Origin of the sequence: Streptomyces atratus, assembly GCF_040655115.1 — a bacterium.
Lineage (GTDB): Bacteria > Actinomycetota > Actinomycetes > Streptomycetales > Streptomycetaceae > Streptomyces > Streptomyces atratus_D.
The window spans coordinates 1-57,671 of the sequence record NZ_JBFAJH010000023.1 but is presented as its reverse complement, the minus strand read 5'-3'; the positions used below and the strand labels follow the sequence as shown (position 1 = coordinate 57,671).

Below are 57,671 nucleotides of genomic sequence, written 5' to 3'. Positions count from 1 at the left end.
TGACCGATGCCCACTCGTGCAGTGATTCAGCTCTCACCTGGGGCGCGGGGGAGCGGAGTGATCACGGGCGACCCATGGACAGCCCAAGAGAAGGTCAAGCAAAGGTCAAGTCGTCGGGTTCCGGTTCGGTACGCCGGTCGAGGGCGGCGGTCGGGCAACGGCGGTGGGGCGCACTGCGCCGGCCTCCGTGCCGGCGCGACCCGGGTCTGTTCGCCCCGGGCGGCGCGGAGAGCGATCGTCTTCGGCGAGGACGCCGAACTCTCGAATCCGCAGGCGCTTTGAGCTCCTCGGGTGCCTCTGTCCGACAACCCGCCGGTCCGGCCCTGCGCCGCGACAGGCGCCCGCGCGGTGCTTGAATGCGCACGTGAATGACTTCGACGTACCCGCGGGCATCGACGTACTGCGGGTGTTCTGCGGCCCCGACGGCCGGCACGGCAATGCCCTCGGGGTCGTACGCGACGGGAGTGTGTACCCCGACGAGGCGTCCCGGCAGGCGCTCGCCGGTCAACTCGGTTTCAGTGAGACCGTGTTCGTCGACGACCCGGAGCGGGGGCATGTCGACATCTACACGCCGGGGCTCCGGCTGCCCTTTGCCGGGCATCCGCTCGTCGGCGCCGCCTGGCTGCTCGATTTGGAGATTCTGGAACTGCCGGTCGGGGAGATCTTCGCCCGCCAGGACGGCGAGTTCACCTGGATCACCGCACGCCCCGAGTGGGCGCCGCCGCGGACGCTGGAGCGCTACGCATCCGTCACCGAGGTCGAGGCGCTCACCGGCCCGCCGCCCGGGGAGGGCTGGCTCTACGTCTGGGCGTGGGAGGACGAGGCGGCGGGACGGGTCAGGGCGCGGGCGTTCCCGCGGCGCATCGATGAGCGCGGCGTCAGCCGCTCCGGCGCGATCACGGAGGACGAGGCGACGGGCGCCGCGGCGCTGCTGCTCAGCGCGCAGCTGGGTCGCGCCCTCAATATCACCCAGGGGCGCGGCTCCCAGATCCTCACCGCGCCCGCACCGGACGGCACCGTGGAGATCGGGGGCCGCGTCCTGCTGTCCACCCGCGGCCAGGATCTCCGGGTCACCGCGCGCTGAGCGGGAACGCCTCTCCCAGCTCCCGGAACACCGCCGTGTTCAGAGAGAACGCCCGCTTGCACTCGTCGACGATCCGCTGCTTCTCCGGATCGTCGGCGTTCACCGCATCCAGCAGGTCGTGGTAACCCCGCTTGAACGAGGCGGGATCGGGGATCTCCTCGAAGACATAGAACCGCACCCCGTCACCCTTGCGTGCGAACCCCCAGGTCCTCTCCGCCCTGTCGCGGATGACCTGACCTCCGGAGAGGTCCCCGAGGTACCGGGTGTAGTGGTGCGCGATGTACCCGGCGGGCCAGGTGCGCGCGCACTCGGCGACCCGGTCGGCGTACACGGCCGTCGCGGGCAGCGGTTCCATGCCCTCGCGCCAGTCCGCTCCCCGCAGATGGGCCAGGTCGCGCTCCAGTTCGGCGGTGCGCATCAGCTCGGACTGTATGAACGGACCCGCGACCGGATCGGAGCGCAGTGCGTCCGCACCGCCCTCCAGTGCCCGGTAGACGAACCACAGCTGCTCGGTGTAACGCGCGTACGCGTCCACCCGGAGACGCCCGCCCAGCAGATCCCTCATGAAGGTCGAGGTCTCGGCCTCGGTGTGCTCCTCGTGCGACGCCGTGCGGATCATTGTCGAGAAGGGCGCGGCGGTGGCGGGTGCGTCCAAGGCGGCCTCCGGGGGCCGAGGGGACGGGAAGTCCGGAAAGAGACGAAATGTCGACAGCGGCCGCGCGCAGCAGTGACTGGCGACATCCCCGATCCTGCCGCTCGGGCTCACCCGAGACGGCGATTTCCCGACGGCTTGTCGGTAAAAACGATACGCCGGATTCCGCTCCTGTGCCCGGTGGGCAAGATCGCGTACGAGGGCTACGGAACGGTGAGGATCTCCGCGCCCGACTCCGTCACGACCAGCGTGTGCTCGAACTGGGCGGTGCGCTTGCGGTCCTTCGTCACCACGGTCCAGCCGTCGTCCCACATGTCGTAGTCATGCGTCCCGAGCGTCAGCATCGGCTCGATGGTGAACGTCATGCCGGGCTGCATCACGGTGGTCGCGTGCGGGCTGTCGTAGTGCGGAATGATCAGACCGGAGTGGAACGAGGAATTGATCCCGTGCCCGGTGAAGTCCCGGACCACGCCGTACCCGAAGCGCTTCGCGTACGACTCGATGACCCGCCCGATCACATTGACCTGACGGCCCGGGCGTACCGCCTTGATGGCCCGGTTCAGCGACTCCTCGGTGCGCTCCACGAGCAGCCGGGACTCCTCGTCCACGTCGCCGCAGAGATACGTGGCGTTGTTGTCGCCGTGCACGCCGTTGATGTAGGCGGTGACGTCGAGGTTCACGATGTCACCGTCGCGCAGCACCGTGGAGTCCGGGATGCCGTGGCAGATGACCTCGTTGAGCGAGGTGCAGAGCGACTTGGGGAAACCGCGGTAGCCGAGCGTCGACGGATAGGCGCCGTGATCACACAGGAACTCGTGGGCGACCCGGTCGAGTTCGTCCGTCGTCACACCCGGGGCGATGTGCTTCGCGGCCTCCGCCATCGCCTGCGCGGCGATCCGCCCCGCGATGCGCATGCGCTCGACGGTGTCGGCGTCCTGGATCTCCGGGCCGGTGTACGGCGTCGGAGCGGGCTTGCCCACATACTCGGGGCGCCGGATGTTTCCGGGGACGGAACGGATGGGAGTGATCTCCCCTGGTACGAGCAGCGACTGGCCAGACATGTCAGCGAGTCTAACCAGCGCGCCTGGGGCAGCATGGCCCCGAGGAAAGGAGCCGATGATGGCCCTGTTCAAGAAGCGCACGGCCGGCAAGCCGGGCGAGTGGTACTACTGCCTGGAGCACAAGAAGGTCGAGGAAGGCCCGGAGTGCCCGGCGAAGGACCGGTTCGGGCCGTACACCACTCCCGAGGAGGCTCGACACGCCATGGAGACGGCGCAGGAGCGGAACCTGGAGTGGGAGAACGACCCCAAATGGCACGACCGCTCCACGCCTCCGGAGGCCGACGCGTAGACCTGGCCCCGGGGCCCCGCCCCGGACGCCGTTTCTCAGACGCCGGAGGGGCTTGACTGTCCGGACGCCGGGAGGCCGGCTGTTCTCGCCTCCCGTCGGCGCACCGCGTCCTCGTCCGTCCCGGAGTCGTACGTGAGCAGCTTCGGGAGCGCCGCCGCCAGCAGCGCGACCGAGGCCACGCACGCCACTCCGCCCGACCAGATCGCCGAGCGGGTGCCCGTCCAGCCCGCCATCGCGCCCGCCCGCACCTGGCCCAGTTGCGGGCCGACGCTGTACGACAGCACCTCGATGCCCGCCAGCCTTCCGCGCAACTCCTCCGGGATGGTCTGGTTCCAGATCGTGGAGCGGCCGAGCCCGCTGAGCATGTCGCCCGCGCCCGCCACCGCCAGGCAGCCCAGCACCAGCCACACATGGCCCAACCATCCCGCTGCCGCGATCGCCAGTCCCCAGACGGCCGCACCGAGGACCACGAACAGCCCGTGCCGTCGCACCCGTGAGGTCCAGCCGCTCGTCAGCCCCAGCACCAGGGAGCCGACCGATCCCGCCGCGTACATCAGCCCCAGCGACCACTCGGCGTCCAGCTCGTCCGCGAGGAACGGGAAGATCGTGTTCGGGAAGGCGAAGAACATCGCCGCCAGATCGATCGCGTACGTCCCCAGCAGCACCGGCCGGCTCCACGCGTACCGCGCGCCCTCCGCGATGCCCCGCAGCGACGGCTTTTTTGCGTGCTCGGCGGGCGGTGCGGGTGCCAGCCGCAGACACAGCAGTACGGAGACGGTGAACGTGACCACCGTGACCGCGTACGCCGTGGCGTGCCCGGCATAGGCCACCACCAGACCGGCCACCGCCGGGCCCGTGATCGCGCCGAACTGCCAGCGCAGCGAGTTCAGCGCGGCGGCCGCGGTGAGCTGGTCGTGCGGCACGATCCTGGCCAGCAGCGAGTCCAGCGCGGGCCGCTGCAGCCCGGCGAGCGCGGAGACGCCGCCCGCGACGAGATAGAGCGGCCAGAGCACAGGGTCGGGCAGCGCGGCATTCACCAGCAGGACGACGGCGAGCAGCCCCAGCCCCGCCTCGGTGCCCAGGATCACCTTGCGGCGGTCCGCGGAGTCGGCGAGCGCCCCGCCGTACAGACCGAAGACGACCAGCGGCACCAGCTCGACCGCACCCATCGCGCCGACGGCGAGCGGCGAACCGGTGAGCTCCTTGATCTGGAGCGGCAGCGCGATCAGGGCCATGAAGCTGCCGAAGTAGGTGATCAGTCCCTGGACCCACAGCAGCCGGAAGTCGGCCGAGGACCGCCAGGGCGACAGGTCGGGCAGCAGCGCGGAGAGCCTGGCGGGCAGGGGGGAGGCAGAGGTCACGAGAGGTCATGGTCCGGTGCCGTAGGTGCCGCCTGCAACCGGTTTTGGCCGCGGTCCGCGGCCCTTCACCACCTCGGTGGCGGTGGCGCGGTCAGCTGGTCGGCGAGCCGGGACAGCCGGTCCCGGAAGCCGCGGCGACCGCGCGGCGCCGGGACACTGTTCTCGCCGGCCGCCGCGGTCACCAGGTGCTGCACGGTGTCCAGGTCCACATCGTCGGTGCCGGTCACCGCGAGCGTCTCATGGGCCAGCCCCTCCACCTCCGGGTCGCCGGCGTTCAGCGACAGCACCGTCGCCCCGGCCCGGCGCGCATCGTGCACCCGCTCCAGCAGCCCGTCCCCGGGCCGCTCCGGGGCCACCAGGAGCAGCGTCTCGCCCCGCCCGGCCGCCTCGATCCGGCCCAGACCGACGGCCAGATGCGCCGGATCGCCCGGTTGCACCCGGTGCCGTACGAGCGTGGGGGTCAGCTCCGGAAGCCCGGACCAGGTGGACTCGTCGACCAGATGGGCCGCCAGGTGCCACGGCTCGTACGCCGCCGTCCCCACCAGCAGCAGCCCGCCGCCGTGCGGAACGACGGACGAGCGCAGCGTCCCCGCGAAGCGCCGGGCCGTCGCGGGCCACTCGGTCCCGGCGAGCACTTCTCGGAGCAGGGCGACGCGTACGGCATCCATGGCCCGGCATCATGCCGCAGGGCTCGTCCGCCGCACCGGAGAACGGCACCGAACCAGCCGAACGGGGACCGCGGTGACGGATGTCGCAGGAGGCCGACCTGGCCTTCCCTTCCAGGGCGCGCAGTAATGTCGGCGCCATGACTACGAACGACAGTGGCAGCGCGCCCAAGCCCCCCGCCAAGGACCCCTGGGACCTTCCCGACGTATCCGGTCTGATCGTCGGCGTGCTCGGCGGCACCGGTCCGCAGGGACGCGGGCTCGCCTATCGGTTCGCCCGTGCCGGGCAGAAGGTGATCATCGGCTCGCGCGTCGCCGACCGCGCCCGGGCCGCCGCCGGCGAGCTGGGCCTCGGCGTCGAGGGCGCGGACAACGCCGACTGCGCCCGGCGCAGCGACGTCGTGATCGTCGCCGTGCCGTGGGACGGCCACGCCAAGACCCTGGAGTCGCTGCGCGAGGAGCTCGCCGGGAAGCTCGTCATCGACTGCGTCAACCCGCTCGGTTTCGACGACAAGGGTGCGTACGCCCTGAAGCCCGAGGAGGGCAGCGCCGCCGAGCAGGCCGCCGCCCTGCTGCCCGACTCCCGGGTCGCCGCCGCCTTCCACCACCTTTCGGCGGTGCTGCTTCAGAACGAGGCGATCGAGGAGATCGACACCGATGTGCTGGTGCTGGGCGAGGCCCGCGCCGACACCGACCTCGTCCAGGCGCTCGCCGGCCGGATCCCCGGCATGCGCGGCATCTTCGCGGGCCGGCTGCGAGGCGCCCACCAGGTCGAATCGCTCGTCGCCAACCTGATCTCGGTCAACCGCCGCTACAAGGCGCACGCGGGACTGCGTACCACCGACGTGTGAGCCGACGGGCGCCCGCGGCCGCACCCTGCGGAGAGCGGAACGGGGCATGAGGGACACTGGACGGGACCGCGCACCACCCCCGGACAGGAGCTGCCTCCCATGCCCCGCCTCGCTCTCTACGCCCTCGCCGTCTGCGTCCTCGCCGTCGGTGCGGCCGTGGCCTCCTTCGTCCAGGGCAGCTGGCTCGGGATCGTCTGGGTGCTGCTGGCCGGACTCTCCTCCAACATGGCGTGGTACTACCTGCACAAGCAGCGCGCCGGGACCACGGGCTGAGGGTTGTCCCGCCGGGGACGACGGGACAGCCGTCAGGAAGCCGTCCGGCCGGGGAGCCCGTCGGGCTACGGCCTGTCGACGGCGCAGGCCGGATTCGCCGTGCTCCAGAACTGGTAGGCGTCGCGGCCGCAGTAGGTCCTGAATTCACTCACGCCCAGTGACTGCAGCAGGCTGTGGATCGCGTCGAAGAACACGTGGTTGACCTCCGGGATCCACAGCATGCCGAAGACCGCGATCAGTCCGAACTGCGCGAACGGCTCCGCCTGGCGGCGGATCCGGTACGACAACCAGGGCTCGATCACCCCGTACCCGTCCAGGCCGGGGACCGGCAGGAAGTTCAGGATCGCCGCGGTGACCTGGAGCAGTGCCAGGAACGCCAGCGCGTACCGGAACTCCCTCGGGACCCCGTCCAGGGCGTGCAGCCAGAACGGCGCCGTGCAGACGAGCGCGAACAGCACGTTCGTCAGCGGGCCCGCCGCCGAAATCAGACTGTGCCTCCAGCGGCCGCTGATCCGGCCCCGCTCGATGAAGACCGCGCCACCGGGGAGACCGATCCCACCCATGATCACGAAGAGCACCGGCAGCACGATGCTCAGCAGTGCGTGCGTATAGGCGAGCGGGTTGAGCGTGAGATAGCCCTTCTCCCCGACCGAGATGTCCCCGCTGTGCAGCGCCGTGCGGGCGTGCGCGTACTCGTGCAGACAGAGCGAGACGACCCACGCCGCCGTGACGAAGAGGAAGGCCGCGAGCCCCGGGGGATACCCGAAGTCCGTCCACACCGCCCAGCCCGATACCGCCATGACGGCGACGATCCCGAGAAAGACGGGGCTGATCCGCCGGTCGCTCCGGGCTGCTGCAGTGGTCATCAACGGACTCCAGGTGGCTGGGTGCGGGGGAGTGCGTCGGAGCGGGGACGAGCCCCGACCGTACCGGCGCACGGAGGAAACGTCTCGCGGCGACGCGGTGGTTCCGGACAGGATGGGGACATGACGGGCAGCGGTGGGGAGCGGAAGAGACGGGTGCGGCCGGGCGGTTGTCCCTTTCCCGATCCCGGTCGCGGAGAATAGGCGGGTGCGCTACAGCATCCTCGGCACCACACAGGCACTCCATGACGACGGCACGGCCGTCGTCATCGGTGGGGCGCGGCTGCGCGCCCTGCTGACCGTTCTCGCGCTGCGCCCCGCCCGTACCGTCCCGGCCGCCGTGCTCGTCGACGAGGTGTGGGACGGCGATCCGCCCGCCGACGCGGTCGGCGCCCTGCAGGCGCTCGTCGGCCGGCTCCGACGGGTCCTCGGCCACGAGGCGATCACCTCGGCGGAGGGCGGCTACCGGCTCGCCGTCGACCCGGACGCGGTCGACCTGCACCGCTTCGGGCGACTCGCCGGGGACGGTGCGCGCGCACTGGAGGAGGGCGATCCGGCGAAGGCCGTGACGGTCCTCGACGACGCCCTCGCACTCTGGCGCGGACCGGTTCTCGCCGATCTGCCGGACCGGGGCGCCGAGGCCGCCCGCTGGACGGCCCGCCGCCTGGACGCCCGCCGCGCCAGGCTGGCCGCGGCGCTGGCGCTGGGCCGGGCCGACGAGGTCCTGCCCGAGCTGGTCGCGCTCTGCGCGGACCACCCGATGGACGAACCCCTTCAGGCGCTGCGGCTGCGGGCGCTGCGGGACGCCGGACGTACGGCGCAGGCGCTGGCGGCGTACGAGGAGGTGCGCACCGTGCTCGCCGACCGCCTCGGCGCCGACCCGGGTCCCGAACTGCGCGCACTGCACGCGGAGTTGCTCCATCAGGAGCCGGTGCGCAGACCGCCGAATCGGACGCCGGGAAAGGAGCCGGCCCACGCCACGGACCGGATGCCCGCCCCGGGCCGGGCGCCCGCACAGGCCCCCGTGGCGGAACCGGTCCGCACCCCCACCCCCCACGCCCAGGGCAACCTCCGCGCCAGGCTCACCAGCTTCGTCGGGCGCGAGGACGACATCGACGCCCTCCGGGACGACCTCGCACAGGCCCGGCTCGTCACCCTTCTGGGACCCGGCGGCGCGGGCAAGACCCGGCTCTCCCAGGAGGCCGCCGAATCCGTCGCGCCCGCCTGGCCGGACGGTGTCTGGCTGGCCGAGCTCGCCCCCGTCGACGACCCGGAAACCGTGCCCGAAGCCGTACTGACCGCGCTCGGTGCCCGCGAGACCGTGCTGCGCGGCGCCGGCGCCGAAGAGCTCCGGGCCGCCGAGCGCGGCGCGGGCGACCCGCTCGTCCGGCTCACCGAGCACTGCTCCCGGCGCCGCATGCTCCTCCTCCTCGACAACTGCGAGCACGTCATCGAGGCCGCCGCCGCGCTCGCCGACCATCTGCTCACCCGCTGCCCGGACCTCACCGTCCTGGCGACCAGCCGCGAACCCCTCGGCGTACCCGGCGAGTTCGTCCGCCCCGTCGACCCGCTGCCCGGCCCCATGGCGCTGCGTCTGCTCGCCGACCGCGGCGCCGCCGCGAAACCGGGGTTCCGGACCGACACGGACGAGGAGACCGCGTCGGCCGCCGCGGAGATCTGCCGCCGGCTCGACGGACTGCCGCTCGCCATCGAACTCGCCGCCGCCCGGCTGCGCATGCTCAGCCCGCGCCAGATCGCCGACCGGCTCGACGACCGGTTCCGCCTGCTGACCAGCGGGGCCCGTACCGTACTGCCGCGCCAGCAGACGCTGCGTGCCGTCGTCGACTGGTCCTGGGATCTTCTCGACCTGTCCGAACGCGCCGCCCTGCGCAGGCTGTCGGTCTTCGCCGGCGGCTGCACGCTCGCCGCGGCCGAGGCGGTCTGCGCGGACCGGCCGCAGGACGCGCGCGAAGTCGCCGGGCTGCTCGGCTCACTGGTCGACAAGTCCCTCGTCGTCGCCGCACCCGCCGACGACGGCGAAATGCGCTACCGCCTGCTGGAGACCGTCGGCGAGTACGCCGCCGAGCGGCTCGACGAGGCCGGGGAGCGGGCCGCCGTCGAGCGGCGCCACCTGGTGCACTTCCGGGAGCTGGTCCGTACCACCGATCCCGAACTCCGGGGCGCCGGACAGCGGGCCGCCATCGACCTCCTGCAGCGCGAGTACGAGAATCTGCGCACCGCGCTGCGCCACGCCGTCGCCGCCCGCGACGAGCACGAGGCGCTCTGCATGGTGCTCTCGCTCTCCTGGTACTGGCAGATGCGCGACCTGCGGGCGGACGCCCTGCAGTGGGCGGACGCCGCCGCCGCGCTGGGCCCCGACCCCTTCACCTCACCCGCCACTCCCGCACCGTCGATCCACGAACGCTGCACGGCCGCGCCGCCGCCCATGTCGCCGGACCTGCTCCAGGAGGCCAGGCGCGAGGTGGCGCTGGTCCAACTGGTCAGCATGGACCACGCCATGGACGAATGGACCAACGAGGCGAGCATGGCGCGGCTCCGTGTCATCGCCGACACGTATCACCCGGGCCAGCCGCAGACCTGCCGGGCTCCGGCATCACTCTGGTTCTTCGCGGTCCTGCTCACCGGGGACATGGGCGAGCTGCGCGAGCTGCTGGACGAGACGGTCCGTTCCTGCCGCGAGCTGGGCTACGACTGGGAACTGGCCGCCGCGCTCCTCCAGCGTGCCAATATGCTGGCCAACCGCCCCAGTTGGTCGGACGAGGCGCGCATCGATGCCGAGGAGAGCCTGGAGATCTTCAGTCGGCTCGGCGACGACTGGGGCGCCGCCGAATCACTCTCCTCGCGGGGCGAGGCGAACGAGCGGTGCGGCGAATACGCCCGCGCCGCCGAGGACTTCCTGGCCGCGATCGGCTACGCCGAGAAGCTCGGCGCGCAGTCCCAGGTGGCGGTGCTCCGTACCCGCTACGCCTCGGTGCTCACCGAGCTCGACCGCGGCGCGGAGGGCGAACGGATCCTGCGGGACGTGCTCTCCCAGGGACCACAGGCGGGCCACGAGACGATGCCCACAGCCCGGCTCTTTCTCGCGATGTGGCTGGGCCGCTCCGGCCGGACGGCCGAGGCCCGCGAGCATATGGTCACCCTGCTTGACCACTTCCGCTCGGAGACCATGGCCATCTTCGAAGGCTTCGTGCTGGGAGGCATGGCCTGGCTGGACAACCAGGAGGGGCTGTACGCCGACGCGCTGGCCCGCGGCAGGACGGCGCTGGCCCGGTCCGGTGACCCGCTCTCGCAGATGGTCGCGCCGCAGATGACCGTCATCCATCTCGTCACCGTGGCCAGGGCCCTGGCCGGACTCGGCGACGAACGGGCGGCCGGGCTCGCCGCACGGCTGCTGGGCGCGGGCTCGCGACTGCTGCCGGCCGGACATGTGCCGACGTCGATGGAGCGGGACAACCTGGCACGGGCAAAGGCCCTGACCTCGGCGGTCCTCGGCGAGGCCGCGTACGACTCCGCATACGCCGAGGGCGACGGCCTCGCACTGGAGGAGGCCGTCGCCCTGGTCGACGCGTACCGGGAGTGAACCGGAGGGGCGCGTCAGGTCCTCTTGCGGAACTTGGCGACCGCGAGCGGCGCCGTCACCAGGGTGATGGCCGCGGCCCAGCCGAGCGTCAGCCACACCGAGTGCGCCACCGGACCGCCGAGCATCAGGCCGCGCGCCGCGTCCGCGAGATTGGACAGCGGGTTGTAGTCGGTGAAGGCCTGGAGCCAGCCGGGCATCGTGGCCGGAGGGGCGAAGATCGATGAACCGAACTGCAGCGGCATCAGCACGAGGAACCCCATTGCCTGAACCGACTGGGACGTCTTGAGGGACAGCCCGAGCAGGATGAAGATCCACATGATGGAGGCGCCGAACACCGCCGACAGTGCGACCGCCTCCAGCAGGCCGACCACCGAGGTCTTGATCTCCATGCCGAGGGCGAAGCCCATGGCCAACAGGATCACCGTGGCGACCATCATCCGGCCGAGCTCGACCACGATCTTCGCGATGAGTACCGAGGAACGGGCGATCGGCATGGTCCGGAACCGGTCCATGACGCCCTTGCGGAAGTCGTCATTGACACCGGTGCCGACCGCCATGGCGATGTTCATGCCCATCATCGCCATCAGCCCGGGGATCACGTAGTTGATGTACGTCTGCCGGTCCCCGCCCAGGCTCGCGCCGACGGAGCCGCCGAAGACGTACACGAACAGCAGCGTGAAGACGACCGGCATCAGGAGCGCGTCGAACATCGACTCCGGGTCCTGCTTGATCTGGAGCAGATTGCGCCGCACCAGCGCCCCGATGTGCCGCAGATTGCTGCGCAGTCCGATCCGGCCCTCGTCGTGGAGGACCTTGGCCGGTGCGGAGCCGGTCGGGGCGTCGGGGGTCAGAGTCGCCGTGCTCATGCCGGGACCTCCTCGGGGATCGTGTCGGTCACGGACGGCGCGGTCTTCTCACCGGTGATGGCCAGGAATACCTCGTCCAGGCTGGGCAGCGCGGTGGCGATGTGTGCGATGGAGAGACCGCGATCGGCGAACAGGCCGATCACGGCGGTCAGTTGGTCGTCGCTGAGGATCGGCACGTACAACGTGCCCTCGTCCGGGACGGCCTGTGAACCAGCGATCCCGTCGAGACCGGCCTCCGCGAGCGCCCGCGCCATGGCGGGCAGTTGGCCCGGGTCCGTGGGCCGGATCTGCAGGGTGCGGCCGCCGACCTTGGCCTTGAGCTCGTCGACCCCGCCGTTGGCGATGATCCGGCCCTTGTCGATGACGGTGAGCTCGTCGGCGAGCTGCTCGGCCTCTTCCATGTACTGGGTGGTGAGCAGTACGGTCGCTCCCTCCGCGACCATGCGCCGCACCTCGTCCCAGACCTCGTTACGGGTCCGGGGGTCGAGCCCCGTCGTCGGCTCGTCCAGGTACAGCACGGCCGGGCTGCCGATCATCGAGGCGGCCAGGTCGAGTCGGCGCCGCATGCCGCCGGAGTAGTTCATCGCGGGCCGCTTGGCGGCTTCCGTGAGCGAGAACCGTTCCAGCAGCTCCTCGGCGCGGGCCCGCGCGGTCCTGCGGGGCAGGTCGAGGAGGCGCCCGATCATGTAGAGGTTCTCCCAGCCGGAGAGCTTCTCGTCGACCGAGGCGTACTGGCCCGTCAGGCCGATGACGCGGCGCAGCTGCCGGGGCTGCTTCACCACGTCGTAGCCCGCCACGGTGGCGTGTCCGGCATCGGGAACGATCAGCGTGGACAGGCAGCGTACGAGGGTGGTCTTGCCGGCGCCGTTGGGGCCGAGCACACCGAGGACGGTGCCCTCGCGCACATCGAGGTCCACGCCGTCCAGAGCCTTGGTCGAGCCGTAGTGCTTGACCAGCCCCCGCACCTCGACGGCGTTGCCGCCGCTCCTGGGGTTCTTGTCGATTCGCGTCATGTCCACCATGGGACCAGCCGCCACCGACAATCCGCCGACAACCTGCCGACAGGGCCGCCTGCAGAACGCCTGCAGCGGTCGGCACACGCCGACAGCCCGCCGATGGGGGAAGTCGGCGGGCTGTCGGCGTGCGGGCAGTGGCCAGTGATCCCCCGGAGGGGACCGGTCATGTCCTGGGGCCTCTCGTTCGGAAGGCCCTCACTCGATCAAGATCACCCAGCCGTGATCACTGTCACCAACCTCTGTGGACAGAACACCTAGTGGTTCGGAAGGCCCTAATGGAAGGTGTGCTCCGGCTGCGGGAACGTGCCGCCGACGACCTCGTCGGCGAACTCCTTCGCCGCGTCACCGAGCACCTTGCGCATGTTCGCGTACTGCTTGGTGAAGCGCGGCACCTTGCCACCGGTCAGCCCGACCATGTCGGTGTAGACCAGCACCTGGGCGTCGGTGTCCGGCCCGGCGCCGATGCCGACGGTCGGGATGTGCAGACTGCGGGTGATCTCGGCGGCGACCTCGGCCGGCACGAGCTCCAGGACGACGGCGAACGCCCCCGCGTCCTGCGCCGCCTTGGCGTCCCGGATCAGCCGGTGTGCGGCCTCGTCGCTGCGGCCCTGCACCCGGTAGCCCATGGTGTTCACGGACTGCGGGGTCAGACCGAGGTGCGACATGACCGGGATCCCGGCCGAGACCAGCAGCTCGGTCTGGGGGAGCGAACGCTCGCCGCCCTCGAGCTTGACCGCCCCGACGCCGGACTCCTTGACCAGCCGGGTGGCGTTGCGCAGGGCCTGGACGGGCCCTTCCTGGTACGCCCCGAAGGGCAGGTCGCCGACGATGAGGGCGCGCTTGGTGCCCCGTACGACGGCGGCGGAGAGGATGGCGATCTCGTCCATCGTGACGGGCACCGTGGTCTCGTAGCCGAGATGACAGTTGCCCATGGAGTCGCCGACGAGCATGACCGGGATTCCGGCCTCGTCGAAGACGGACGCGGTCATCGCGTCGTAGGCGGTGAGCATGGGCCACTTCTCGCCGCGCTCGGTGGCGGCGGCGATGTCATGGACGGTGATGCGGCGAGTGCTCTTGCCTCCGTACAGCGCCTTGCTGCTGTCGGTGGGGGCCCCCGCGGGGGTTGCGGGCTGGTTCTGCGCAGCCTGAAGCGACATGGCCAACGGCTCCTTCATCATCTCGAGGCGCCCTGACGGCGTCCCCGGATCCTGTCCATGGTGGCATCCCGGGGCCGTTCGCGGGAAGTGGGCACGACCGGGCAAAGGCTTTCCGATACGAGACGGTCCCGTGTCGAAAGGGGATACTCCGCCGCGATGTCCGGTTCGCCCGGCGGACTTCGGGCGGACCCGGACATGGAGCTGATGGACGACCTGTTCGTCGGCCCCATGCTCGAACGGACCATTCACCGGACCGACGCGCCGCTCCCGGATGATCTCGTCGACCGAATCATCCGGACGCCGGTCGAGGGCCCTGGTGCCGCGCAGGGCTCCCGACACCACCCCGGTCCCCGCCCGGGCAACCGCCCCCGCCACCCTTCCGTCCGGCAAAAGCGCAGGCCAGGCCTGACACGCCCGGCCCTGCCCGAGTGTGAGCGTTGCGTCACAACGCCCCACAAGATCCGTCCGGCCGGAACCCGCCGGACCGCGTCCTTCGTCCTCGTGGCAGTACGGCCGTCGTGGACGGCAGGAAAGGCGTTGCTCATCGCCTAGGGTCGGGGAGCGCGGCGATGGGTACGGCTAAGCAGTGAGGACAGCGCAATGGTGCAGGCGTACAGGGCGGACACCGGGAACGGCAGCGCGGGACCGCAGCGCACCGGGTCCCGCTTCCGAGACCTGCGCGACAGATGGACCAGTGGTAAGGGCATGTGGCGGCGCGGCATCGTCCTCGCCGCCTGCGCTGTACTCCTCACCCTCGTGATGGTGCTCCACGCCGAGATCCCGAACACCATCGGCAACCTCGGCAGCCTCAGCGAGACGTTCCTGCCATGGATCGGCGTGTTCGTCCCGCTGCTGCTGATCCTGGGCCTGGTGCGTCGCTCGGCGACCGCGCTGGTCGCCCTGCTGCTGCCGGTCGTGGTCTGGCTCAACCTTTTCGGCGGGCTGCTCACCGACAAGTCGGGCAGCGGCGGCGACCTCACCGTGGCCACCCACAACGTCAACGCCGGCAACCCCGACCCCACGGGCACCGCCCGGAAGGTCGCGGGATCCGGCGCCGACGTCATCGCCCTGGAGGAGCTGCCGAGCGGCCAGGTGCCGACGTACGAGGCGGCGCTCGCCGACCGCTTCCCGTACCACTCGGTGCAGGGGACCGTCGGCCTGTGGAGCAAGTACCCGATGAGCAACACCCGGCCGGTCGACATCAAGATGGGCTGGACCCGGGCGATGCGTTCCACGGTGACGACGCCCAACGGCGAGGTCGCCGTCTATGTGGCCCATATGCCGTCCGTACGGGTCAAGCTGCACGCCGGATTCACCGCCAACCAGCGCGACAACAGCGCGGACGCCCTGGGTGAGGCCATCGCCCACGAACGCCTCGGCAAGGTGATCCTGCTCGGTGACCTCAACGGCACGATGAACGACCGCTCGCTCAACGAGGTCACCTCGCAGATGAGGTCCACCCAGGGCGCGGCCGGCGACGGCTTCGGCTTCAGCTGGCCGGCGTCGTCCCCGATGGCGCGGATCGACCAGATCATGGTGAAGGGGGTCGAGCCGATGTCGTCGTGGACGCTCCCGGCGACGGACAGCGACCACCTCCCGATCGCCGCCCGCGTCGAACTCTGAGATCTGCCCCTTCGGGGGCTTGTGCAGGGGGTCGTGGAGATCGCGGATATTATTGCCCCCTGTGTCCATAAATACTGCACTCATCGAGTGGAGCTTCTCTGTCGTCGAACGGCGTGCGGATCAGCTGAGCAAGTACTTCTACGCTCACCTGTTTCACCACAACCCTGGCGTCCGCCACATGTTCCCGGAGCAGATGGACGAGCAGCAGGACCGGCTCTTCGCCGCCCTCACTGCGGCAGCCATGAAGACCGCCGACCCCGAAGCCCTCGTGGCGTACCTGCGCCCCCTCGGCTTCGACCACCGCAAGTTCGATACCCGTCCCGAGCACTACCCGGCCGTGGGCGCCAGCCTCATCGCGGCGCTGAAGGTGTTTGCCGGCGACGCCTGGACGCAGGAGATCGAGGAGTCGTGGGTCGCGGCCTACGGCCTCATCTCGCAAGTGATGATCGCTGCGGCCGAAGAGGTCCCCGCGTCGACGCCCCGCTGGTGGGACGCGGAGGTCGTCCACCACGAGCGGCGCACCGATGACATCGCGGTTCTCACGGTGCGCCCGCACCTTCCCTATCCCTTCGAGGCCGGTCAGCACGCCGCGCTGACCGTGCCCGAGGCGCCCCAGGTCTGGCGCCCGTACTCGATCGCCAACGCTCCGCGCGTCGACGGCACCCTGGAATTCCATGTGCGCCGCATCGAGCGCGGCCGACTGAGCACCGCACTGGTGGACCGGGTCCGCTCCGGAGGCAGCGTCCGTCTCGGCCCCGCGAACGGCAGCATGACCCTGCCGCCCGATTCCGGTCACGGTCTGCTGTGCGTGGCCGGGGGTACCGGCTGGGCGCCGGTGAAGGCGATCATCGAGGCGGCCGCGGCCCTGCCCCGGCCGGGCGAAGTGAGGCTCATCCTCGGCGCCCGCACCGAGTGCGAGGTCTACGACCTCGACGGCCTGGAGCGGCTGGTCAAGACGTACGACTGGCTGGACGTCACAGCGGCGCTGCCACCGGAGGGCGGGGAACCGGAGGACGCCGACGCCGAACTGCTGCAACAGGTCGCTGAGTACGCCCGTAACCGACCTGGCCGCCAGGTCTACGTCAGCGGACCCTCGGGCATGGTGCGCGCTGTCGAGAAGCAGCTCGGGGCGCTCGGCTTCGATCCTGACCACATACGCCGCGACGCCTGCATCCACCAGCACGGCACCGACGGGCCCACGTCCCCCACGTCCCCGGCGGAGTGGTTCCTGAGTAAACGCGACATCCCATGGATTCACTCCCGGTAGACACGCGAGGGATGTCGCCGCTCACCCCGACTCGCGCCACCGATTGGTGATCGGCAGCCGCCGGTCCTTGCCGAAGCCCTTCGGGGAGATCTTCGTGCCCGGCGGGTACTGCCGCCGCTTGTACTCCGCCGTGTCCACCATCCGCAGCGTCCTCGTCACCAGCGTCTCGTCGAACCCGGCTGCCACGATCGACTCCAGCCCCAGGTCCCGGTCGACGTACAGCTCCAGGATCCGGTCCAGCACGTCGTAGTCGGGCAGCGAGTCCGTGTCGACCTGGTCGGGCCGCAGCTCGGCGCTGGGCGGCTTGGTGATGGAGGCCTCCGGAATCGGCGGCGTCTGGCCGCGTTCCTCCGCGGCCCGGTTGCGCCACTTCGCCAGCCGGAAGACCGACGTCTTGTAGACGTCCTTGATCGGCCCGTACGCGCCGACGGAGTCCCCGTACAGCGTCGAGTACCCGACCGCCAGCTCCGACTTGTTGCCCGGTGCGAGGACGATCTGGCCCTCCTGGTTGGAGACGGCCATCAGCGTCGTGCCGCGCAGCCGCGACTGGAGGTTCTCCTCGGCGAGACCGGTGAGCCCCAGCGATTTCATGTACGCGTCGAACATCGGCTCGATCGGTACGGTGCGGAAGTTCAGCCCGGTACGCCGCGCCAGCTCCGCCGCGTCGCCCTTGGAGTGGTCCGAGGAGTACTTGGACGGCATCGAGATGCCGTACACGTTCTGCGCGCCCAGCGCATCGCACGCGATGGCCGCGACGAGCGCCGAGTCGATCCCGCCGGAGAGCCCGATCAGCACACTGCGGAAGCCGTTCTTCGCGGCGTACGCACGCAGACCCACGACCAGCGCCGAGTACAGCTCCTCGTCGTCGTCGAGCCGCTCGGCGTAGCCGCCGGTCAGCTCCGCCTCGTACACGGGGAGAGGCTTGTCGGAAAGGACCACATGGTCGATCCGCAGCCCGTCGTTCACCACCCCGGACGGCGCCTCGGGCGCCGCGGCGGGCAACTCCAGATCGAGGACGACGCAGCCCTCGGCGAACTGCGGGGCACGGGCGATCACGTCGCCGTCCTTGTCGACGACGATCGAGTCGCCGTCGAAGACCAGTTCGTCCTGGCCGCCGATCATCGCCAGATAGGCGGTGGTGCAGCCGGCCTCCTGGGCCCGCTTGCGGACCAGGTCCAGCCGGGTGTCGTCCTTGTCCCGCTCGTACGGCGAGGCATTGATCGACAGCAGCAGCCCGGCCCCGGCGGCCCGCGCGGCCGGCACCCGGCCGCCGTCCTGCCAGAGGTCCTCGCAGATCGCGAGCGCCACATCGACACCGTGGACCCGCACGACGGGCATCGAGTCGCCCGGCACGAAGTACCGGAACTCGTCGAAGACCCCGTAGTTGGGCAGGTGATGCTTGGCGAAGGACAACGCGACCTGCCCGTGGTGCAGCACCGCGGCGGCGTTCTGCGGAGAACCGGCAGGCTGGCCGTAGCGCGGCTGGACCTTCTCGGAACGGTCGAGATATCCGACGACGACCGGCAGCTCCCCGAAGCCCTCCGCGTCGAGGCGGGCGGCGAGCGCACGCAGCGCGTTCCGCGACGCCTCGACGAAGGACGACCGCAGGGCCAGGTCCTCGACGGGGTAACCGGTCAGCACCATCTCGGGGAACGCCACCAGGTGGGCGCCCTGTTCGGCGGAGTGCCGGGTCCAGTGGATGATCGCCTCGGCGTTGCCGGCGAGGTCACCGACGGTCGAGTCGATCTGATTCAGTGCGAGGCGTAGTTGAGGCACGCGCCTCAGTGTAATCGTCTTTCTGACGCGATGTCCTGGCGGGCCGCACTTCCGCCGCCGCGGCCGGCGCACCCCCTGCCGAGGCCCGCCAGGACCGGGTCAGCGGCGGTAGCCGAGGACCGTCATCATGTTCGCGTTCGAGTGGTAGACGTTGTGGCAGTGGAGCATCCACAGCCCCGGGTTGTCCGCGTCGAACTCCACGGCCACCGACCTGTTGGGCAGGACGATCGCGGTGTCCTTGCGCGCCCCGGGAGCCCTGCCCAGCACCGAACGCGGCCCCGCACGTCCGGCGAGGGCGAACGTGTGCCCGTGCAGATGGATCGGGTGCCACATCTCCGTGATGTTGTAGAACTCCAGCCGGACCCGCTCGCCCGCCTTGACCGGATGGCGCTGATCGGGGTCGTATTTCTTGTGGTCGAAGCCCCAGTCGAACGACCTCATGCTGCCGGTCAGCTTGATCCGGATCGTCCGGTCGGGCTCGCGGGCGGCCAGCGCCACGGACTGGTCGGCCTTCAGCTCGTCGGCCGACACCAGCCGGCCGTCCAGCTCCTGCGGCCGCACGGAGGCGGTCGGCGCCGCGCCACCGCCGGTACGGAGCAGGGCCAGCGCCGACGCCTTCTTGCCCTCGGCGACCGCCGTCAGCGGGAACACGCCGTCCCCGGCGGTGACCAGCACGTCGTACCGCTCACCCATGCCCAGCAGCAGTGCGTCCGTCGTGGTGTGCCGGACCGGGAAGCCGTCCGCGTGCGTGATGGTCATCCGGTGGCCGCCGAGCGCGACGCGGAAGGGGGTGTCGCCGCCCCCGTTGATGATGCGCACCCGGATCCGGTCGCCGGGCTTCGCGGTGAACGTGGTCGGGTCCTTCGCGACGCGGCCGTTGATCAGGTAGTACGGGTAGTCGACGTCACCCGCGTCACCGCCGAGCAGGTCGCTCGTGGCGCCCCTCAGCACCCGCGAGGGCCCGGACCCGGAACCGGGCTTGTCATCGGCCCCGGAGGACCCGTGATCCATGCCCTCCATGCCGCCCATGCCGTGGTTGAGCTCGACGAGCACCGCGTCCGGCGTGGAACCCTCCACCCCGTCGAGCCAGTCGTCGAGCACGACGACCCACTCCTTGTCGTACGACAGGGGCTCCTTCGGGTTCTCGATGATCAGTGGTGCGTACAGACCGCGGTCCTGCTGGACGCCCTGGTGCGGATGGAACCAGTACGTCCCCGGCTGCGGCGCCGAGAAGCGGTACGTGAACTCCGCGCCCGGCCTGATGGCCGGCTGGGTCAGGCCGGGAACACCGTCCATGTCGTTGCGTACATGGAGGCCGTGCCAGTGCACGGTGGTCGGCTCCGGCAGGTGGTTGGCGAGGCTGACTGCCAAGGTGTCGCCCGCGGTGATCCGGACTTCCCTGCCGGGCAGCCGGTCCCCGTAGGCCCAGGAACTGAAGGTGAGGCCGCCGCCCAGATCGAGGTGGGCCGCAGTGGCGGTGAGGTTGATCTTCCGTACGGGGCCGGAGCCCCGCTTCGCCTCGACCGCCGCGACCTCCGCGTCGCCGGGGGAAATGTACTCACCCCGGCTCCTCGACGCGGGCGCCGGGCTGTGATCCATGGCGCCGTGATGCGTGGGGCCAGGGTTCGCGGCGTGCCGTTCCGGGTCCGTACCGCTGGAGCAGGCGGCCAGAACTCCCGTGCCGACCGCGGCGATTCCGGCGCCGAGCACGGCGCGACGAGTGTGTTGAGTGGGCATGGCTGGGTGCACCTCTGCTGCTGTCGGTGTGGGCTGAAGGAGGGATGCGGAGCGACCCGCTCCTATATCCGAAGCACCGACAACCGGGCGAGAGCCGTCATCTCGGGCCGGGGGCCGGACCGCACCCCACGCGACAGCGGCGCTCCGGCGCCCACGCGGAGATGCTCCGTCGGCCGGAGCGCTGTCAGCCGGCCGGCGAGCAGAGCGAGAACCCAGGCGCCCAGCACGGCGAGACAGGTCGCCATCGGGTCCATGCCGTCGCCCATCGGCGTGGGCGGGACGGAGGTGTGTTCCACCGAGGGCTCCGTCATGGAGCTCGCCGGGTGTACCCCCTGGGCTCCCCGGTCCTGCGCGTGGTCCATCGTCACCACGGCCTCGTGGCCGCCGTGCTCCGCCGGATGCCCGACGGTGTGCAGGGTGACGATCCCGAAGAGCAGCGCGGCAAACAGCAGCAACTGTCCGTACATCGCACTCCATTTCGGGCCCATGTCAGGCACCCTAACCCCGCCGGGTACGCCGCGCACGCGGGCCCGGCACCCCCCGTTGTCATGGGTGCCGGGCCCGCTGTGGCCACTGCCGCTCGCCGGTCAGGTGCGGGCGTAGACCTTCTCCGCCCAGCCCGCGATCTGCTCCTCGGAGAGGTGCTGAGCGAGGTCGGCCTCGCTGATCATGCCGATCAGCACCTTGTTCTCGACCACCGGGAGCCGACGGATCCGGTGGCTCTGCATCTCCTCCAGAACCTCGTTCACCTCGGCGTTCGCGTCGATCCAGCGCGGCGTGCCCTGGGCGAGTTCACCCGCGGTCACCTTCGACGGATCGTGGCCCATCGCCACACAGCCGATCACGATGTCCCGGTCCGTGAGGATGCCGACCATCCGGTCCTTCTCGCCGTTGGCCGAGATCGGCAGTGCGCCGACGTTGTGTTCGCGCATCATCTGGGCGGCGCGGTCGAGCGTCTCGTGCGCGGGGATCCACTGGGCCCCGGTGTGCATGATGTCCTTGGCGGTGGTCATGAGGGATTCCTCCTGGTGCCGTTGGGCACTGCGATACGACCCCGAGCGAACCCATCGTCATGGGCCCGTTCGGGGTGCGCGACCGCTCTCACCCATTCGGGTACATCTTGTTCCGTTTCGGGAACCGGTGGAATGCCTCAGGGCCTGGGCTTCGCCCCGCGCGCGGCCAGCATCTGCGCCATCGCGTCCAGCTCGGACCGCTGAGCCTCGACCATGCCGCGAGCGAGCCGCTTCTCCGCCTTCACCGTGCAGAGTTCGGCGCAGCCGCGCGCCATGGCGACGCCGCCCTTGTGGTGGTCGGTCATCAGCTGCAGGAACAGGATCTCGGCCTCTTTGCCGCTCGCCTTCCTGAGCCGGTCGAGTTCGGTCCGGGTGGCCATGCCGGGCATCAGGGCCCCGTCATGTGCGGTGAAGGCGCGGGCCGACCCGCCCGCGTCCCCCATGCCGTCCATGCCGTCCATGCCCTGATCACCGTGCGTGCCGTGTCCGTCGTGTCCACCGCGGGTCGTCATCCACGCCATCGGCTCCTGCCCGGCGGCCACCTTCGGCAGTTCCCACAGGTCCAGCCAGCCGATCAGCATGCCCCGCTGATTGGCCTGGGTATTGGCGATGTCGTACGCGAAACGGCGCACCTCCTCGTCCTGCGTACGGTCACGCACGATGAAGGACATCTCCACGGCCTGCTGATGGTGGACCGCCATGTCGCGGGCGAATCCGGCGTCGGCCGATTCCGGGCCGGGCGCCCGGACGGCCGCGGGGGCCGCTCCGGGCTGTTTCCCGTCCGCCGTGTCGTCCCGCGCGGAGGCAACGGTCGCCACCCCCGCGAGGAGCAGCGCGAGGGCGACGGCGGAACCGGCCACCCACTGTTTCGTACCGGTCACTGGGACCCCAGCCCGCCCGTGCACGCCGCACCCGGCTCCGGGGTCTGTTCCCCCTGAACGAACTTGGCGAGGAACCGGCCGACCCGCGGGTCATCGGCGCTGTCCACGGTGACCTGCTTGCCCCAGGCGCTCAGCATGATCGTGCCTGCCTGATCCTCGTACGGGCTCATCAGCGAGTACGGCGTCTTCCCGACCAGGGCCGCGAGCTCGGCCACGTCGGCGTCCGACGCCTTGTCCGTGTACGTCACCCACACCGACCCGTGCTCCAGCGAGTGCACGGCGTTCATGTCGGGGATGGCCTTTTTGTATACCTCGCCGTCGCAATTCATCCAGACGGGGCTGTGGTCACCGCCGACCGGAGGCTTCATCGGGTATGTGACCGTCTTGGTGACGTGGTTGCGGGTCAGCTTCTTCGCGTCCCACGTCCTGAGCCCCTCGATCGGCTCGGCGGCCAGCGCCTTCTTCTCCGCCGCGGACGCCGTCGCGTCCTCGGCCGCGACGGCGTCCTTCTTGTCCGCGGCCTCGGACCTGTCCAGCAGTGCGTAGGAACCGAAAGCGACCAGACCGGCGACGACAAGGGCGCTCAGCCCTATGGCCAGGGCACGGTTGCGACGATCGTGTGCACGGTCTGCGTTACGCATCTGTTCTATGCGAGTCCTGCGGTCGAAGCTCATGTCGTCTGGTCCTTTGGTCCTTCTGCGAAGGGGTGGGGAGGGACAGGAACGGGTCGGACAACCGGCGGGCACGAGGCAGTCGCGACGCCGCTCCGCCCCTGGGGCCCCTCCTTCGGAGGCCCTGCACGCCATGGCCGCCGATCGTAGTGGGTGGCCGAGTGCTCCATGTCACGTCGAGTGCGTAATCTGGGTGAAATCCCGGGTCGTGATACTGGAGTTTCTCCCCTACCCCGGGCGGTGGTGCACAGACCGTCTGAACTGCAAGGATGTGGCTATGGACAAGCAGCAGGAATTCGTCCTCAGGACACTTGAGGAGCGCGACATCCGCTTCGTGCGCCTGTGGTTCACCGATGTGCTCGGGTATCTCAAGTCCGTTGCCGTGGCCCCTGCCGAGCTGGAACAGGCATTTGACGAGGGGATCGGCTTCGACGGCTCGGCCATCGAGGGCTTCGCCCGGGTGTACGAGTCCGACATGATCGCCAAGCCGGATCCGGGCACCTTCCAGATCCTGCCGTGGCGTGCGGAGGCCCCGGGCACCGCGCGGATGTTCTGCGACATCCTGATGCCCGACGGTTCGCCGTCCTTCGCCGACCCGCGCTATGTGCTCAAGCGCATCCTTGCCAAGACATCCGACCTGGGCTTCACCTTCTACACCCACCCCGAGATCGAGTTCTTCCTGCTGAAGAACAAGCCGGTCGACGGCAGCCGCCCGACCCCCGCCGACAGTTCCGGCTACTTCGACCACACCCCGCAGAACGTCGGCATGGACTTCCGCCGCCAGGCGATCACCATGCTCGAGTCCATGGGCATCTCCGTCGAGTTCAGCCACCACGAGGGCGCCCCCGGGCAGCAGGAGATCGACCTGCGGTACGCGGACGCGCTCTCGACCGCCGACAACATCATGACCTTCCGTCTCGTCATGAAGCAGGTGGCGCTGGAGCAGGGCGTGCAGGCGACGTTCATGCCGAAGCCGTTCTCGGAGCACCCCGGCTCCGGCATGCACACCCACCTCTCCCTCTTCGAGGGCGACCGCAACGCGTTCTACGAGTCGGGCGCCGAGTACCAGCTCTCCAAGGTCGGCCGCTCCTTCATCGCGGGTCTGCTGAAGCACGCCGCGGAGATCTCCGCCGTGACGAACCAGTGGGTCAACTCGTACAAGCGCATCTGGGGAGGCTCCTCGCGCGCCGCGGGCGCCGGCGGCGAAGCCCCCTCGTACATCTGCTGGGGCCACAACAACCGTTCCGCCCTGATCCGCGTCCCGATGTACAAGCCCGGCAAGACCGGTTCGGCCCGCGTCGAGGTCCGCTCCATCGACTCCGGCGCCAACCCCTATCTGACGTACGCGGTGCTGCTCGCCGCGGGCCTCAAGGGCATCGAGGAGGGGTACGAACTCCCGGCGGGCGCCGACGACGACGTGTGGGCGCTGTCCGACGCCGAGCGCCGCGCGATGGGTATCGAGCCGCTGCCGCAGAACCTGGGCGAGGCGATCTCGCTGATGGAGAAGAGCGAACTGGTCGCCGAGACGCTCGGCGAGCACGTCTTCGACTTCTTCCTGCGCAACAAGAAGCAGGAGTGGGAGGAGTACCGCTCCGAGGTCACGGCCTTCGAGCTGAAGGCACTGCTGCCGGTGCTGTAGTACGTACGGGAGAAGGGCCGGCGGTCGCCATGACCGACCGGCCCTTCTCGCTGTCGCGGCCCCGTTGATGTCCTGGTCTCCTCGACCGCCGCCGGGCGGCTCGCTCGGATGCGCTCCTCCTGCTGCGGAAGCGAGGGCAGAACCGGCCCGGGACTCTGGACGAGGTGTGCCCTGTGGGCGACACTGCGGACAGATGGCCGGATCGGACACGGGGGTCTCATGGCAGCCGTGTTCGTGCTGCTCGGTGGGCTGCTGACGGTGATCGTCGCGCTCGTCGTCAAACTGCAGTCGCGGCGCAGGACCGAGAACTTCGAGGGCCAGGAGATCGAGCGGCAGCATCGCGAAGCGATCCGGCACACCCGCGCCAACAACACCTCGGCGGCGGTCCACGGCCGGTTCCACGACAGCGGTGGCGGCCGCCGCCGCTCCTGACCGGCGTCCACGCGTATCGCCCGGCCCCGCCCGTGGCAGGCACCGGGACTCGATTCCGGTAGTGTTGCCGTCCCCGGCACGGGGACAGACCGAGGAGGTGAGACCCATTACCGCTGTATCAGGCTGGGTGCTCACCTCTCGCGATTGCGTGGTCGGACCGGTATAGGCGGACCGCGGAGCACCCATCGGCATTCCGAAAGGCTCCGCTCCATGTCGCTTTCCTCGACACCCCTCCCTCACTCCGCCATCGTCACCAGACTTCGCGCCGCCGGCTGTGTATTCGCCGAGGACGAGGCGGAGTTGATCCTCTCCACAGCCGCGGACCCGGCTGAACTCGCGGCCATGGTCGACCGGCGGGCAGCCGGACTGCCCCTCGAACACGTCCTCGGCTGGGCCGAGTTCCGTGGTCTGCGGATCAGCGTGGACCCCGGCGTCTTCGTCCCCCGGCGCCGTACCGAATTCCTCGTCGACCAGGCCGTCGGCCTCGTCCGTCCCGCGGACGGGCCCGCCGTCGTCGTCGATCTGTGCTGCGGCTCCGGTGCGCTGGGCGCCGCGCTCGCCGCCGCCCTGGACCGGGTCGAGCTGCACTCCAGCGATGTCGAACCCGCCGCGGTGCGGTGCGCGCGCCGCAATGTCGCCGGCGTGGGGGAGGTGTACGAGGGCGACCTCTTCGAACCGCTGCCCGCCTCGCTGCGCGGCCGCGTCGGGATTCTGCTGGCCAATGTGCCGTACGTACCCAGCGAGGACGTCGAACTCCTGCCCGCGGAGGCCCGGGTCCATGAACCGAGGGTGGCGCTCGACGGTGGGGGCGACGGGCTCGACGTGCTGCGCAGAGTGACCGCCGAAGCGCCTCGGTGGCTGGCGCCGGGCGGGCATCTGCTGGTCGAGACGAGCGAACGGCAGGCGGCGCGGGCCGAGGAGACCGTCGCCCGGAGCGGGCTGATGGCGCGGGTGGTCGCCTCCGACGAGCTGTACGCGACCGTCGTCATCGGCACGAAGCCCGTTGCCGGGAACGGCAGGTAGCCGGTCCCGGGGCGCCTGAGCGGTTCTCGCTCAGGCGCCGCGTGATCCGTCGGCGCGCTTCCCCGGGGACGGCGGTGGTATGGGACCGGCGTGGCCCCGCGTCCAGATCCACCGTTCCTGGGCAGTGAGCAGGAGTGAGTCCTGGCTCACCGGCACGCCCCGAACGGTCTTGGGCGCACTGGTCCTCCGCTTTCGCGTCCCGGTCGGCGACGCATATCCCGTATGCGGTCCGTTCCGGGCGGGCGGAATCCCTACGACCCGGCCATATGGGTGTGGCCGGAGGCGACGGGGAGGCCCCGAACCATCTCGCTGGTGATACGGGGCCCCGACTGCTGACGCCACACCCGGCGTCCCGGATCGCACCGAGAACGTTACGCACACCCCGCCGGGCATGCCCGCAGCTCGTCGCGCCGTTCACCCCATCGTGTCCATGCTCGCCACAACGATGTGTCTGCCCAGCAGTTGTGAACCGTCAGCGTTCAGCTCTCAGCGCTCAGCCGAAGAGCCAGCGCGTCTGGCTGTACGGCTCGCCCTTGCCGAAACCGAAAGCCTTGCGCGGGGTCACCCCGAAGACCTCGGCACGGCCGCCCGCGGCGTTCGCGAACGCGCCCGCGTGGACCTCGAAGTGCCAGTCCGCGCCGTACTTCTCCTCCCAGAGTTCCGCCAGCCGGGTCAGCCGGGACTCGTCCGTCACCGGGACCGCCCGGCCCTCGACCACCACGTCCAAGCCCCGGGACAGCGTGTTGGTGCCGGTCGTCAGCACGACCTCCGGGTTGTCCGCCAGGTTCCGGGCCTTGCGCTCCGTCGGGCCGGTGCAGAAGTGCAGCGCGCCGTCCGTCCAGAGCCCGATCAGCGGAGTGACATGCGGGCGGCCGTCCGGGCGGACCGTGGACAGCCAGAACACCCCTGCCCGCGTCAGCACACCCACGGCTTCCGACCACGGGCGGGCGGTGGCCCTCTTGTCGCTGTACTCGTGCTGCAGTTCGGCGACGGGTTCGGGTCCGGACATGGTCGCGCCCTCCTGATACAGGTCCTGCAAGCGATCGTGCCCGCGAAGTACGGACCGCGCACCCGCTACGCATTCATCGGCACAGGGCTAGGCTCGGAATGCTGGGACGGGAACGGGCGGCGAGCAGGAGAGCATGGAATGACGACGGTGCCGGGGCGCAGAAGCAGTACGTTCACCCGACTGCTGCGGCACGGTTTCACCGACCCCGCCGCCGCCGAGCGGCTGCTCGACCTGCCCGCCCTGGCGTCCGTACGCACCGATCCGGTGCTGCTCGACGCGCTCGGGGCGACCGCCGACCCCGATCTGGCGCTGCGCGGACTCGTCCGGCTGGTGGAGGCGGAGGACGCCGACGAGCGGCAGATGCTGCTGGACACGCTCGTCTCCGCCAAGCCGCTGCGGGACCGGCTCCTCGGGGTGCTCGGGGCGTCCGAGGCGCTCGGCGACCATCTGGCCCGGCACCCCCGACACTGGCAGGCGCTCGTCACGTACGAGGCGACGGACCTGCACCCCGGCGTGGCCGAATTCGAGCACGAGCTCGGGGGCGCCCACGACCCGGACACCCTGCGCATCGCCTACCGCCGATGCCTGCTGGCCATAGCGGCCCGGGACGTGTGCGGTACGACGGACGTCGCCGAGACCGCCGCCGAACTCGCCGACCTGGCGACCGCGACCCTGCGGGCCGCGCTCGCCATCGCCCGGACGGCCGCACCCGCCGACGCCGCCCTGTGCCGGCTGGCGGTGATCGCGATGGGCAAGTGCGGCGGACACGAACTCAACTACGTCTCCGACGTCGACGTCATCTTCGTGGCGGAACCCGTCGACAGCTCGGAGGAGAGCAAGGCCGTCCAGGCCGCCACCCGACTGGCCGCGCACATGATGCGGATCTGTTCCGAGACGACCGTCGAGGGCACCATCTGGCCGGTCGACGCCAACCTCCGGCCCGAGGGCCGCAACGGACCGCTGGTACGCACGCTCTCCTCGCATGTCGCGTACTACCAGCGCTGGGCCAAGACCTGGGAGTTCCAGGCACTGCTCAAGGCCCGGCCGGTGGCCGGAGACCCCGAACTGGGTGCGGAGTACGTCGAGGCCGTCTCGCCGATGGTCTGGCAGGCAGCCGACCGGGAGAACTTCGTCGGCGACGTACAGAAGATGCGCCGCCGCGTCGTCGACAACATCCCCGCGGACCGCGTCCACCGTGAGATCAAGCTCGGGCCAGGCGGGCTGCGGGACGTCGAGTTCGCCGTCCAGCTGCTGCAGCTCGTGCACGGCCGCAGCGACGCCTCCCTGCACAGCGGCTCGACCCTCGGCGCCCTGCGGGTGCTCGCCGAAGGCGGTTACGTCGGCCGGGTGGACGCCGCGCAGTTCGACGACGCGTACCGCTTCCTGCGCGCCATGGAGCACCGCATCCAGCTCTACCGGCTGCGCCGCACCCACCTCGTGCCCGTCGACGAATCGGACCTGCGGCGGCTCGGGCGCTCCCTCGGGATGCGTACGGACCCCATCGCCGAGATCAACCAGGCGTGGAAGCGCCACGCGTCCGTGGTGCGGCGGCTGCACGAGAAACTGTTCTACCGGCCGCTGCTGGACGCCGTCGCGCAGCTCGCACCCGGCGAGACCCGGCTCAGTGCGAAGGCCGCAGGGGTCCGGCTCGAAGCGCTCGGGTACGCCGATCCGGCCGCCGCGCTCCGGCACCTGGAGGCGCTGTCGTCCGGGGTGTCCCGCAAGGCCGCGATCCAGCGGACCCTGCTGCCGGTGCTGCTCGGCTGGTTCGCGGACTCCGCCGACCCGGACGCCGGGCTCCTCGGCTTCCGCAAGGTGTCCGACGCGCTCGGCAAGACCCCCTGGTATCTGCGGCTGCTGCGCGACGAGGGCGCGGCGGCGGAGAACCTCGCCCGCGTCCTGTCGGCCGGCCGGCTCGCCCCCGACCTGCTGCTGCGGGCGCCCGAGGCGGTGGCGATCCTCGGCGACCCGCAGGGGCTGAATCCGCGCAGCCGGAATCACCTGGAGCAGGAGGTGCTGGCCGCGGTGGGGCGGGCCGACGACGCCGAGTCCGCGGTCGCGGTGGTCCGCGGTGTGCGACGGCGCGAACTGTTCCGTACGACGGCGGCCGACCTCATCGGCTCGTACGGCACGGAGGAGAACCCGGCGGAACCCGACCACGGCGCACTCGTCGACCGGGTCGGCAACGCGGTCACGGACCTGAACGCGGTCACCATCGCGGGCGCTCTGCGCGCGGCGGTACGCGAACAGTGGGGCGACACCCTTCCCACCCGGTTCGCCGTCATCGGCATGGGCCGCTTCGGCGGTCATGAACTCGGTTACGGCTCCGACGCCGACGTCCTGTTCGTGCACACACCGCGCGAGGGCGTCGACGAGCAGGAGGCGACCCGGGCCGCCAACACCGTCGTCGCCGAGGTGCGCAGACTGCTGCAGCTGCCCACCGCCGACCCACCACTGATCATCGACGCGGATCTGCGGCCGGAGGGCAAGAGCGGACCGCTGGTGCGCACCTTGAAGTCGTACGACGCGTACTACCGGCGCTGGTCGCTGGTCTGGGAGAGCCAGGCCCTGCTGCGCGCCGAACCCATGGCGGGTGACACGGAGCTCGGTCGCGACTTCATCGAACTGATCGATCCCCTGCGCTACCCGATGGAGGGGCTGGGGGAGGACGCGGTCCGCGAGATCCGCCGCCTCAAGGCCCGGATGGAATCCGAACGGATGCCGCGCGGCGCCGACCCGACGCTCCACACGAAGCTGGGGCGGGGCGGGCTGAGCGACGTCGAGTGGACGGTCCAGCTCTTGCAGATGCAGCACGGCTGGGCGGAACCGGGGCTGCGCACGACCCGCACGCGCGAGGCGCTGGCCGCGGCGTGCGCGGCGGAACTGATCTCCAGCGAGGACGCGCAGACGCTGGACGAGGCATGGGTACTGGCGACCCGGGTCCGCAACGCGGTGATGCTGGTGCGCGGACGCCCGGCGGACACCTTCCCTTCGGGGCCGCGGGAGCTGACGGCGGTCGGGCGGTACCTGGGGTACGAGCCGGGGCACGTGGGGGACATGCTGGACGACTACCGGCGGATCACGCGGCGGGCGCGCGCGGTGATGGAGGAGCGGTTCTACGGGGCGTGAGGGGGCGGGTCGAAAAGACGTCCTCACACGCCGGACGGGCTCGTACGGCCGGCACGGTCGATCCTGTCCCGTGACGGAGGACAGAAGCGTTCAGCGGCGTACCGGTGCCTCCGTGGCCGGGTGGCCCGCTCGGATCGGAGCCCCCGCGCCCAGTCCCGCCAACCGTGCCCGCCCCCGCGGCACCGGCACCCGCTTCGGGAGGTGGTGCGGCAGCGCCCCGTACCAGGCGCACGACACCGAGAAACCGAACGCCAGGCAGGTCGTACCGCCCACCGCGTCGAGCCAGAAATGGTTGGCCGTCGACACGATCACGACCAGGGTGACCGCCGGGTACAGCAGGCCCAGGATCCGCGCCCAGGGCGCCGACGCCAGCGCGAAGACGGTCAGCCCGCACCACAGCGACCAGCCGATGTGCATCGACGGCATCGCCGCGTACTGGTTCGACATGTTCTTGAAATTGCCCGAGGCCATCGAACCCCAGGTGTGGTGCACCATCACGGTGTCGATGAAGTGCCCGCCGTTCATCAGACGCGGCGGCGCGAGCGGATACAAGTAGTAACCGAGCAGTGCGACACCGGTTGTTGCGAACAGCACCAGACGCGCTGCCGCGTAACGGCCGGGATGGAAACGGAACAGCCACACCAGCACACCGATGGTGACGATGAAGTGCAGTGTCGCGTAGTAGTAGTTCATCGAGATGATCAGCCATGTCACCGAATTCACCGCGTGGTTGACCGTCTGTTCGACAGCGATCCCCAGGAACTTCTCCACCGACCAGAGCCGGTCGGCATTCGCCAGGGCCGCGGCCTTCTGCTCGGGGACAGCGTTGCGTACCAGCGAGTAGAGCCAGTAACTGACCACGATCAGCAGGACTTCGAACCAGATGCGCGGCCGACGGGGAGACCGCAGCGAGAGCAGCCTCGCCGGCCTGCCGTTCCGGTTCGCTTCGAGGGCCGCCTCGTCCACGACGGGTGACGGGGGGGCCGCCGTTCGGCCTTCCTGTGGCTTCACGCTCAATTCACCCATAGGCGTTGATTCTGTCAGATGCATCCCTTTGCCCGATCATCCTCCGGTCGGGTTCCGGCTGCACATGATGCACCCTACGAGCGCGCGTGCGACCCTGGGACCGTTCCGGAAGCGGAAGCGGAAGCGGAGGCCGGATCCGGGCCGGGACCCGCGGCAGTCGAACCTCGTACGACCAGTTCCGGCATGAAGACGAACTCGCTGTGCGGAGCCGGTGTACCACCGATCTCCTCGAGCAGGGTGCGGACCGCGGCCTGACCCATCGCCGTGACGGGCTGCCGGATCGTCGTCAGCGGCGGATCGGTGAACGCTATGAGCGGCGAATCGTCGTAGCCGACGACCGACAGGTCGCGCGGCACCTCCATCGACAGCCTTCGCGCGGCCCGGATCGCTCCGAGCGCCATCATGTCGCTCGCGCACACGACGGCTGTGCACCCGCGCTCTATCAGTGCGGAGGCGGCCGCCTGTCCGCCCTCCAGCGTGAACAGCGAGTGCTGGATCAGTTCCTCCACCTCGTCCGAGGTGAGGTGCAACTGCTCCTGCACGGTGGCGCGGAAGCCCTCGATCTTCCGGAGTACGGGAACGAAACGCTTGGGCCCGACCGCCAGACCGATCCGCTGATGGCCGAGCGACACCAGATGCGTCACCGCGAGCCGCATCGCCGCCCGGTCGTCGGGCGAGATAAAGGGTGCCTGCACCTTCGGCGAGAAGCCGTTGACGAGGACGAAGGGGACGCCCTGGGCGCGCAGTTGCTCGTACCGCTGCATGTCGGCCGAGGTGTCGGCGTGCAGCCCCGAGACGAAGATGATTCCGGAGACGCCACGGTCGACGAGCATCTCGGTGAGCTCGTCCTCGGTGGAACCGCCGGGCGTCTGCGTGGCCAGCACGGGGGTGTATCCCTGCCGGGTCAGCGCCTGGCCGATCACCTGGGCGAGCGCCGGGAAGATGGGGTTCTCCAGCTCGGGGGTGATCAGCCCGACCAGCCCCGCGCTGCGCCTGCGCAGCCGTACCGGCCGTTCGTAGCCGAGGACGTCGAGCGCGGCGAGTACGGATTCGCGGGTGGCCGCAGCGACACCGGGTTTGCCGTTCAGTACACGGCTGACCGTAGCTTCGCTGACCCCCGCCTGAGTTGCGATATCGGCAAGCCGTGCGGTCATGGAAGTGGACTGTACCGGGCGTATGTCGGATTGCCCACCATGCGCAGGAATCGGGCGACCGGCCCCGTACGGCCACGCGCGGCAACCGCGTGCGCCGGTGAGGGCCTCGTCCCGGAGCATCGTCGCAGCCAGCACTGTCGCAACATCTTGCAAGGACTTGCGAAGGCGTCCGGCCGCCCGCAATCGGATCGTCGCACCGCGGAATCGGCCGCCATTGCCCTCTCCTGTCAGGGCGGAGTGCTCCCGTCAAGAGGCTTGACGGCAACCTTGAGGACACGCGAATGTAACGATCGTCGAAGCTTGCAGAAATCTTCCGCAAGGTCTTTCGGCCTTCTTTCATCCTTGTTACGTTCACGTCGACCCGGCGCCGCGACGGAGCGGTACGGCAGTTGAAGGAGTTCACAGATGCGACGTGGCATAACGGCCACCGCCCTGGTCGCGGCCCTGGCGCTCGCGGCGACCGCCTGCGGCAGTGACGACAAGTCCGACGGCACCGGCAAGAGCTCGGGCGAGCTCTCCGGGACCGTGACGTGGTGGGACACCTCCACCGTGGGCAGCGAGGACAAGGTCTTCAAGCAGATCGCCGAGGACTTCGAGAAGAAGCACCCGAAGGTGGACGTCAAGTACGTCAACGTGCCCTTCGGTGAGGCGCAGAACAAGTTCAAGAACGCTGCCCAGTCCGGCTCCGGCGCCCCCGACGTGATCCGCTCCGAGGTCGCCTGGACCCCTGAGTTCGCGGACCTCGGCTACCTCGCCCCGCTCGACGGCACCCCCGCCCTGCAGAAGGCGGACGATTTCCTGAAGCAGGCCGCGGCCTCCACCAAGTACAACGGCAAGACGTACGCGGTGCCGCAGGTCATCGACTCCATGGGCATCTTCTACAACAAGAAGATCTTCAAGGAGGCCGGCGTCGAGGTCCCCACGACCGTGGACGAGCTGAAGACCGTCTCAAAGAAGATCAAGGACAAGACCGGCAAGACCGGCATGTACCTGCGCGGCGACGACGCGTACTGGTTCCTGTCCTTCCTGTACGGCGAGGGCGGCGACATGGTCGACGCCTCCACCAAGTCCGTCACCATCGACAACCCGGCGGGCGTCAAGGCGATGAAGGTCGTCAAGGACCTCGTCGACTCCGGTGCGGCCAAGACCGATGCCACGGACGGCTGGGAGAACATGCAGTCGTCCTTCAAGGACGGCAAGGTCGCCATGATCATCAACGGCCCGTGGGCCGTCGCCGACACCTACGCCGGCAAGGAGTTCACGGACAAGGCCAACCTGGGCGTCGCCCCGGTCCCGGCCGGCTCCGCCGCGCAGGGTGCCCCGCAGGGTGGTCACAACCTGGCCGTCTACGCGGGCTCCAAGAACCTCGACGCCTCCTACGCCTTCGTCGACTACATGACGTCCGTGGACACCCAGGCCAAGGTCACCAAGGAGCTGAACCTCCTGCCGACCCGTACCTCCGCCTACGCGAAGCAGGAGGTCGTCGACAACGAGATCGTCGGCTTCTTCAAGCCGGTCGTCGAGTCGGCCGTCGAGCGCCCGTGGATCCCGGAGACCGGCAGCCTCTTCGCGCCGCTCGTCACCGAGTACACCAAGGTCCTGACCGACCAGACCACGCCGGAGAAGGCCGCCAAGTCCACCGGTGACTCCTACCGCAAGCTCCTCAAGGGCTGGAAGTAACTCAGGAAGGCAGGCCGACTGATGGCTGTCCACACCAGCCAGTCGGTGGCGAAGGCCGCGGGCGACGACGTCGCCCGCGGCCGGAGCCGCGGTACTGGTAACCCTCCACCACCGAGCAGGTTCCGACGGGCGCTGTCGACCCACTGGTACGCCTGGACCATGGTCGCCCCGGTCGTCGTCGTGATCGGCGTGATCATCGGCTACCCGCTCGTCCGCGGCGTCTACCTGTCCCTGACCGACGCCGACGAGCGCAACGTCGCACGGTCCATCGGCGTCAACCACATGCCGGCCACCTACAAGTTCGTCGGCCTGGACAACTACGCCGACGCGCTCACGGGCAATCAGTTCCTCGGCACGCTCGGGTGGACCCTGGTGTGGACGGTCTCCTGTGTGAGCATCACCTTCACCCTCGGCATGGCCCTCGCCAACATCCTCAACCGCCGGATCGCCGGCCGCTCCGCGTACCGGATGGCGCTCATCCTGCCCTGGGCCATCCCCGGCTTCGTCTCCGTCTTCGCCTGGCGCTTCCTCTACAACAAGGACCGCGGGCTGCTCAACAAGATCCTCTCCGGCGGCGGAATCGACGCCGTACCCTGGCTGAACGACCCCACCTGGGCGAAGTTCGCCGTCATCGCCGTCAACGTCTGGCTCGGCGTGCCGTTCATGATGGTCGCCCTGCTCGGCGGACTGCAGTCGATCCCCAGCGAGCAGTACGAGGCCGCGGAGATGGACGGCGCCACCGCCTGGCAGCGGTTCCGCCACATCACGCTGCCCGGACTGCGGCCGGTCTCCACCACGGTGATCCTGCTCTCCACGATCTGGACCTTCAACATGTTCCCGGTGATCTTCCTGCTGACCCGCGGCGGACCCGGTGAGGCCACCCAGATCCTGGTCACCCAGGCGTACAAGTTCTCCTTCGAGATCAGCCCGCGCGACTTCGCGCAGTCCTCCACCTGGGGTGTGCTGATCCTCGTCCTCCTGATGCTCTTCGCCGCGGTCTACCGGCGAGTCCTCCGCACGCAGGGAGATAACTGGTGACCACCGCCCCCGCACCCACCGCGCGCCACTCGACGCGCAAGGTCCGGCTCCGCGGCGAACGCTCGCCGCTCGCCTCCGTCGGACTGCACCTCACGCTGATCGTGGCGTCCGTGATCGCCGTGTTCCCCGTGCTGTGGGTCCTGCTGACCTCGCTGAAGCCCGCCGCGTACGCGACGACGACGGACTTCTTCAAGGACACGACCTTCGAGAACTACACCGACCTGATCAAGGACACCGAGTTCCTGACCTGGTTCGGCAACTCCCTGGTCATCGCCGGACTCACCACCGTCCTCGGCGTCTTCGTCTCCGCCACCACCGGCTACGCCGTCAGCCGCTTCCGCTTCCCCGGCAAGCGCGGGCTGATGTGGACGCTGCTGATCACGCAGATGTTCCCGGTCGCCGTCCTCATCGTGCCGATCTACAACATCATGTCGGGCCTGGGACTGCTCAACCAGCCCGCCGGGCTGGTCATCACGTACCTCACCATCGCGGTGCCGTTCTGTGCCTGGATGATGAAGGGCTTCTTCGACACCATCCCGCGCGAGATCGACGAGTCGGGGCAGATCGACGGCCTCACCCCGTTCGGCACCTTCTGGCGGCTGATCCTGCCGCTCGCCAAGCCCGGCCTCGCCGTCACCGCGTTCTACTCCTTCATCACCGCATGGGGCGAGGTGGCGTACGCCTCCGCCTTCATGGTCGGCGACGAGAACCTCACGCTCGCCGGCGGGCTGCAGAAGTTCGTCAACCAGTACGGAGCCCAGTGGGGGCCGATGACCGCCGCGTCCGTGCTCATCGCGATACCCGCGGCCCTGGTCTTCCTCTTCGCCCAGCGTCACCTGGTGACCGGCATGTCCGCCGGAGCCGTCAAGGGCTGACGTACGCAGCAGCACGACCGTACGACCGCACGCACCAAGTCACGGCGGCGCCGGACCTCCGACCCGGTCCCGGCGCCGCTCCCCACCCAGACACCCCAGGGACGACATGACCCAGCACCTCGCTGCCCCCTCCACCGGCACGTCCGACGACGCTCCGGGCCACCGCACCGGCTGGTGGCAGGACGCGGTGATCTACCAGGTCTATCCGCGGAGCTTCGCCGACGGCAACGGCGACGGCATGGGCGATCTCGCAGGCGTACGCGGCAGACTCCCGTACCTCAAGGACCTCGGCGTCGACGCGGTGTGGCTCAGCCCGTTCTACGCGTCGCCGCAGGCGGACGCGGGGTACGACGTCTCCGACTACCGCGCCATCGACCCGATGTTCGGCACGCTGCTGGATGCCGACGGGCTGATCCGGGATGCCCACGACCTGGGCCTGCGGATCATCGTCGACCTGGTGCCCAACCACTCCTCCGACCAGCACGAGTGGTTCAAGCGCGCCCTCGCCGAGGGCCCCGGCTCCGCGCTGCGCGAGCGCTACCACTTCCGCCCCGGCAAGGGCGCGCACGGTGAACTGCCGCCCAACGACTGGGAGTCCATCTTCGGCGGACCCGCCTGGACCCGGACCACCGACCCGGACGGCACCCCCGGCGACTGGTACCTCCACCTGTTCGCCCCCGAGCAGCCCGACTTCAACTGGGAACACCCGGCCGTCGCCGACGAGTTCCGTTCCATCCTGAGGTTCTGGCTCGACATGGGCGTCGACGGCTTCCGCGTCGACGTCGCCCACGGCCTCGTCAAGGCCGAGGGGCTGCCCGACCTCGGCACCCACGACCAGCTCAAGCTGCTCGGAAACGATGTCATGCCGTTCTTCGACCAGGACGGGGTGCACGAGATCTACCGCTCGTGGCGCACCATCCTCGACGAGTACCCCGCGAAGAAGGGGCCCGAAGGGTCTTCGCCGGAAGAGCGGTGGTGGGCGACGGGCGGGCGCATCCTCGTCGCCGAGGCATGGACCCCGACCGTCGAGCGCACCGCCAACTACGTGCGCCACGACGAGATGCACCAGGCGTTCAACTTCCAGTACCTCTCCACCGCCTGGGACGCCGCCGAGCTGCGCAAGGTCATCGACGGCTCGCTCGACGCGATGCGTCCGGTCGGCGCCCCCACCACCTGGGTGCTCTCCAACCACGACGTCACCCGGCACGCCACCCGGTTCGCCAACCCGCCCGGCCTCGGCACCCAGATCCGCACCGCCGGCGACCGTGAGACGGGCCTGCGCCGGGCCCGCGCCGCCAGCCTCCTGATGCTGGCGCTGCCCGGATCCGCGTACGTCTACCAGGGCGAGGAACTTGGTTTGCCCGACGTCACCGACCTGCCCGACGAGGCCCGCCAGGACCCGTCGTTCTTCCGCGCCGACGGCCAGGACGGCTTCCGCGACGGCTGCCGGGTGCCGATCCCGTGGACCCGCGACGGCAGCTCGTACGGCTTCGGCACCGGCGGCAGCTGGCTGCCCCAGCCCGACAGCTGGGCCGAGCTGAGTGTCGAGGCACAGACCGGCGAGGAGGGCTCCACCCTGGAGATGTACCGGGCCGCGCTCGCCGCCCGCCGGGTGCACCCGGGGCTCGGCGCCGGGACCGCGGTGGAGTGGCTCCAGGCCCCCGAGGGTCTGCTGGTCTTCGCCCGCCCCGGCTTCATCTGCACCGTCAACACGACGGGCCGTCCGGTACGCATCCCCGTGCGCGGCACCGTCCTGCTGTCCAGCACGCCGGTCGTCACCGACGGCGCCGAGATCGAGCTCCCCGCGGACACCACGGTGTGGTGGACGGTGTGACGGTTCCCCTGCCCAGGGCCGGTCTTTCGGATCAGGCCGGATCAGGGAGCGGGGGCTGGCGCGTGCAGCTGCAAGGCGGAGGAGGGAGCCCACGCGGAGCGTCGGCGACCGACGACAACCCCGCAGACGCGCGTGTCAGCCCCCGCGAGCCCGGCAAGATCCGAAAGACCGGCCCCGGGACCGGTGGTGCGCCGAGGCTCTCGGACATCGCCGGCCAGGCAGCGGTCAGCGAGGCGACAGTCAGCCGGGTGCTCAACGGGAAACCGGGCGTCGCGGACACCACGCGTCAGCGGGTGCTCGCGGCGCTGGACATCCTGGGCTACGAACGCCCCGTACGGCTGCGGCAGCGCAGCGCCGGGCTGATCGGACTGGTGACGCCCGAGCTCACCAACCCGATCTTCCCGGCGTTCGCGCAGTCCGTCGAACAGGCTCTCGCCGGGCACGGCTACACCCCGGTGCTCTGCACCCAGACACCAGGCGGCGCCACCGAGGACGAACTCGTCGAGCAGCTCGTCGAACGGGGCGTCGGCGGGATCGTCTTCCTCTCCGGGCTGCACGCCGATCTGTCGGCCGACCCGGCCCGGTACGCCGCACTCACCGAGCGCGGTGTGCCCTTCGTCCTGATCAACGGCTACAACGAACGGATCAACGCCCCGTTCGTCTCGCCCGACGACTCCGCCGCCGTACGGATGGCCGTCGGCCACCTCGCCGAACTCGGCCACCGCAGGGTCGGCCTGGCCATCGGACCGCAGCGCTACGTGCCGTCCCGCCGTAAACGCGAGAGTTTCCTCGATGCCGCCGTGAACCTCCTCGGTCTGGGCCGGACCGAGGCCGAACTCCTGGTCTGCTCCGCGCTGTTCGGCGTCGAGGGCGGCCAGGTCGCCGCTGGTGCGCTGCTCGACCAGGGGTGCACGGGCATCGTCTGCGGCAGCGACCAGATGGCACTCGGCGTGGTGCGCGCGGCCCGGGGCCGCGGACTCGACGTGCCGCGCGACGTGTCGGTGGTGGGCTTCGACGACTCACAGCTGATCGCGTTCACCGACCCGCCGCTGACGACGGTGCGGCAGCCCGTGCAGGCCATGGCGGCGGCCGCGGTCGGGGCGCTGCTGGAGGAGATCGGCGGCAGCCCCGTGCAGCGTACGGAGTACGTGTTCCAGCCGGAGCTGGTGGTACGGGGGTCCACCGCGGCGGTCCGCGCCGCCTGACGGCGCGTCCGGCACGCGCAGAGGTCCTGGATCCGGAGGGGGATCCAGGACCTCGTCGTCTCTGGGCAGGAGGACAGGCCGAGGGACAGGAGAGGCACCGGGAGCCGGCCCTGAATGGGCCGCGGGGAGTGAGCGACTCCGGGTGCCTCTCCTGTCCGTGACCGGCCCGGCCGGCCGGGCGCGTGGGGCCCGGGTGACCGGGACCCTCGGCCGACCGGACCGGAGTCGGGAGAAACGTAACAGCGCTGCAATGTTTTGCGTAAGTCTTTGCAGAAAGAAAACTGCGGCATTTCGCCGATGTAAGCGGTTGGTGTCCAAAGGGTTGACCGGAACCTGGCGGGCTCGTACGGTCTCCCCGCGGCAAGGTTTGCATTCTTGCAGCAAGAACCTTCAGAAGCCTTGAGGGCAGGGCGCGTTGCCACGTGAGGCTGCACCGTCACCCGCATTTTCCCCCACAGCAGGAGGAAAGACATGGCACGCAGACACCTGTCTGCAGCGCTCGCCCTGATAGCAGGCGCCGCCGCTCTCGTGGCCCCCACCACGACCGCCCAGGCCTCCACGCCGGGCAACAAGGACGTCACCGCAGTCCTCTTCGAGTGGAAGTTCGCCTCCGTCGCCAAGGCGTGCACGGACTCCCTCGGTCCCGCCGGCTACGGCTACGTGCAGGTCTCGCCGCCCCAGGAACACATCCAGGGCAGCCAGTGGTGGACCTCGTACCAGCCCGTCAGCTACAGGATCGCCGGACGGCTCGGCGACCGCACGGCCTTCGCCCACATGGTCAGCACCTGTCACAGCGCGGGCGTCAAGGTCGTCGCCGACTCCGTCATCAACCACATGGCGGCGGGCTCCGGCACCGGCACCGGCGGCTCCTCGTACACGAAGTACAACTACCCCGGCCTGTACTCCTCGTTCGACATGGACGACTGCACCGCGCAGATCAGCAACTACCAGGACCGTGCCAACGTCCAGAACTGCGAACTCGTCGGTCTCGCCGACCTCGACACCGGTGAGGGCTACGTCCGCGGCAAGATCGCCGGATACCTCAACGACCTGCTCTCCCTCGGGGTCGACGGCTTCCGCATCGACGCCGCCAAGCACATGCCCGCGGCCGACCTCGCCAACATCAAGTCGCGGCTGACCAACCCCGGCGTCTACTGGAAGCAGGAGGCGATCTACGGGGCGGGCGAAGCGGTCTCGCCCGACGAGTACGCCGGCACCGGGGACGTCCAGGAGTTCCGCTACGCCCGCAGCCTCAAGCAGGTTTTCAACAACGAGAACCTCGCCTACCTGAAGAACTTCGGCGAGGGCTGGGGCTTCATGTCGTCCTCGAAGACCGCGGTCTTCGTCGACAACCACGACACCGAGCGCGGCGGCGACACGCTGAACTACAAGGACGGTGCCAACTACACCCTCGCCAACGTCTTCATGCTGGCCTGGCCGTACGGTTCGCCCGACGTCCACTCCGGCTACGAGTGGTCCGACAAGGACGCCGGCCCTCCCAACGGCGGCACGGTGAACGCCTGTTACAGCGACGGCTGGAAGTGCCAGCACGCCTGGCGCGAGATCTCCTCCATGGTCGGCTTCCGCAACACCGCCCGCGGCGAGTCCGTCACCAACTGGTGGGACAACGGCGGCGACCAGATCGCGTTCGGCCGCGGGGCCAAGGCGTACGTCGCCATCAACCACGAGAGCTCGTCGCTGACCCGTACCTTCCAGACGTCGCTGCCCGCCGGGGACTACTGTGACATCCAGTCCGGCAAGGGCGTCACCGTCAACGGCTCCGGCCAGTTCACCGCCACGCTCGGTGCCAACACGGCCGTCGCCCTGCAGGTGAACGCCCGCACCTGCACCGGGGGTGGCGTCACCGACCCCGGTACGGGTACCTCCGGCGCCTCGTTCGGCGTCAACGCCGGCACCCAGCCCGGCCAGAACATCTACGTCGTCGGCAACCAGTCCGCGCTCGGCAACTGGAACACCGGCAGCGCGCTCAAGCTGGACCCGGCGACGTACCCGGTCTGGAAGCTCGACGTGAGCATGCCCGCCGGTACGTCGTTCGAGTACAAGTACATCCGCAAGGACGCGAGCGGCGCCGTCACCTGGGAGAGCGGCGCCAACCGCACGGCGACGGTGCCGTCGTCGGGCAAGGTGTCGCTGACGAGCGACGTCTGGCGAAGCTGAACCCGGCGCCCGGGCCGGGGTGTCCGACCACGGTGCCCCGGTCCGGGCGGTGACCCGGGGGTCGGTGCGCCTGGGCCGGGGCGGCCGACCGCGTCGCCCCGGTCCGAACAGTGAACCCGGGGTCGGTGCCGCATCGAGCCGTCTCCTCGGGTGCCGCAGACTCCCCGACACCGTGAGGGAACCGTCCACTTACTGCGTCACCCTGCGGGGATCGCCCCGATACGTCCCCTCCCGGCGCACCGGCCGACGGGCGTGATCACCCGGCACCGAAGCCTCCGGGCGCACCACCGCCGACCCTTGGGCGTCCGGTGCCGGAGGCTTCGGGCGGCGCCCCGGGGCGGGGGCGCACCAGGGCGATCCCCGCAGGACGACGCAGTAAGTGCACGGCTTCCCCGCGGTGTCGGGGAGTCTGCGGCGTCCGAGGAGACGCCCTGGTACACCCCCGACCCCCTGGCCCACCCGACAAGTCCGTCCACCCCGAGAACCCCATAACCCCGCAACCAAGGAGACCCTGCCCCGTGTCCCGTACCTCCCTCAGACGGGGAGCCGTCGCCGCTCTGTGCGCGGCGCTCCTCCCCGTCGTCCCGGCGGCAGCCACCTCCGCCGCGCCGAGACCCCCGAGCCCGCCGTCGGACGCAACGCTCGCCGCCGAACCCGCCCGTCACGACCTGACCCGCGAGCAGTTCTACTTCGTCATGCCCGACCGGTTCGCCAATGGGGACACCTCCAACGACCGCGGCGGGCTCACCGGTTCGCGCCTGGAGACCGGTTACGACCCCACGGACAAGGGGTTCTACCAGGGCGGCGACCTCAAGGGCCTGACCAACCGGCTCGACTACATCAAGGATCTCGGCACCACCGCCATCTGGCTCGCCCCGATCTTCAAGAACCGCCCGGTCCAGGGCACCGGCAAGGACGCCTCGGCCGGTTACCACGGCTACTGGATCACCGACTTCACCCAGGTCGACCCGCACTTCGGCACCAACGCCGACCTGTCGAAACTGATCGACAGGGCCCACGCCAAGGGCATGAAGGTCTTCTTCGACGTCATCACCAACCACACCGCGGACACCGTCGAGTACGCCGAGAAGAAGTACGGCTACAGGCCGAAGGGCGCCTATCCGTACCTCGACAAGGACGGCCGCCCCTTCGACGACAGCAAGGGCCTGGCGAAGGTCGACGCCGACTCGTTCCCGTACACCCCGAAGAACACCGGCACGAAGACCCCGTCGTGGCTCAACGACCCGACGATGTACCACAACCGAGGCGACTCGACGTACGCCGGCGAGTCCACCACGTACGGCGACTTCTTCGGGCTCGACGATCTGTGGACCGAGCGGCCCGAGGTCGTCTCCGGCATGGAGAAGATCTACGAGAAGTGGGTCCGCGACTTCCGTATCGACGGCTTCCGGATCGACACGGTCAAACACGTCGACCTCGACTTCTGGACCCAGTGGGCGACCGCCCTCGACACCTACGCCGCCCGGCACGGACGCGACGACTTCTTCATGTTCGGCGAGGTCTACTCCGCCGACACCGCCATCACGTCCCCGTACGTCACCCGGGGCCGGCTCGACGCGACGCTCGACTTCCCCTTCCAGGAAGCGGCCCGGCAGTACGCCTCGCAGGGCGCTCCGGCCTCGAAGCTCGCCGCCGTCTTCGGTGACGACTACCGGTACACCACCGACAAGGCCAACGCCTATGAGCAGGTGACCTTCCTCGGCAACCACGACATGGGCCGCATCGGCGCGTTCGTGAAGCAGGACAACCCGAAGGCCGACGAAGCCGAACTGGTCGACCGGGCCCGCCTCGCCAATGAGCTGATGTTCCTCAGTCGCGGCAACCCCGTCATCTACTACGGCGACGAGCAGGGCTTCACCGGCGCGGGCGGGGACAAGGACGCCCGCCAGACCATGTTCGCGTCGAAGACCGCCGACTACCTCGACGACGACGAACTGGGCACCGACCGTACGCACGCCTCCGACGCTTACGACACCGGCCACCCGCTGTACCGGAACATCGCCGCACTCTCCGGGCTGACCAAGGAGAACCCGGCCCTGCGTGACGGCGTCCAGACCGAGCGGTACGCGGAAGGCTCCGTCTACGCGTTCTCCCGTACGGACCCCAAGCGCGCCGACGAGTACGTCGTCGCCACCAACAACGGCACCGAGGCGAAGACCGTCGAGCTGTCCACCGAGTCGGCCGCGATGGACTTCCGCACGCTGTACGGCGGTTCCCGTACGGTCCGCAGCGACGCCGACAAGAAGATCACCGTCACCGTGCCCGCCCTCTCCAGCATCGTGCTGCGCGCCGAGAAGCCCCTGGGCGCCCCGGCCGCCAGGCCCTCGATCACGCTGAAGGCGCCCGCCGCCGGAGCCACCGGTACCGTCGAGATCTCCGCGGACACCGACGGCGGATCGCTGAACCGGGTCGTCTTCGCCGCCCAGACCGGCAACGGCAGGTGGGTCACCCTCGGATCCGCCGACCACGCCCCGTACAAGATCACCCAGCACCTGGACGACACCGTGGCGGCGGGAACGCCGCTGCGCTACAAGGCTGTTGTGGTCGACCGTGCCGGCCGCACCGCGAGCGCCTTCGCCTCGACGACCGCAGGTCAGGCCCCGGCGGCCGAGAAGCCCGTCGCCGTCGAGCGCGACTACGCCGTCGTCCACTACCGGCGCGCCGACGGCGACTACGACGGCTGGACGATCGAGTCCGGTGACAAGTCCGCCGAGTTCACCGGGCGCGACGCCTACGGTGCCTTCGCCTGGATCAAGCTCGACGAGGGAACCTCCGCCGTCCCGTACACGGTCGAGAAGGACGGCACGGCCGACGGTCCGCAGCGCACCGTCGAGCTCGCGAAGACCGGACAGGTCTGGATCGAGCAGGGCAAGGACAGCCAGGCCGACGAGGCCCCCGACGGCGCCTACCCGGCGCAGGACAGGACGAAGGCCGTCCTGCACTACCACCGGGCCGACGGCAACTACGACGGCTGGGGACTGCACACCTGGACCGGCGCGAAGGACCCCACCGACTGGGCGAAGCCGCTCCAGCCGGTGAAGAAGGACGCCTACGGCGTCACCTTCGAGGTCCCGCTCACCGACGGGGCGACCTCGCTCAGCTACATCCTCCACAAGGGCGACGAGAAGGACCTCCCCAGCGACCAGTCCCTCGACCTCGCCACGTACGACCACGAGGTGTGGATGATCGCTGGACAGTCCGGCTATCTGCTGCCGCAGACCGGCGGTGTGCCCACCCCCGACCTCACCAGGGCCGAGGCGCAGTGGATCGACTCCGACACCGTCGTCTGGAAGGTGAAGGCCACCGACGCCACCAGCGAGCAGCTCGTCTACGCGAAGGACGGCGGGATCTCCGTCGTCGACGGCGCGCTCTCCGACGAGGGGCAGTGGCTGCGGCTCGGGCCGTCCACGCTGACCGACGCGCAGAAGGCGAAGTACCCCCACCTCAAGGACTACCCGGCCTTCACCGTCGACCCGCGTGACCGGGACAGGGTCCGCGAGGCGCTGCGCGGCCAGCTGATCGCCACCCAGCGCGCCGCCAACGGCGCCCTGCTCGCCGCCACCGGCGTACAGAGCGCGGGTGTGCTCGACGACCTGTACGGGAAGAACGCGAGCACCGCCACGCTCGGCCCGGTCTTCGAGCACGGCCGCCCCGCCCTCTCCGTCTGGGCCCCCACCGCGCAGACCGTCGCCCTGGAACTCGACGGGAAGAGCGTCCCGATGCGGCGCGACGACCGCACCGGCGTCTGGTCCGTCACCGGCACCGCCAAGTGGACCGGCAAGCCGTACCGGTTCGTCGTGAAGGTGTGGGCGCCGACCGTCCAGAAGATCGTCACCAACAAGGTCACCGACCCGTACTCCACCGCCCTGACGACCGACTCCGCCCGCAGCCTCGTCGTCGACCTCGACGCCCCGGGGCTCGCACCGAAGGGCTGGGCCGGGCTGAGGAAGCCCGCCGCCGTCCCGCTGCGCGACGCCCAGATCCAGGAGCTGCAGATCCGCGACTTCTCGATCGCGGACCCCACGTCCCAGCACCCGGGCGAGTACCTCGCCTTCACCGACACCCGCTCCGACGGGATGAAGCACCTCAAGGAGCTCGCCGACTCCGGCACGAGCTACGTCCATCTGCTGCCCGCCTTCGACATCGGCACCATCCCCGAGAAGAAGTCGGCCCAGCAGAAGCCCGCCTGTGACCTGTCCGTGTACGCCCCCGACTCCGAGGAGCAGCAGGCCTGCGTGGCGAAGGCCGCGGCGAACGACGGGTTCAACTGGGGCTACGACCCGCTGCACTACACCGTCCCCGAGGGCTCGTACGCCTCCGACCCGGACGGCACCAGGCGCACCGTCGAGTTCCGGCAGATGGTCCAGGGGCTGAACGGCGCCGGGCTGCGGACCGTCATGGATGTCGTCTACAACCACACCGTCGCCTCCGGCCAGGACGCCAAGTCCGTCCTCGACCGGATCGTGCCCGGCTACTACCAGCGGCTCCTGGACGACGGCACCGTCGCCACGTCCACCTGCTGCGCCAACACCGCGCCCGAGAACACCATGATGGGCAAGCTCGTCGTCGACTCGATTGTCACCTGGGCCAAGGAGTACAAGGTCGACGGCTTCCGCTTCGACCTGATGGGCCACCACCCCAAGGCCAACATCCTCGCCGTCCGCAAGGCGCTCGACGCGCTGACCGTGGCCAAGGACGGCGTCGACGGCAAGAAGATCATCCTGTACGGGGAGGGCTGGAACTTCGGTGAGATCGCCGACGACGCCCGCTTCGTCCAGGCCACCCAGAAGAACATGGCCGGCACCGGTGTGGCCACCTTCTCCGACCGGGCCCGTGACGCCGTCCGCGGCGGCGGCCCGTTCGACGAGGACCCCGGTGTCCAGGGCTTCGCCAGCGGCCTCTACACCGACCCCAACTCCTCGACCGTCAACGGCAGCCGCACCCAGCAGAAGGCCCGGCTGCTCCACTACCAGGACCTGATCAAGGTCGGCCTGACCGGCAACCTCGCCGACTACACCTTCACCGACTCCTCGGGCCGTACGGTCAAGGGCTCGGGCGTCGACTACAACGGGGCTCCCGCCGGATACGCCGCGGTCCCCGGCGACGCCCTCGCCTACGCCGACGCCCACGACAACGAGACGCTGTACGACGCCCTCGCCTTCAAACTCCCGGTGGGCACCTCGGCGGCCGACCGGGCCAGGATGCAGGTCCTGGCGATGGCGACCGCCACCCTCTCGCAGGGCCCGTCGCTCTCCCAGGCGGGCACGGATCTGCTGCGCTCCAAGTCCCTGGATCGCAACTCGTACGACAGCGGCGACTGGTTCAACGCACTGCACTGGGACTGCCGGGACGGCAACGGCTTCGGCCGCGGACTGCCGCCCGCCGCCGACAACCGGTCGAAGTGGTCGTACGCCAAGCCGCTGCTGACCGCCCCTGCGCTCAGCCCCGGCTGCGCGCAGATCGGCGGTGCGTCCGCCGCGTACCAGGACCTGCTCACCATCCGCACGACGGAGAAGGAGTTCGACCTCTCCACCACACAGGAGGTGCAGTCCGCCCTGTCGTTCCCGCTCTCAGGGAAGGACGAGACGCCCGGCGTGATCGCGATGCGGCTCGGAAAGCTGGTGATCGTCCTCAACGCGACCCCCGGCACCGAGCACCAGCAGATCGCGGAGCTGGCCGGGAAGGATTACACCCTGCACCCCGTCCAGGCCGCGGGGGCGGATTCCACTGTCAAGAAGGCCTCCTACGAGAGGAGTTCGGGAAGCTTCACCGTCCCGGGACGCACGGTGGCCGTGTTCTCCCTGCGGTGACCCGTACAGGGCTACGTTGAGGACAGCCGCCGGGGAGTGAGTCGCATCACACACTCCCGGGCGCGTCCCTCCCGCCACCTCGGCCGGTTCCGGTCCCCCTTCCCGTGCGTATGCGCCGTTCGGGAAAGGGGACCGGCCCAGTTCGTCACGGCCGACCGCGAGAAGAGCGGGCCCGGCGGCCACGCGAGCCCCGACGAGTCCAGGGGGAGCATTACCTTGTGCGGGCGTGCCGATCAACATATAGGTGAGGTCTGACAACGGTCCGTACCGCACCCCGGAGCCCCAGATGCCGCAGATCACCGTCGACTACTCCGCCGAACTCGACGACACCTTCGACCGCCGCGGCTTCGCGCTCGCCCTGCACCCGCTGGTCGCCGGGACGGTCACCACGAAGACCGCCGCCTGCAAGACCCGCTTCCGCCGGGTGGACGAGTCCGTGGTGGGCGACGCCGCCACCGGCGACGCGGTCCTGCACATTTCGATCGGCCTGCTGCCCGGCCGCACGGACGTGATCAAGGCGCAGCTGACCGAGTCCGTACTGGAGCTGCTGGCCGCGCACCTGGGGCCCGCCGACGGCCTCACGGTCCACACCTCGGCCGAGACCCGCGACCTGGACCCGTCCTACCGTAAGCGCTGATCCGAACCGCAGGTCAGGGCAACTGCTGCGAGGGCACAGCCGGCACGGCGGGCGCGAACGCGGAGAGCCGCGCCAGCAGATCTCCGAACGGCCCGTCGACCGGCTCCTCCGCGAGGACCCGCAGTACGATGCCCGCCATCTCCGTGTCGTACGCCGCACTCACCGCGGCCAGCGCCGCGAAGTCGTGCACCAGCTGTATCTCCAGCTCCGCGCGCGGAATCCGCCGCCCGTCCAGCCAGATCAATGCCGTCGACTCGGCCAGCGACACCCACGACCGTACGACCAACTCCAGCCGTGCTGGGGGCACTTCCACCCCCAGGTGGGCGAGGATCTGCTCGTAGGCCGCCTGCCGCACCCCGTCGATCATCGCGTTGGCCGTCGACGACCCGGCCGCCGGTCCGCCCCGCATCAGCGCGGAGAACCCGGGCCCGTGCTCGTCCACGAAGTCGAAGAACCGCCCCATGACCCGCAACAGCCGAGCCCCCAGCGGCCCTTCACGCGGCTCCAGGAACCGCGCAGCCAGCTCGTCGGCCGCCCGCCGCAGCGCCGCTTCGTACAGGCTCTGCTTCCCTGGGAAGTAGTGGTAGACGAGCGGCCGGGAGATCCCGGCCGCGGCTGCGATCTCGTCGATGGAGACCTCGTCGGGGGAGCGGCGGCTGAACAACTCCAGCGCGACGCCGATCAACTGTTGTCTGCGCTCATCGACGCCCATCCTGCGCCGCACCCCGGTCGTCATGCCAACAGCCTAACCGGGCCGGGGCGAACGGGCCGCTACAGGTCCGGCACCAGCCGCTCCCTCCTGCGCCACGACACACAGATCAGCATCGAGTCGTCGCTCTCCGCATCCGTCGGGAGATCGTCGCGGTGGTCGATCTCGCCCTCCAGCACGCGCTGTTGGCACGTTCCGCAGAAGCCCTGCTCGCAGGAGTACGAGACATACGGGAGTTCCTGGCGGACCGCGGCAAGGAACGACTGGCCCGCCGCGACCCGGACCGTACGCCCGGCGCGGTGCAGCTCCACCTCGAAGGCGACGGAGCCGGCCGGTGATGTGGCTGCTGCCGCGAAGCGTTCCAGGTGCAGGGTGCAGGGTGCAGTCGGCCGGGAGCGCTGCGGTGACCGCGCCCATCAGGGGTTCCGGGCCGCAGCTCGAAGAACCGGTCGACCTGCGCGGTGTACGGGGTCGGGTCGAGCCCGAGCTTCTTGAGGTGGGGGAGGACGTCGTCGTGGGCCTGGGACTGCACGGCCTCCTGGCCGATGAACCCGATCGCGTCCTGCGTTTCCCGCAGCCGTTGGCCGGTGGGTAACGGAGGGCGCTTTCCGTTGCGTTCGGTGAGCTTCGGAGGCCGCTGCTCCGCTGCTCCGCCGTTCGCATGTCGAGCGTCTCCATCCTCAGGTCGGTGCGATGTGAACCTATCCGGGCGCGCCGGCCGTCGGCTCAGGTGCGGGCGCCGCGAAGGCCCCAGGAACCACGCCGCCGACGCTCGGGAGCACAGGGAAACGCAGCAGCACCAAGGAGCGTGGCCCAGCGACTGCCGTCAGTTCGCCCCCGGGCCGCGCCCCGCCCGGCGGCTCGGCCGAGCCGGGGCGCACGTGGCGGGCCCGTGGCGGCCTCCTCGGTGGAGGGCGCCACGGGCCCAGTTCATACTGCGGTTCCGATCGGATCAGCGGGAACGGTAATCCCGGTACCGGTCATGGTCGTGGCCCCAGCGTCCGTTGTCACGGCATTCGCGGCCCCAGCGTCCCTGGCCCCAGCGTCCGTGGTCACGGCATTCGTGGCCCCAGCGTCCGTGGTCACGGTGGTGGCCCCAGCTTCCGTTGTCGCGGCGGTCGTGGCCCCAGCGTCCGTTGTCACGGCGGTCGTGGCCCCAGCGCCCGTCGTCCCAGCGGTCGCCATCCCCGTGCCGACCGTCATTGACCTGGAGGGAGTGGGCACCGACGGCGGCGCCGGGGGCGGCGGCCTGAGCTACGCCGCCGCCGCCCAGCGCGACGACGGCGGCCACACAGACTGCGGCAGCGAAGCGGGAAACATGCATGGAAATCTCCTGTCGCAGCAGGCGCCGAAGCGCCTGCTCGGATTGGACACCACAACCGTCGCCCCCCGACGACCGTCGACGACCGCGCCACGCGCTCCAAGACACCCGATCTGCTGCAATGTCGCCGATCGTGGAACCGAGCCCTGTAGGCAATCCGTGAACCTCCTTCCGTCTTCCCTCGTCCCCTCCCGCGACCGCCGCCATCCGCCCCTCGGTGCCCCGTCCCACCTGCAGGTTCCCCGCCGAGGCATCGGGGGCACGCACGTCCGGCAGCGACTGCGCATCCTGATTCCGCGGGCATGCCGGAGGTCCGCCGCCGGCCACCATGACCCGGCCGAGTGGAGGATCACGGCGTGCACCACGGGAAACGGCACGGCGGCATGGTCAGCGCAGGGCGCCCACCCGGGTGCCGTTCATCAGCACACCGTTCAGCTCCGCCCGGTCGCCCGCCCGCGCCCGCACCGCGAGCAGATGCCCCCGCGCCCTGCCCCTCACCCCACCCGACGTGGTCAGCGAGGCGAACTGTTCGCTGCCCGCCGCCAGTACGTACCAGCGGCCGCCGCGCGACTTCCACAACACGCCCGCCAGCACCTGCGGATCGCGCCCCCCGCAGGCCGTCGAGTTCTCGGCACGCGCCGCGACGGTGCCCGGCGCGCTCGCCCCGCGCGACGGTGACGACGGGGCCTGGAACTGGGCGAGGACCCTGCTCCCCCTGCCCCGCCAGGTCTCCGCCCGGGTGCACAGCCACTGCGCGAAACCGTTGTCCTCGGGCAGCCACTGTCGTGCGTACGGCCAGGAGTTCACCGAACGCACGCCGCGCGAACGCACCGCGGTCAGCAGGCAGGCGGTCCGTGCCCAGCTCTCCCGCTCGGCCCGCCCGGACACGTCGTGCGGCGCCGACGGCGGTCCGGAGGTCAGCCGGGCCGGGGCGAGTTCGCCGAGGTCCGTCAGCAGACGTGTCGCCGTGACGTCATGCATTTCGACGGCGGGCCAGGACCGGCAGTCACCGGCCGGCTGCGGGCTCGCCAGCACATCGGTCACGCCGTTCCGGTCGCGGTGCAGCGGCCGCGCGGCCCGGCCGGGGGCGAGCAGATCCCGTACGGACACCTGCCGCACCCAGGGCGCCGTCAGATAGCGGACCGTTCCGCCGCCACGGCTCACGATCAGAGCGTCGGCGGAGGACGCGTCCGCACCGTCGACACGGGCGAAGTCGAGCGCCGCGCCCTGTGCCGGATCGGCGTCGCGGGCCTCCGCGTACCGCACGATGCGCAGCCCGTCGTAGAACAACACCACCGCGGCCTCGCCCACCTCGCCCGCGTACAGCAGCTGCGGGGACCCCATCGGCGGCCCGACCGGCGTCCCGGGCGTCGTGGACGACCGGACGGCGGGGCCCGGACGCGCCCAGACGGCGAGTGCGCGGCGCAGCAGCCGGGTGTCGTCGGCGCGGTCGCCGCGCGTGGGCCAGGCGGTGAAGTCGGTCCGGGGCGAGCGCCGCCAGTACGCCGGGGGAACCCTGATCAATGAGGCTGGTTCCAGGGCCTTTTCGGACGTGGGGTTGCGGGCGTACAGGGGCGCGGACGCCAGGTCCCGGCCCCAGCCGTTGCCCGGCAGTCCCAGCAGCGCCCCGCACACCAGGAGTGCGGCGACCGCCGCGAGCGCCGCCTTCGCGTGCCGGCGGCGGCGCAGCAGATCCGGCGGGCGGGCCTGCAGGGAACAGGGGTCGAACTCCGTGGAGTCCAGGAGCGCGTACGGCGCCGCCACCGCGTCCGCCTCCATCAGCGCCGCATGCGGGTCCGCCACCCCTGCGGCGGCGAGCACCCGCCGCACCTCCCCGTCCGCGAGGTCCTCCAGGCCGCGCAGGACGTGGGCCGCCCGCGCCGGCCCGGAGAGCGCCGACAGCGCCTGGTCCAGGGCGAGTTCGTCCGCACCGCCGGAGTGCGGGAACAGGCGCAGACCCCACACCAGAGGGAGGAGCGGCGGCAGCTGGGACCGGCGCGGCCAGGCCAGGCGGCGCAGGGGGCGGCCCGCTTCCAGGGCGGTGTGCACGACCCGCTGCCGGACGAGCGCATAGCCCGGGTCGACCGCCGGCCCACCCGCGGGGTGGCGGGGGAGAGGGATCCCGTCGTCGGCCGCGAACGGCGTCCGACGCCCCAGTGGCAGGGATCGCTGGGCGAGGGAGTGTGCCGTCAGAACGCGGCGGTTGCGGCCGAGGGAGGGCAGGAGGAGGTAACCGAGCCGGACCAGCCGCGGATAGTGCTCGGCGAGCGCCGCCTCGGCCTGCTCCACATCGACCGGGGCGGTGGCGGGCGGTACTTCTGGCAGTGGGCGCACATTCAGCTGAACGAGCGAATCATGCGATGGTCACTCCGGGCCGCGGGCGGGTTTTTCGGATCCGGCCGTTCGGCCGGGCGACGGAGTGCGAAGGGGCACGACGGCCGGATGGTGACGCAGCTGGAGATGCGACGAGGACGTCGTTCCGGGGTCGGGGCCGCGGCGGTCGTTCTTGCGGGACCGGCTCTTCTGACGGCGTGCGGCGGGGGTGGTGGCGGCGAGGACAAGCCGCACGTCCCGCCGACGGCGACCGGCAGCCTGGAGCAGCCGGCCACGAAGGCGCGTTGCGAGCCGAACATCCAGACCGACGCGCAGGAACTGCGCCGGGCCAACTGCGCGACGGGCGAAGGGCGTTATGTACGGGCCACGGCGAAGCCGGGGCCCGGCGGCACGTCGTACACGATGCGCTGGACCAGCTGGGGAATGGCCTTGAAGCCGTTCGGGCACCGTCCGTCGGCCTGGGCGCTCCATGCGCACAACGGGTCACATGGGTGCAGGGGCGGGCGCGAACGCGGCGAGCTGGGGGTCGACGGGCGCGTCGGTCATCCGGTTGGCGAGCGTCGAGATCGTGTACGCGCCGATGCCCAGGACCACTTCCAGGGCGTTCCGGCGCGTGTAGCCGTGTGCGAGGAAGGCCTGCAGCGTGTCGTCGTCGACCGCGCCCGTCGTGGCGATGACGGCCAGGGTGAACTGTCGTACCGCTTCGAGTCGTTCGTCCGGGAGTGGCAGTGGCTTCTCCTCGCGCAGTGCGGCGACGAGGTCGGCGTCCGCGCCGAGCGCGGTGAGCTTCGCGGTGTGCATCGCCACGCAGACGTGGCAGCTGTTGCCGGTGGCGATCGTCATGATCAGAACCTCGCGGGAGAGCGGGTCCAGGGTGGTCGACTCGAAGATCGCGCTGATCTTCAGGAAGCCGTCGAGCAGCTGCGGAGACGTGGCCAGCCGGCCGACGGCGGCGGGCAGATATCCCTGCTTGTCCGCTACGGCCTCCATGGTGCGGCGGGCGGCGACGGGGGCGGATTCGAGGGTGTGGTCGGGAAACGCGTGTGCGGGCATGGCGTGACCTCTCGCGGTAAACTCGACAACGTGATTGACGAAAACGTAAACCAAGTTGTCGAGCTTCGCAATGGCTGAGTCGACGGGAAGACGGGCTGAAGGGGCGGCGACCGCCGGGGATGGTGCGGGCTTCGAGCTGCCCCTGCTCCTGTTCGCCGGATTCCGGACGATCATCGACGAGCTGCACCGCGAGCTGTCCGAGAGCGGTCACCCCGACGTGCGGCCCGCGTACGGCTTCGCGCTCCAGGCCGTCGGCCGTGACGGCGCGACCGCGACTGAGATCGGCCGACGGCTCGGCGTCTCCAAGCAGGCCGCGGGGAAGACCGTCGACAGGCTGGAGGGTCTCGGTTACGTCGAACGCGTCGACGATCCGCAGGACGGGCGCCGCAAGCTCGTTCGGGTCACCCCGCGCGGTGTCGACGTACTGGTCCGGTCCGCCGAAGGGTTCGACCGGCTGCACGCCGAGTGGTCCCGGGCGCTCGGGGCCGAGCGGCTACGTGCCCTGGAGTCCGACCTGCGCGCGATGGCGCCCGCCGACGCGTTCCGGCTCGACGCGGCGGCATGGTTCAACGGTTGACATGCCGCCGCCGGGCGATTGGTGGGACGCGCTCCACGAGCTGTTCACCCCGTACGGGCCCGTCGAGGAACTCTGGCTGGACGGCGCCAACTCCTGGCCGGGCTCCGGCACAGTCGATGAACCTGTACGAGAAGAGCGTCGGCCGCAACGCCTCGCTCCTGCTGAACGTGCCGCCCGGCCGGGACGGCCGCGTCGCCGTTGCGGACGTCCCGTCACCGACCGCCTTCGGCAGGGCCGTACGCGGCACCTACGGCACCGACGTGCGGAGCACGCAGAGCCCGGGACCGTACACCCTCGACCGGGTCGCCGTCCGCGAGGACATCCGGCACGGTCAGGGCGTCGAGAAGTTCGCCCTGGAGGCCCGGATCGACGGCAGCCGACAGCGGATCGCCGAGGGCACCACCATCGGCAACCGGCGCATTCTGCCGATCGCCTCGCCCGTCACCGCGACGGCGGTACGGGTGAAGGTCCTGGAGTGCCGGGCCGCACCCCACCTGGGGGTGACCACGCTGCACCTGAGTCCGGCCCGGTGAGCGGCTGCCGGTCAGGTCACCCCTGGTCCAGGTAGGCCAGAACGGCCAGAACGCGGCGGTTGTCGTCGTCGGACGGCGGCAGGTCGAGTTTCCCGAAGATGTTCGAGGTGTGCTTGGCCACCGCCCGTTCCGTGATCACCATCTGCGAGGCGATCGCCGCGTTCGAACGGCCCTGCGCCATCAGCGCCATGACCTCCAGCTCGCGCGGGGTCAGACCGCCCATCGGTTTGTCCTGTGCCCGCCGCGACAGCAGCTGCGAGATCACCTGCGGGTCCATCGCGGTGCCGCCCGCCGCGACCCTGCGTACCGCGTCGATGAACTGGTCGGCGTCGAAGACCCGGTCCTTGAGAAGGTACCCGATGCCTCCGTTGCCGTCCGCCAGCAGCTCACGCGCGTACAACTGCTCCACATGCTGGGAGAGGACGAGCACCGGCAGCCCCGGTCGGGCCCTTCGGGCCGCGAGTGCGCACTGCAGTCCCTCGTCCGTGTGGGACGGCGGAAGCCGGACATCGACCACGGCGACATCCGGATCCGACTCCGCGAGCGCACACGTCAGTTCGGGTCCGGTCTCGACGGCTGCCGCGATCTCGAAGTCGTACGCCTCCAGCATGCGGACCAGACCGTCGCGCAGCAGGAAGAGATCTTCGGCTAGGACAACTCGCAAGGGATCTCCATGGTCACCATGGTGGGACCGCCCGCGGGGCTGCTGACGGCCATGATGCCGTCGAATGTACCGAGTCGGCGTTCGATACCGCTCAGACCCGAGCCCGATCCGATCATCGCGCCGCCCCTGCCGTTGTCCGTGACGGAGATCCGCAGCATCGCGTCGGCGTGGTGGATGTCCACCCAGAGGCGGTCCGCCCCGGAGTGCTTGGCGGCGTTCGTCAGGGTCTCGCTGACCGCGAAGTAGGCGGCCGACTCGACCGGCGCCTCGGCGCGCCCGGCCAGCTGCACCTCGACCTCGGACTCGATGGGCAGCCGCAGCGCCAACGCCTTTACGGCGTCCCCGAGTCCGCGTTCGGCCAGAACCGGCGGGTGGATGCCCCGTACGAGATCGCGCAGCTCGGTGAGGGCTTCCGCGGAGGACTCGCGGGCCATCGCGAGAAGCGTCTTGGCCTGCGCCGGGTCCTTCTCGATCAGCGCCTCGATCGTGCCCAGGTTCATGCCCATGGCGACCAGCCGGGCCTGCGCGCCGTCGTGCAGGTCGCGCTCGATACGACGCAGTTCGGACGCTGCGGTGTCCACGGCCTCGTGCCGGGTCTCGGTGAGCCGGTCGATCCGCCGGGCCAGTTCCTGCTCATGGGTGGGCGCCAGTACCGAGCGAGCGATCACGAAGTGAAGCCGCAGCAGCCGTTCGCTCGCTGCGAGACCGATGAGGAAGAGCACCCCACCGAGCGCCGCGGCGGCCAGCGCCGTCGCCTGGCTGTCGACCGGCACGAATCCGTACCAGTAGGTGTCGTCGGTGAAGACCCGCCACAGGCCCGCCGCCAGGACGACCCCCTCCACCGGATAGATCATCAGTCCGGCAGCCACGAGCACCACTACGGAGCCGGCCGTCATGTCCACCAGCAGCCACCGGATGTCCCGCCACGTCGCCGGGTCCTTCAGCATCAGCGTGGTGCGCTCCACCTGGCCCGCGAGCCCGCCGCGCAGATCCTTGGGAAGAGGGCGATAGGGGACCGGGATGCGGAGGTCCGCCCAGGTCGCGGCCAGCAGCCGGCGTTGATTGGCGTGTCTGCGGACCGCGGTCAGCATCTGCGGGGTGGTGAGGAGTCCCAGGCCCAGCGGAATGAGGACGATCGAGAGCACTGTCAGCACGAAGTGGCTGATCGACCCGGCCAGGGTGGCGAACGACAGGACGAGCCCGCGCCCGGCGGCCAGCAGCGCGGGCCGTACTCGGATCCGAATCGCGTTCATGATGGTCCTTCTCCCCTCGCCGGGCCTTCGTGGCAGCGCCGGTCCGAGGACAGTCTCACCCGACGGGCCTCCGCGGCGTGAGCCGTCTCGCCACCCAGGAGGGGGTGTACCCAGCACCACCCTCACGGTCTCGTCCTGCGCCCGGGAGATCGGGGTGGTGAAGCGTGCCGGAGGCCGCCCCTGTTCCGGCCGGTCCGGGGTGTGGCGGCCGACACCTGCACGCCCGCACGGAAAGGGCCCTGCCCGACCGGATGCGTACCGGTCGAGCAGGCCTCCCCGCCTGCGTGCCCGTCAGGGGGTGTACTTGTAGCCGACGCGGCGCACCGTCTGGATCGACCGGCGGTGCTCGGCGCCCAGCTTGCGGCGCAGCCGGGCGATGTGGACGTCGACGGTGCGCCCGTCGCCCACGTGCCCGTAGCCCCAGACGGTCGTCACCAACTGGTCGCGGGTGTGCACCCGGTGCGGGTGCGCCACCAGATGGGCGAGCAGTTCGAACTCGAGGAACGTGAGGTCGAGCGTGCTCCCGTCCACCGTCGCGGTGCGCTGCACACCGTCGATGCGTACCGGCCCCGCCTCCGGCGCCACCAGCGGCTCCGGCACGATCCGCTGCGCCGCGGCGGCCGCGGCTGCGACGGCGGGCTGCTGGTCAGCGGGTACGAGGACCAGGTAGCCGATCATCGGCGGACGGCCCGGCAGCGCCGGAACGGTGTGCTGGGGTGCCGGAAGCCAGGTCGCGCCCGGCGGCAGGAAGCCGGCCGCATCGGCCAGCTGGACGACATCGTCGGTGGCGACGGCACGCAGCCTGTGACGGTTGGGAGGGACGGAGCGGGCGGTTGCAGTGGTCGCCGTGGACGCTGTGGTGACAGCGGCGGCAGAGAAGGTACGAGTGTTCGCCATGAGGGTCAGCTCTTTCGCGCGAAGGAGTCGTCGAGGGACGGACTTGCGTCGTGGCCGCGGACCGAAGGCCGGGGTGAGCGGCTTTAGAGGGCCTGCGCGTTCCACGCGCGGCAACACACCCGGTCGAAGTCATGATGCTGACGGGAGGGCCAGAACGGCTCAAGGTCGCTGCGACCTGATGAGGTGTACGGGAAGCCGACCATGCCCCCATCCCTGATCTTGCGTGGGTATCCCCGGCTTCAGCCGGGGAGGGAAACGCATCCTGAGCGCGGAGGCGCGGAGCGCCGGAGTTCTCTGCGTCTGCGTCGGTGACGGTCGGGTGGGCCGCTTCTGTCCTTCGATGTACTGGCGGATCACGGTGAGCGGTGCGCCGCCGCAGGAGCCGGCGAAGTAGGAGCGGGACCAGAACACCGGTCCCATGCCGGTCCGGTTGATGCGGTCGGTGTACTCGGCCCGCAGGTAGCGGGAGCTGACGCCCTTGAGGCTGTTGATCAGCTTGGAGAGGGCAATCTTCGGCGGGTGGTGCACGAGAAGGTGGACGTGGTCGGCCTCACCGTTGAACTCGCGCAGTTCCGTCTCGAACCCGGCGCAGACCTCGCGCATGATCTCTTCGCACCGTTTCAGCATGGCGTCATCGGACATGCCGCGCTGGTATCTGGTGAGGAACACCAAGTGAGCGTGAAGGTGGTACTCGACGTGGCGGCCGGTGCGAATGTCGGAGTTTGGTTCCCTACGTCGTGACATAAGCCAATTGGAGTATGATCTCCGAAGCTGACCGGGAGGGGGTGGGCCGGGTGATCCGTGCGTACAAGTTCCTCATGCGGCCCACCGTGGGCCGACAGATCGCGCTCGGCGAGATGCTGCTTGATCACTGCTCGCTCTACAACGGGGCGTTGCAGGAACGCCGCGATGCCTACCGGCACACCTCGAAGA

45 protein-coding genes and 5 pseudogenes are annotated in these 57,671 nt (G+C 70.3%); 23 read left to right on the top strand and 27 right to left on the bottom strand.

All coding sequences use genetic code 11. The features are described from left to right. Positions 1–364 precede the first annotated feature (364 nt). Entirely contained in the window at positions 365–1,084 is a 720-nt protein-coding gene (locus AB0I23_RS23640) for a PhzF family phenazine biosynthesis protein (protein WP_359112003.1), read from the top strand. Here the strand turns inward: AB0I23_RS23640 and AB0I23_RS23635 are convergent. Together AB0I23_RS23635 and map are read right to left on the bottom strand one after the other, a co-directional pair. Then, positions 1,071–1,739: a heme oxygenase (biliverdin-producing) gene (locus AB0I23_RS23635; protein WP_359112001.1), complete on the bottom strand. Its 669-nt coding sequence runs from the start codon at positions 1,737–1,739 to the stop codon at positions 1,071–1,073. The genes AB0I23_RS23640 and AB0I23_RS23635 overlap by 14 nt on opposite strands. A 200-nt stretch (positions 1,740–1,939) precedes the next feature. Then, positions 1,940–2,797, bottom strand: coding sequence for a type I methionyl aminopeptidase (gene map / locus AB0I23_RS23630; protein WP_359112000.1), 858 nt, complete (start codon positions 2,795–2,797; stop codon positions 1,940–1,942). A gap of 58 nt (positions 2,798–2,855) precedes the next feature. Here map and AB0I23_RS23625 point away from each other — a divergent pair, with 58 nt between their 5' ends. After that, positions 2,856–3,086: a hypothetical protein gene (locus AB0I23_RS23625; RefSeq protein WP_327249565.1), complete on the top strand. Its 231-nt coding sequence runs from the start codon at positions 2,856–2,858 to the stop codon at positions 3,084–3,086. 35 nt (positions 3,087–3,121) lie between these two features. Here the strand turns inward: AB0I23_RS23625 and AB0I23_RS23620 are convergent, their stop codons facing one another. Further along, complete coding sequence (locus AB0I23_RS23620) at positions 3,122–4,447, bottom strand: MFS transporter (RefSeq protein ID WP_359111998.1); 1,326 nt, start codon at positions 4,445–4,447, stop codon at positions 3,122–3,124. A gap of 65 nt (positions 4,448–4,512) precedes the next feature. Continuing rightward, complete coding sequence (locus AB0I23_RS23615) at positions 4,513–5,115, bottom strand: hypothetical protein (protein WP_359111996.1); 603 nt, start codon at positions 5,113–5,115, stop codon at positions 4,513–4,515. Between the two features lie 137 nt (positions 5,116–5,252). Here AB0I23_RS23615 and npdG point away from each other — a divergent pair, with 137 nt between their 5' ends. Together npdG and AB0I23_RS23605 are read left to right on the top strand one after the other, a co-directional pair. After that, positions 5,253–5,963: an NADPH-dependent F420 reductase gene (gene npdG / locus AB0I23_RS23610; RefSeq protein WP_359111995.1), complete on the top strand. Its 711-nt coding sequence runs from the start codon at positions 5,253–5,255 to the stop codon at positions 5,961–5,963. Between the two features lie 99 nt (positions 5,964–6,062). Continuing rightward, on the top strand, positions 6,063–6,236 hold the full coding sequence (locus AB0I23_RS23605) for a hypothetical protein (protein WP_359111993.1): 174 nt from the start codon (positions 6,063–6,065) through the stop codon (positions 6,234–6,236). A 65-nt stretch (positions 6,237–6,301) separates the two neighbouring features. Here the strand turns inward: AB0I23_RS23605 and AB0I23_RS23600 are convergent, their stop codons facing one another. Next, on the bottom strand, positions 6,302–7,102 hold the full coding sequence (locus AB0I23_RS23600; protein WP_359111991.1) for a site-2 protease family protein: 801 nt from the start codon (positions 7,100–7,102) through the stop codon (positions 6,302–6,304). Positions 7,103–7,307: 205 nt separating this feature from the next. Between AB0I23_RS23600 and AB0I23_RS23595 the strand changes: the two genes are divergently transcribed. Beyond that, positions 7,308–10,700, top strand: a complete 3,393-nt coding sequence (locus tag AB0I23_RS23595; protein ID WP_359111990.1) for an AfsR/SARP family transcriptional regulator — start codon at positions 7,308–7,310, stop codon at positions 10,698–10,700. 14 nt (positions 10,701–10,714) lie between these two features. Here the strand turns inward: AB0I23_RS23595 and AB0I23_RS23590 are convergent, their stop codons facing one another. From AB0I23_RS23590 to panB, 3 genes are all read right to left on the bottom strand, one after another. Then, positions 10,715–11,566, bottom strand: a complete 852-nt coding sequence (locus tag AB0I23_RS23590; protein ID WP_359111988.1) for an ABC transporter permease — start codon at positions 11,564–11,566, stop codon at positions 10,715–10,717. Next, complete coding sequence (locus AB0I23_RS23585) at positions 11,563–12,588, bottom strand: ATP-binding cassette domain-containing protein (RefSeq protein ID WP_359111986.1); 1,026 nt, start codon at positions 12,586–12,588, stop codon at positions 11,563–11,565. The genes AB0I23_RS23590 and AB0I23_RS23585 overlap by 4 nt, the downstream gene beginning before the upstream one ends. 266 nt (positions 12,589–12,854) lie before the next feature. Continuing rightward, the gene (gene panB, locus AB0I23_RS23580) at positions 12,855–13,739 is read right to left on the bottom strand and encodes a 3-methyl-2-oxobutanoate hydroxymethyltransferase (RefSeq protein ID WP_359111984.1); all 885 of its coding nucleotides are present in this window, start codon (positions 13,737–13,739) and stop codon (positions 12,855–12,857) included. A gap of 171 nt (positions 13,740–13,910) precedes the next feature. On the opposite strand from panB, the pseudogene AB0I23_RS23575 reads away from it, so the two are divergent. The 3 genes and pseudogenes from AB0I23_RS23575 to AB0I23_RS23565 form a co-directional block, all read left to right on the top strand. Beyond that, a pseudogene (locus AB0I23_RS23575) lies at positions 13,911–14,051 on the top strand (TetR family transcriptional regulator); the annotation flags it as partial. Positions 14,052–14,444: 393 nt separating this feature from the next. Beyond that, the gene (locus AB0I23_RS23570; RefSeq protein ID WP_436846990.1) at positions 14,445–15,362 is read left to right on the top strand and encodes an endonuclease/exonuclease/phosphatase family protein; all 918 of its coding nucleotides are present in this window, start codon (positions 14,445–14,447) and stop codon (positions 15,360–15,362) included. Between the two features lie 61 nt (positions 15,363–15,423). Next, the gene (locus AB0I23_RS23565) at positions 15,424–16,629 is read left to right on the top strand and encodes a globin domain-containing protein (RefSeq protein WP_359111981.1); all 1,206 of its coding nucleotides are present in this window, start codon (positions 15,424–15,426) and stop codon (positions 16,627–16,629) included. A 21-nt stretch (positions 16,630–16,650) separates the two neighbouring features. On the opposite strand, the gene AB0I23_RS23560 is transcribed toward AB0I23_RS23565, so the two are convergent. The 6 genes from AB0I23_RS23560 to AB0I23_RS23535 all read right to left on the bottom strand — a co-directional run bounded on the left by AB0I23_RS23560 (position 16,651) and on the right by AB0I23_RS23535 (position 22,710). Then, positions 16,651–18,405 carry an NAD+ synthase gene (locus AB0I23_RS23560; RefSeq protein WP_359111979.1) on the bottom strand — a complete coding sequence of 585 codons (1,755 nt, stop codon included), beginning with the start codon at positions 18,403–18,405 and terminating at the stop codon, positions 16,651–16,653. A 99-nt stretch (positions 18,406–18,504) separates the two neighbouring features. Further along, entirely contained in the window at positions 18,505–20,142 is a 1,638-nt protein-coding gene (locus tag AB0I23_RS23555) for a multicopper oxidase family protein (protein WP_359111978.1), read from the bottom strand. Between the two features lie 62 nt (positions 20,143–20,204). Beyond that, positions 20,205–20,630, bottom strand: coding sequence for a hypothetical protein (locus AB0I23_RS23550; RefSeq protein WP_359111976.1), 426 nt, complete (start codon positions 20,628–20,630; stop codon positions 20,205–20,207). 99 nt (positions 20,631–20,729) lie between these two features. Beyond that, positions 20,730–21,155, bottom strand: coding sequence for a CBS domain-containing protein (locus AB0I23_RS23545; protein ID WP_359111975.1), 426 nt, complete (start codon positions 21,153–21,155; stop codon positions 20,730–20,732). A 137-nt stretch (positions 21,156–21,292) separates the two neighbouring features. Continuing rightward, positions 21,293–22,015 (bottom strand): DUF305 domain-containing protein, encoded by a 723-nt coding sequence (locus tag AB0I23_RS23540; protein ID WP_359111974.1) that lies wholly within the window; start codon positions 22,013–22,015, stop codon positions 21,293–21,295. Positions 22,016–22,032: 17 nt separating this feature from the next. Continuing rightward, positions 22,033–22,710 (bottom strand): DUF3105 domain-containing protein, encoded by a 678-nt coding sequence (locus tag AB0I23_RS23535; protein ID WP_359111971.1) that lies wholly within the window; start codon positions 22,708–22,710, stop codon positions 22,033–22,035. Between the two features lie 274 nt (positions 22,711–22,984). Between AB0I23_RS23535 and glnA the strand changes: the two genes are divergently transcribed. From glnA to AB0I23_RS23520, 3 genes are all read left to right on the top strand, one after another. Continuing rightward, on the top strand, positions 22,985–24,346 hold the full coding sequence (gene glnA / locus AB0I23_RS23530; protein WP_327246729.1) for a type I glutamate--ammonia ligase: 1,362 nt from the start codon (positions 22,985–22,987) through the stop codon (positions 24,344–24,346). A 219-nt stretch (positions 24,347–24,565) separates the two neighbouring features. Continuing rightward, complete coding sequence (locus AB0I23_RS23525; protein WP_359111968.1) at positions 24,566–24,778, top strand: hypothetical protein; 213 nt, start codon at positions 24,566–24,568, stop codon at positions 24,776–24,778. Between the two features lie 210 nt (positions 24,779–24,988). After that, the gene (locus AB0I23_RS23520; protein WP_359111967.1) at positions 24,989–25,801 is read left to right on the top strand and encodes a putative protein N(5)-glutamine methyltransferase; all 813 of its coding nucleotides are present in this window, start codon (positions 24,989–24,991) and stop codon (positions 25,799–25,801) included. Between the two features lie 493 nt (positions 25,802–26,294). Here the strand turns inward: AB0I23_RS23520 and AB0I23_RS23515 are convergent, their stop codons facing one another. Beyond that, positions 26,295–26,810 (bottom strand): pyridoxamine 5'-phosphate oxidase family protein, encoded by a 516-nt coding sequence (locus tag AB0I23_RS23515; RefSeq protein WP_359111965.1) that lies wholly within the window; start codon positions 26,808–26,810, stop codon positions 26,295–26,297. Between the two features lie 138 nt (positions 26,811–26,948). Between AB0I23_RS23515 and AB0I23_RS23510 the strand changes: the two genes are divergently transcribed. Further along, positions 26,949–29,939, top strand: coding sequence for a bifunctional [glutamine synthetase] adenylyltransferase/[glutamine synthetase]-adenylyl-L-tyrosine phosphorylase (locus AB0I23_RS23510; protein ID WP_359111963.1), 2,991 nt, complete (start codon positions 26,949–26,951; stop codon positions 29,937–29,939). 90 nt (positions 29,940–30,029) lie between these two features. Here the strand turns inward: AB0I23_RS23510 and AB0I23_RS23505 are convergent, their stop codons facing one another. Next, a complete protein-coding gene (locus tag AB0I23_RS23505) occupies positions 30,030–30,965 on the bottom strand; it encodes a phosphatase PAP2 family protein (RefSeq protein WP_436846988.1) in 936 nt (311 codons plus the stop codon). A 74-nt stretch (positions 30,966–31,039) separates the two neighbouring features. After that, positions 31,040–32,119 carry a LacI family DNA-binding transcriptional regulator gene (locus AB0I23_RS23500; RefSeq protein ID WP_359111959.1) on the bottom strand — a complete coding sequence of 360 codons (1,080 nt, stop codon included), beginning with the start codon at positions 32,117–32,119 and terminating at the stop codon, positions 31,040–31,042. A 405-nt stretch (positions 32,120–32,524) separates the two neighbouring features. Here AB0I23_RS23500 and AB0I23_RS23495 point away from each other — a divergent pair, with 405 nt between their 5' ends. The 8 genes from AB0I23_RS23495 to AB0I23_RS23460 all read left to right on the top strand — a co-directional run bounded on the left by AB0I23_RS23495 (position 32,525) and on the right by AB0I23_RS23460 (position 47,397). Further along, positions 32,525–33,799, top strand: coding sequence for an extracellular solute-binding protein (locus tag AB0I23_RS23495; protein WP_359111957.1), 1,275 nt, complete (start codon positions 32,525–32,527; stop codon positions 33,797–33,799). A 21-nt stretch (positions 33,800–33,820) separates the two neighbouring features. Then, a complete protein-coding gene (locus AB0I23_RS23490; protein ID WP_359111956.1) occupies positions 33,821–34,837 on the top strand; it encodes a carbohydrate ABC transporter permease in 1,017 nt (338 codons plus the stop codon). Beyond that, positions 34,834–35,712: a sugar ABC transporter permease gene (locus AB0I23_RS23485; protein WP_359111955.1), complete on the top strand. Its 879-nt coding sequence runs from the start codon at positions 34,834–34,836 to the stop codon at positions 35,710–35,712. The genes AB0I23_RS23490 and AB0I23_RS23485 overlap by 4 nt, the downstream gene beginning before the upstream one ends. A 106-nt stretch (positions 35,713–35,818) precedes the next feature. Continuing rightward, entirely contained in the window at positions 35,819–37,546 is a 1,728-nt protein-coding gene (locus AB0I23_RS23480; protein ID WP_359111953.1) for a glycoside hydrolase family 13 protein, read from the top strand. A gap of 158 nt (positions 37,547–37,704) precedes the next feature. Further along, complete coding sequence (locus AB0I23_RS23475; RefSeq protein WP_359112064.1) at positions 37,705–38,751, top strand: LacI family DNA-binding transcriptional regulator; 1,047 nt, start codon at positions 37,705–37,707, stop codon at positions 38,749–38,751. A gap of 471 nt (positions 38,752–39,222) precedes the next feature. After that, positions 39,223–40,929 carry a carbohydrate-binding module family 20 domain-containing protein gene (locus AB0I23_RS23470; RefSeq protein WP_359111951.1) on the top strand — a complete coding sequence of 569 codons (1,707 nt, stop codon included), beginning with the start codon at positions 39,223–39,225 and terminating at the stop codon, positions 40,927–40,929. 518 nt (positions 40,930–41,447) lie between these two features. Beyond that, positions 41,448–46,760 carry a pullulanase-type alpha-1,6-glucosidase gene (pulA, locus tag AB0I23_RS23465; RefSeq protein WP_359111950.1) on the top strand — a complete coding sequence of 1,771 codons (5,313 nt, stop codon included), beginning with the start codon at positions 41,448–41,450 and terminating at the stop codon, positions 46,758–46,760. Positions 46,761–47,046: 286 nt separating this feature from the next. Then, positions 47,047–47,397, top strand: coding sequence for a 5-carboxymethyl-2-hydroxymuconate Delta-isomerase (locus AB0I23_RS23460; protein ID WP_359112063.1), 351 nt, complete (start codon positions 47,047–47,049; stop codon positions 47,395–47,397). A 13-nt stretch (positions 47,398–47,410) separates the two neighbouring features. Here the strand turns inward: AB0I23_RS23460 and AB0I23_RS23455 are convergent, their stop codons facing one another. The 6 genes and pseudogenes from AB0I23_RS23455 to AB0I23_RS23425 form a co-directional block, all read right to left on the bottom strand. Continuing rightward, the gene (locus AB0I23_RS23455; RefSeq protein ID WP_359111949.1) at positions 47,411–48,133 is read right to left on the bottom strand and encodes a TetR/AcrR family transcriptional regulator; all 723 of its coding nucleotides are present in this window, start codon (positions 48,131–48,133) and stop codon (positions 47,411–47,413) included. Between the two features lie 35 nt (positions 48,134–48,168). Further along, positions 48,169–48,541: pseudogene (locus tag AB0I23_RS23450) on the bottom strand (flavin reductase family protein); the annotation flags it as partial. Next, a pseudogene (locus AB0I23_RS23445) lies at positions 48,507–48,689 on the bottom strand (metal-dependent hydrolase); the annotation flags it as partial. The pseudogenes AB0I23_RS23450 and AB0I23_RS23445, both read right to left, overlap by 35 nt. A gap of 369 nt (positions 48,690–49,058) precedes the next feature. Then, complete coding sequence (locus AB0I23_RS23440) at positions 49,059–49,430, bottom strand: hypothetical protein (protein ID WP_359111947.1); 372 nt, start codon at positions 49,428–49,430, stop codon at positions 49,059–49,061. A gap of 384 nt (positions 49,431–49,814) precedes the next feature. After that, the gene (locus AB0I23_RS23435; RefSeq protein ID WP_359111945.1) at positions 49,815–51,761 is read right to left on the bottom strand and encodes a hypothetical protein; all 1,947 of its coding nucleotides are present in this window, start codon (positions 51,759–51,761) and stop codon (positions 49,815–49,817) included. 483 nt (positions 51,762–52,244) lie between these two features. After that, on the bottom strand, positions 52,245–52,814 hold the full coding sequence (locus AB0I23_RS23425) for a carboxymuconolactone decarboxylase family protein (protein ID WP_359111943.1): 570 nt from the start codon (positions 52,812–52,814) through the stop codon (positions 52,245–52,247). Between the two features lie 70 nt (positions 52,815–52,884). Here AB0I23_RS23425 and AB0I23_RS23420 point away from each other — a divergent pair, with 70 nt between their 5' ends. Beyond that, on the top strand, positions 52,885–53,391 hold the full coding sequence (locus AB0I23_RS23420; protein ID WP_359111941.1) for a MarR family winged helix-turn-helix transcriptional regulator: 507 nt from the start codon (positions 52,885–52,887) through the stop codon (positions 53,389–53,391). A 116-nt stretch (positions 53,392–53,507) separates the two neighbouring features. Then, positions 53,508–53,924 carry a hypothetical protein gene (locus AB0I23_RS23415; protein WP_359111939.1) on the top strand — a complete coding sequence of 139 codons (417 nt, stop codon included), beginning with the start codon at positions 53,508–53,510 and terminating at the stop codon, positions 53,922–53,924. A gap of 16 nt (positions 53,925–53,940) precedes the next feature. On the opposite strand, the gene AB0I23_RS23410 is transcribed toward AB0I23_RS23415, so the two are convergent. The 4 genes and pseudogenes from AB0I23_RS23410 to tnpA all read right to left on the bottom strand — a co-directional run. Further along, positions 53,941–54,588 (bottom strand): response regulator transcription factor, encoded by a 648-nt coding sequence (locus AB0I23_RS23410; protein ID WP_359111938.1) that lies wholly within the window; start codon positions 54,586–54,588, stop codon positions 53,941–53,943. Further along, positions 54,573–55,841: a sensor histidine kinase gene (locus AB0I23_RS23405; RefSeq protein ID WP_359111935.1), complete on the bottom strand. Its 1,269-nt coding sequence runs from the start codon at positions 55,839–55,841 to the stop codon at positions 54,573–54,575. Before AB0I23_RS23405 ends, AB0I23_RS23410 begins: the two co-directional genes overlap by 16 nt. A gap of 291 nt (positions 55,842–56,132) precedes the next feature. After that, positions 56,133–56,738, bottom strand: a complete 606-nt coding sequence (locus tag AB0I23_RS23400) for a winged helix-turn-helix domain-containing protein (RefSeq protein ID WP_359111933.1) — start codon at positions 56,736–56,738, stop codon at positions 56,133–56,135. A gap of 321 nt (positions 56,739–57,059) precedes the next feature. Next, positions 57,060–57,482 (bottom strand): annotated as a pseudogene (gene tnpA / locus AB0I23_RS23395) (IS200/IS605 family transposase); the annotation flags it as partial. 50 nt (positions 57,483–57,532) lie between these two features. Here tnpA and AB0I23_RS23390 point away from each other — a divergent pair. Continuing rightward, positions 57,533–57,671, top strand: a pseudogene (locus tag AB0I23_RS23390) (RNA-guided endonuclease TnpB family protein); the annotation flags it as partial.

Excerpts from the sequence above, each read along its gene's own strand:
- AB0I23_RS23415 (WP_359111939.1), top strand. The coding sequence starts at position 53,508 with ATGAACCTGTACGAGAAGAGCGTCGGCCGCAACGCCTCGCTCCTGCTG.
- AB0I23_RS23440 (WP_359111947.1), bottom strand. The coding sequence starts at position 49,430 with ATGCATGTTTCCCGCTTCGCTGCCGCAGTCTGTGTGGCCGCCGTCGTC.
- AB0I23_RS23615 (WP_359111996.1), bottom strand. The coding sequence starts at position 5,115 with ATGGATGCCGTACGCGTCGCCCTGCTCCGAGAAGTGCTCGCCGGGACC.
- AB0I23_RS23555 (WP_359111978.1), bottom strand. The coding sequence starts at position 20,142 with ATGCCCACTCAACACACTCGTCGCGCCGTGCTCGGCGCCGGAATCGCC.
- AB0I23_RS23590 (WP_359111988.1), bottom strand. The coding sequence starts at position 11,566 with ATGAGCACGGCGACTCTGACCCCCGACGCCCCGACCGGCTCCGCACCG.
- AB0I23_RS23605 (WP_359111993.1), top strand. The coding sequence starts at position 6,063 with ATGCCCCGCCTCGCTCTCTACGCCCTCGCCGTCTGCGTCCTCGCCGTC.
- AB0I23_RS23600 (WP_359111991.1), bottom strand. The coding sequence starts at position 7,102 with ATGACCACTGCAGCAGCCCGGAGCGACCGGCGGATCAGCCCCGTCTTT.
- AB0I23_RS23425 (WP_359111943.1), bottom strand. The coding sequence starts at position 52,814 with ATGCCCGCACACGCGTTTCCCGACCACACCCTCGAATCCGCCCCCGTC.
- AB0I23_RS23500 (WP_359111959.1), bottom strand. The coding sequence starts at position 32,119 with ATGACCGCACGGCTTGCCGATATCGCAACTCAGGCGGGGGTCAGCGAA.
- AB0I23_RS23515 (WP_359111965.1), bottom strand. The coding sequence starts at position 26,810 with ATGTCCGGACCCGAACCCGTCGCCGAACTGCAGCACGAGTACAGCGAC.
- panB (WP_359111984.1), bottom strand. The coding sequence starts at position 13,739 with ATGTCGCTTCAGGCTGCGCAGAACCAGCCCGCAACCCCCGCGGGGGCC.
- npdG (WP_359111995.1), top strand. The coding sequence starts at position 5,253 with ATGACTACGAACGACAGTGGCAGCGCGCCCAAGCCCCCCGCCAAGGAC.
- AB0I23_RS23505 (WP_436846988.1), bottom strand. The coding sequence starts at position 30,965 with ATGGGTGAATTGAGCGTGAAGCCACAGGAAGGCCGAACGGCGGCCCCC.
- AB0I23_RS23535 (WP_359111971.1), bottom strand. The coding sequence starts at position 22,710 with ATGAGCTTCGACCGCAGGACTCGCATAGAACAGATGCGTAACGCAGAC.
- AB0I23_RS23495 (WP_359111957.1), top strand. The coding sequence starts at position 32,525 with ATGCGACGTGGCATAACGGCCACCGCCCTGGTCGCGGCCCTGGCGCTC.
- AB0I23_RS23480 (WP_359111953.1), top strand. The coding sequence starts at position 35,819 with ATGACCCAGCACCTCGCTGCCCCCTCCACCGGCACGTCCGACGACGCT.
- map (WP_359112000.1), bottom strand. The coding sequence starts at position 2,797 with ATGTCTGGCCAGTCGCTGCTCGTACCAGGGGAGATCACTCCCATCCGT.
- AB0I23_RS23545 (WP_359111975.1), bottom strand. The coding sequence starts at position 21,155 with ATGACCACCGCCAAGGACATCATGCACACCGGGGCCCAGTGGATCCCC.
- AB0I23_RS23570 (WP_436846990.1), top strand. The coding sequence starts at position 14,445 with ATGTGGCGGCGCGGCATCGTCCTCGCCGCCTGCGCTGTACTCCTCACC.
- AB0I23_RS23420 (WP_359111941.1), top strand. The coding sequence starts at position 52,885 with ATGGCTGAGTCGACGGGAAGACGGGCTGAAGGGGCGGCGACCGCCGGG.
- AB0I23_RS23490 (WP_359111956.1), top strand. The coding sequence starts at position 33,821 with ATGGCTGTCCACACCAGCCAGTCGGTGGCGAAGGCCGCGGGCGACGAC.
- AB0I23_RS23400 (WP_359111933.1), bottom strand. The coding sequence starts at position 56,738 with ATGGCGAACACTCGTACCTTCTCTGCCGCCGCTGTCACCACAGCGTCC.
- glnA (WP_327246729.1), top strand. The coding sequence starts at position 22,985 with ATGGACAAGCAGCAGGAATTCGTCCTCAGGACACTTGAGGAGCGCGAC.
- AB0I23_RS23470 (WP_359111951.1), top strand. The coding sequence starts at position 39,223 with ATGGCACGCAGACACCTGTCTGCAGCGCTCGCCCTGATAGCAGGCGCC.
- AB0I23_RS23460 (WP_359112063.1), top strand. The coding sequence starts at position 47,047 with ATGCCGCAGATCACCGTCGACTACTCCGCCGAACTCGACGACACCTTC.
- AB0I23_RS23455 (WP_359111949.1), bottom strand. The coding sequence starts at position 48,133 with ATGACGACCGGGGTGCGGCGCAGGATGGGCGTCGATGAGCGCAGACAA.
- AB0I23_RS23520 (WP_359111967.1), top strand. The coding sequence starts at position 24,989 with ATGTCGCTTTCCTCGACACCCCTCCCTCACTCCGCCATCGTCACCAGA.
- AB0I23_RS23405 (WP_359111935.1), bottom strand. The coding sequence starts at position 55,841 with ATGAACGCGATTCGGATCCGAGTACGGCCCGCGCTGCTGGCCGCCGGG.
- AB0I23_RS23510 (WP_359111963.1), top strand. The coding sequence starts at position 26,949 with ATGACGACGGTGCCGGGGCGCAGAAGCAGTACGTTCACCCGACTGCTG.
- AB0I23_RS23585 (WP_359111986.1), bottom strand. The coding sequence starts at position 12,588 with ATGGTGGACATGACGCGAATCGACAAGAACCCCAGGAGCGGCGGCAAC.
- AB0I23_RS23625 (WP_327249565.1), top strand. The coding sequence starts at position 2,856 with ATGGCCCTGTTCAAGAAGCGCACGGCCGGCAAGCCGGGCGAGTGGTAC.
- AB0I23_RS23525 (WP_359111968.1), top strand. The coding sequence starts at position 24,566 with ATGGCAGCCGTGTTCGTGCTGCTCGGTGGGCTGCTGACGGTGATCGTC.
- AB0I23_RS23550 (WP_359111976.1), bottom strand. The coding sequence starts at position 20,630 with ATGGGCCCGAAATGGAGTGCGATGTACGGACAGTTGCTGCTGTTTGCC.